General features: G+C 70.4%; 52 protein-coding genes. 45 read left to right on the top strand and 7 right to left on the bottom strand.

All coding sequences use genetic code 11. The features are described from left to right. The 7 genes from FF100_RS30860 to FF100_RS30830 form a co-directional block, all read left to right on the top strand. Positions 1 to 184: hypothetical protein (locus tag FF100_RS30860; protein WP_139039863.1), on the top strand; the 184-nt coding region annotated here is incomplete at its 5' end. A gap of 184 nt (positions 185 to 368) precedes the next feature. Continuing rightward, complete coding sequence (hpnA, locus tag FF100_RS30855) at positions 369 to 1,415, top strand: hopanoid-associated sugar epimerase (RefSeq protein ID WP_139039862.1); 1,047 nt, start codon at positions 369 to 371, stop codon at positions 1,413 to 1,415. Continuing rightward, on the top strand, positions 1,412 to 2,296 hold the full coding sequence (gene hpnC / locus FF100_RS30850; RefSeq protein ID WP_139039861.1) for a squalene synthase HpnC: 885 nt from the start codon (positions 1,412 to 1,414) through the stop codon (positions 2,294 to 2,296). The genes hpnA and hpnC overlap by 4 nt, the downstream gene beginning before the upstream one ends. Continuing rightward, a complete protein-coding gene (gene hpnD / locus FF100_RS30845; protein WP_139039860.1) occupies positions 2,293 to 3,153 on the top strand; it encodes a presqualene diphosphate synthase HpnD in 861 nt (286 codons plus the stop codon). Before hpnC ends, hpnD begins: the two co-directional genes overlap by 4 nt. Next, the gene (hpnE, locus tag FF100_RS30840) at positions 3,150 to 4,445 is read left to right on the top strand and encodes a hydroxysqualene dehydroxylase HpnE (protein ID WP_139039859.1); all 1,296 of its coding nucleotides are present in this window, start codon (positions 3,150 to 3,152) and stop codon (positions 4,443 to 4,445) included. Before hpnD ends, hpnE begins: the two co-directional genes overlap by 4 nt. 118 nt (positions 4,446 to 4,563) lie before the next feature. Next, on the top strand, positions 4,564 to 6,555 hold the full coding sequence (gene shc, locus FF100_RS30835) for a squalene--hopene cyclase (RefSeq protein ID WP_139039858.1): 1,992 nt from the start codon (positions 4,564 to 4,566) through the stop codon (positions 6,553 to 6,555). Between the two features lie 87 nt (positions 6,556 to 6,642). After that, positions 6,643 to 7,674 (top strand): TIGR03885 family FMN-dependent LLM class oxidoreductase, encoded by a 1,032-nt coding sequence (locus tag FF100_RS30830; RefSeq protein WP_139039857.1) that lies wholly within the window; start codon positions 6,643 to 6,645, stop codon positions 7,672 to 7,674. A gap of 84 nt (positions 7,675 to 7,758) precedes the next feature. On the opposite strand, the gene FF100_RS30825 is transcribed toward FF100_RS30830, so the two are convergent. Together FF100_RS30825 and FF100_RS30820 are read right to left on the bottom strand one after the other, a co-directional pair. Next, complete coding sequence (locus tag FF100_RS30825) at positions 7,759 to 8,070, bottom strand: GCG_CRPN prefix-to-repeats domain-containing protein (protein ID WP_139039856.1); 312 nt, start codon at positions 8,068 to 8,070, stop codon at positions 7,759 to 7,761. A gap of 119 nt (positions 8,071 to 8,189) precedes the next feature. Then, entirely contained in the window at positions 8,190 to 8,672 is a 483-nt protein-coding gene (locus FF100_RS30820; protein WP_139039855.1) for a Ros/MucR family transcriptional regulator, read from the bottom strand. A gap of 330 nt (positions 8,673 to 9,002) precedes the next feature. Here FF100_RS30820 and FF100_RS30815 point away from each other — a divergent pair, with 330 nt between their 5' ends. Next, positions 9,003 to 9,923 (top strand): L,D-transpeptidase, encoded by a 921-nt coding sequence (locus FF100_RS30815; protein WP_139039854.1) that lies wholly within the window; start codon positions 9,003 to 9,005, stop codon positions 9,921 to 9,923. A gap of 125 nt (positions 9,924 to 10,048) precedes the next feature. Beyond that, positions 10,049 to 10,819 (top strand): potassium channel family protein, encoded by a 771-nt coding sequence (locus tag FF100_RS30810; RefSeq protein WP_139039853.1) that lies wholly within the window; start codon positions 10,049 to 10,051, stop codon positions 10,817 to 10,819. Between the two features lie 208 nt (positions 10,820 to 11,027). Here FF100_RS30810 and FF100_RS30805 read toward each other — a convergent pair whose 3' ends face one another. After that, the gene (locus FF100_RS30805; RefSeq protein ID WP_139039852.1) at positions 11,028 to 11,342 is read right to left on the bottom strand and encodes a hypothetical protein; all 315 of its coding nucleotides are present in this window, start codon (positions 11,340 to 11,342) and stop codon (positions 11,028 to 11,030) included. A 783-nt stretch (positions 11,343 to 12,125) separates the two neighbouring features. Here FF100_RS30805 and FF100_RS30800 point away from each other — a divergent pair. The 28 genes from FF100_RS30800 to FF100_RS30665 all read left to right on the top strand — a co-directional run bounded on the left by FF100_RS30800 (position 12,126) and on the right by FF100_RS30665 (position 41,859). Further along, entirely contained in the window at positions 12,126 to 13,301 is a 1,176-nt protein-coding gene (locus FF100_RS30800; protein ID WP_246102578.1) for an ABC transporter substrate-binding protein, read from the top strand. A 29-nt stretch (positions 13,302 to 13,330) separates the two neighbouring features. Further along, positions 13,331 to 14,197 (top strand): branched-chain amino acid ABC transporter permease, encoded by an 867-nt coding sequence (locus FF100_RS30795; RefSeq protein ID WP_139039851.1) that lies wholly within the window; start codon positions 13,331 to 13,333, stop codon positions 14,195 to 14,197. Further along, complete coding sequence (locus FF100_RS30790; RefSeq protein ID WP_139039850.1) at positions 14,194 to 15,246, top strand: branched-chain amino acid ABC transporter permease; 1,053 nt, start codon at positions 14,194 to 14,196, stop codon at positions 15,244 to 15,246. The genes FF100_RS30795 and FF100_RS30790 overlap by 4 nt, the downstream gene beginning before the upstream one ends. Next, positions 15,243 to 16,010 (top strand): ABC transporter ATP-binding protein, encoded by a 768-nt coding sequence (locus FF100_RS30785; RefSeq protein WP_246102576.1) that lies wholly within the window; start codon positions 15,243 to 15,245, stop codon positions 16,008 to 16,010. Before FF100_RS30790 ends, FF100_RS30785 begins: the two co-directional genes overlap by 4 nt. Then, positions 15,994 to 16,686 carry an ABC transporter ATP-binding protein gene (locus FF100_RS30780; RefSeq protein ID WP_139039849.1) on the top strand — a complete coding sequence of 231 codons (693 nt, stop codon included), beginning with the start codon at positions 15,994 to 15,996 and terminating at the stop codon, positions 16,684 to 16,686. The genes FF100_RS30785 and FF100_RS30780 overlap by 17 nt, the downstream gene beginning before the upstream one ends. 56 nt (positions 16,687 to 16,742) lie before the next feature. Next, positions 16,743 to 17,879, top strand: coding sequence for a CaiB/BaiF CoA transferase family protein (locus FF100_RS30775; RefSeq protein WP_246102574.1), 1,137 nt, complete (start codon positions 16,743 to 16,745; stop codon positions 17,877 to 17,879). Continuing rightward, positions 17,876 to 18,670 carry an enoyl-CoA hydratase-related protein gene (locus FF100_RS30770; RefSeq protein ID WP_139039847.1) on the top strand — a complete coding sequence of 265 codons (795 nt, stop codon included), beginning with the start codon at positions 17,876 to 17,878 and terminating at the stop codon, positions 18,668 to 18,670. Before FF100_RS30775 ends, FF100_RS30770 begins: the two co-directional genes overlap by 4 nt. 3 nt (positions 18,671 to 18,673) lie before the next feature. After that, positions 18,674 to 19,627: a hydroxymethylglutaryl-CoA lyase gene (locus tag FF100_RS30765; protein ID WP_139039846.1), complete on the top strand. Its 954-nt coding sequence runs from the start codon at positions 18,674 to 18,676 to the stop codon at positions 19,625 to 19,627. A gap of 9 nt (positions 19,628 to 19,636) precedes the next feature. Further along, positions 19,637 to 20,815, top strand: coding sequence for an acyl-CoA dehydrogenase family protein (locus FF100_RS30760; RefSeq protein WP_139039845.1), 1,179 nt, complete (start codon positions 19,637 to 19,639; stop codon positions 20,813 to 20,815). A gap of 7 nt (positions 20,816 to 20,822) precedes the next feature. After that, positions 20,823 to 22,178, top strand: a complete 1,356-nt coding sequence (locus tag FF100_RS30755) for an MmgE/PrpD family protein (protein ID WP_139039843.1) — start codon at positions 20,823 to 20,825, stop codon at positions 22,176 to 22,178. Between the two features lie 42 nt (positions 22,179 to 22,220). Next, entirely contained in the window at positions 22,221 to 23,105 is an 885-nt protein-coding gene (locus FF100_RS30750; protein WP_139039841.1) for an MBL fold metallo-hydrolase, read from the top strand. After that, a complete protein-coding gene (locus FF100_RS30745) occupies positions 23,105 to 24,163 on the top strand; it encodes a LacI family DNA-binding transcriptional regulator (RefSeq protein WP_139039839.1) in 1,059 nt (352 codons plus the stop codon). Before FF100_RS30750 ends, FF100_RS30745 begins: the two co-directional genes overlap by 1 nt. Before the next feature lie 90 nt (positions 24,164 to 24,253). Further along, positions 24,254 to 25,462, top strand: coding sequence for an NADH:flavin oxidoreductase/NADH oxidase (locus FF100_RS30740; RefSeq protein ID WP_139039836.1), 1,209 nt, complete (start codon positions 24,254 to 24,256; stop codon positions 25,460 to 25,462). Positions 25,463 to 25,489: 27 nt separating this feature from the next. Then, entirely contained in the window at positions 25,490 to 26,245 is a 756-nt protein-coding gene (locus FF100_RS30735; protein ID WP_139039835.1) for an aspartate/glutamate racemase family protein, read from the top strand. A 28-nt stretch (positions 26,246 to 26,273) separates the two neighbouring features. Further along, positions 26,274 to 27,650: an MmgE/PrpD family protein gene (locus FF100_RS30730; protein WP_139039833.1), complete on the top strand. Its 1,377-nt coding sequence runs from the start codon at positions 26,274 to 26,276 to the stop codon at positions 27,648 to 27,650. Then, positions 27,647 to 28,858 (top strand): NADH:flavin oxidoreductase/NADH oxidase, encoded by a 1,212-nt coding sequence (locus FF100_RS30725; RefSeq protein ID WP_139039831.1) that lies wholly within the window; start codon positions 27,647 to 27,649, stop codon positions 28,856 to 28,858. The genes FF100_RS30730 and FF100_RS30725 overlap by 4 nt, the downstream gene beginning before the upstream one ends. A 13-nt stretch (positions 28,859 to 28,871) precedes the next feature. After that, entirely contained in the window at positions 28,872 to 30,449 is a 1,578-nt protein-coding gene (locus tag FF100_RS30720) for a class I adenylate-forming enzyme family protein (protein WP_139039829.1), read from the top strand. Further along, positions 30,446 to 31,378, top strand: a complete 933-nt coding sequence (locus FF100_RS30715; RefSeq protein WP_139039827.1) for an MBL fold metallo-hydrolase — start codon at positions 30,446 to 30,448, stop codon at positions 31,376 to 31,378. Before FF100_RS30720 ends, FF100_RS30715 begins: the two co-directional genes overlap by 4 nt. 68 nt (positions 31,379 to 31,446) lie before the next feature. Next, on the top strand, positions 31,447 to 32,421 hold the full coding sequence (locus FF100_RS30710; RefSeq protein ID WP_246102579.1) for an NAD(P)H-quinone oxidoreductase: 975 nt from the start codon (positions 31,447 to 31,449) through the stop codon (positions 32,419 to 32,421). Positions 32,422 to 32,465: 44 nt separating this feature from the next. Continuing rightward, the gene (locus tag FF100_RS30705) at positions 32,466 to 33,440 is read left to right on the top strand and encodes a LysR substrate-binding domain-containing protein (protein WP_205825086.1); all 975 of its coding nucleotides are present in this window, start codon (positions 32,466 to 32,468) and stop codon (positions 33,438 to 33,440) included. 51 nt (positions 33,441 to 33,491) lie between these two features. Then, the gene (leuC, locus tag FF100_RS30700; protein WP_139039821.1) at positions 33,492 to 34,892 is read left to right on the top strand and encodes a 3-isopropylmalate dehydratase large subunit; all 1,401 of its coding nucleotides are present in this window, start codon (positions 33,492 to 33,494) and stop codon (positions 34,890 to 34,892) included. After that, the gene (gene leuD, locus FF100_RS30695; protein WP_139039819.1) at positions 34,889 to 35,536 is read left to right on the top strand and encodes a 3-isopropylmalate dehydratase small subunit; all 648 of its coding nucleotides are present in this window, start codon (positions 34,889 to 34,891) and stop codon (positions 35,534 to 35,536) included. The genes leuC and leuD overlap by 4 nt, the downstream gene beginning before the upstream one ends. Then, positions 35,533 to 36,651, top strand: a complete 1,119-nt coding sequence (gene leuB, locus FF100_RS30690; protein ID WP_205825084.1) for a 3-isopropylmalate dehydrogenase — start codon at positions 35,533 to 35,535, stop codon at positions 36,649 to 36,651. The genes leuD and leuB overlap by 4 nt, the downstream gene beginning before the upstream one ends. Before the next feature lie 45 nt (positions 36,652 to 36,696). After that, the gene (locus FF100_RS30685) at positions 36,697 to 37,770 is read left to right on the top strand and encodes an ABC transporter substrate-binding protein (RefSeq protein WP_139039817.1); all 1,074 of its coding nucleotides are present in this window, start codon (positions 36,697 to 36,699) and stop codon (positions 37,768 to 37,770) included. Beyond that, the gene (locus tag FF100_RS30680) at positions 37,770 to 38,597 is read left to right on the top strand and encodes an ABC transporter ATP-binding protein (RefSeq protein WP_139039865.1); all 828 of its coding nucleotides are present in this window, start codon (positions 37,770 to 37,772) and stop codon (positions 38,595 to 38,597) included. Before FF100_RS30685 ends, FF100_RS30680 begins: the two co-directional genes overlap by 1 nt. 10 nt (positions 38,598 to 38,607) lie before the next feature. After that, a complete protein-coding gene (locus FF100_RS30675; RefSeq protein WP_091754241.1) occupies positions 38,608 to 39,474 on the top strand; it encodes an ABC transporter permease in 867 nt (288 codons plus the stop codon). Positions 39,475 to 39,602: 128 nt separating this feature from the next. Next, a complete protein-coding gene (locus tag FF100_RS30670) occupies positions 39,603 to 40,928 on the top strand; it encodes an MFS transporter (protein WP_139039815.1) in 1,326 nt (441 codons plus the stop codon). Further along, entirely contained in the window at positions 40,900 to 41,859 is a 960-nt protein-coding gene (locus tag FF100_RS30665; protein ID WP_139039813.1) for an SMP-30/gluconolactonase/LRE family protein, read from the top strand. The genes FF100_RS30670 and FF100_RS30665 overlap by 29 nt, the downstream gene beginning before the upstream one ends. Positions 41,860 to 42,008: 149 nt before the next feature. On the opposite strand, the gene FF100_RS30660 is transcribed toward FF100_RS30665, so the two are convergent. Next, positions 42,009 to 42,785 (bottom strand): GntR family transcriptional regulator, encoded by a 777-nt coding sequence (locus FF100_RS30660; protein WP_139039812.1) that lies wholly within the window; start codon positions 42,783 to 42,785, stop codon positions 42,009 to 42,011. A gap of 136 nt (positions 42,786 to 42,921) precedes the next feature. Here FF100_RS30660 and pcaB point away from each other — a divergent pair, with 136 nt between their 5' ends. The 3 genes from pcaB to FF100_RS30645 all read left to right on the top strand — a co-directional run bounded on the left by pcaB (position 42,922) and on the right by FF100_RS30645 (position 47,228). Further along, the gene (gene pcaB, locus FF100_RS30655) at positions 42,922 to 44,283 is read left to right on the top strand and encodes a 3-carboxy-cis,cis-muconate cycloisomerase (RefSeq protein ID WP_171070400.1); all 1,362 of its coding nucleotides are present in this window, start codon (positions 42,922 to 42,924) and stop codon (positions 44,281 to 44,283) included. Positions 44,284 to 44,389: 106 nt separating this feature from the next. Beyond that, a complete protein-coding gene (locus tag FF100_RS30650; RefSeq protein WP_139039808.1) occupies positions 44,390 to 45,727 on the top strand; it encodes a cation:dicarboxylate symporter family transporter in 1,338 nt (445 codons plus the stop codon). A gap of 73 nt (positions 45,728 to 45,800) precedes the next feature. Next, the gene (locus tag FF100_RS30645) at positions 45,801 to 47,228 is read left to right on the top strand and encodes a class II fumarate hydratase (RefSeq protein WP_139039806.1); all 1,428 of its coding nucleotides are present in this window, start codon (positions 45,801 to 45,803) and stop codon (positions 47,226 to 47,228) included. A 42-nt stretch (positions 47,229 to 47,270) separates the two neighbouring features. Here the strand turns inward: FF100_RS30645 and FF100_RS30640 are convergent, their stop codons facing one another. Then, complete coding sequence (locus FF100_RS30640; RefSeq protein ID WP_171070398.1) at positions 47,271 to 48,500, bottom strand: GntR family transcriptional regulator; 1,230 nt, start codon at positions 48,498 to 48,500, stop codon at positions 47,271 to 47,273. A 179-nt stretch (positions 48,501 to 48,679) separates the two neighbouring features. On the opposite strand from FF100_RS30640, the gene FF100_RS30635 reads away from it, so the two are divergent. The 3 genes from FF100_RS30635 to FF100_RS30625 are packed head-to-tail and all read left to right on the top strand — an operon-like array spanning position 48,680 to position 51,489. After that, positions 48,680 to 49,462, top strand: a complete 783-nt coding sequence (locus FF100_RS30635; RefSeq protein ID WP_205825082.1) for an acetoacetate decarboxylase family protein — start codon at positions 48,680 to 48,682, stop codon at positions 49,460 to 49,462. Positions 49,463 to 49,510: 48 nt separating this feature from the next. Further along, positions 49,511 to 50,752, top strand: a complete 1,242-nt coding sequence (locus FF100_RS30630) for an ABC transporter substrate-binding protein (RefSeq protein WP_139039802.1) — start codon at positions 49,511 to 49,513, stop codon at positions 50,750 to 50,752. Beyond that, positions 50,749 to 51,489, top strand: a complete 741-nt coding sequence (locus tag FF100_RS30625) for an SDR family NAD(P)-dependent oxidoreductase (protein ID WP_139039800.1) — start codon at positions 50,749 to 50,751, stop codon at positions 51,487 to 51,489. Before FF100_RS30630 ends, FF100_RS30625 begins: the two co-directional genes overlap by 4 nt. Positions 51,490 to 51,594: 105 nt before the next feature. Here FF100_RS30625 and FF100_RS30620 read toward each other — a convergent pair whose 3' ends face one another. After that, entirely contained in the window at positions 51,595 to 52,155 is a 561-nt protein-coding gene (locus FF100_RS30620; RefSeq protein WP_139039799.1) for a histidine phosphatase family protein, read from the bottom strand. Positions 52,156 to 52,169: 14 nt separating this feature from the next. Between FF100_RS30620 and FF100_RS30615 the strand changes: the two genes are divergently transcribed. Continuing rightward, positions 52,170 to 52,601, top strand: coding sequence for a tyrosine-type recombinase/integrase (locus FF100_RS30615; RefSeq protein ID WP_139039797.1), 432 nt, complete (start codon positions 52,170 to 52,172; stop codon positions 52,599 to 52,601). Positions 52,602 to 52,818: 217 nt separating this feature from the next. On the opposite strand, the gene FF100_RS30610 is transcribed toward FF100_RS30615, so the two are convergent. Continuing rightward, the gene (locus tag FF100_RS30610) at positions 52,819 to 53,463 is read right to left on the bottom strand and encodes an SOS response-associated peptidase (RefSeq protein WP_139039795.1); all 645 of its coding nucleotides are present in this window, start codon (positions 53,461 to 53,463) and stop codon (positions 52,819 to 52,821) included. Positions 53,464 to 53,765: 302 nt separating this feature from the next. Here FF100_RS30610 and FF100_RS30605 point away from each other — a divergent pair, with 302 nt between their 5' ends. After that, positions 53,766 to 55,745: a PAS domain S-box protein gene (locus FF100_RS30605; protein ID WP_139039793.1), complete on the top strand. Its 1,980-nt coding sequence runs from the start codon at positions 53,766 to 53,768 to the stop codon at positions 55,743 to 55,745. Positions 55,746 to 56,194 lie beyond the last annotated feature (449 nt).

Below are 56,194 nucleotides of genomic sequence, written 5' to 3'. Positions count from 1 at the left end.
GGACGGGGGCAAGGTGCGGGTGCGGACGCTGACGCTGCCGGACAGCTACCAGGACCACGACACGCCGGAGCGGATGTACGCCGAGGCCGGGCTCGACGCGGCCTCGATCGTCAAGGTCGTGGAGGCGACGTTGCCTGTGCGCGAGGCCGCGGCCGAGCGGGCCGGGCGCCTGCGCCTCGCCTGAGACGTCTCACCGGACGGGCTCATTCCGGCGGCAGGGCGCTGATGCGCGGGCGGCACGCCCGTCCGCGATCGGCGGCCCATGCCTTGCGGGCATGGCGCCGGGCTGGCAGAAGCGGCCCGGCTTCCCGAAGTGAGTGCTGAACGAGAATGTCGGGCCCGCCGCCCGAGCCCCCGAGAAGGAACGCATGACCGAGGCGAAAGACGGCCCGTCGTCCCCTCCGCCCGGCGCCGGGTTCGCGCCCGGCCCGGTGCTGATCACCGGCGCCAGCGGCTTCCTCGGCCCGGCCCTCGTGGACGTGTTTCGCGCCGCCGGCTTCCCGGTGCGGGTGCTGGTGCGCGCCACCAGCCCGCGCACCAACCTGACCTGGCCCGACGTCGAGATCGTCGAGGGCGACATGCGCGACCCCGAGGCCGCGGCCGCCGGCATGCGCGGCATGCGCTACCTCGTCCACGCCGCGGCGGATTACCGGCTGTGGGCGCCGGACCCGGAGGAGATCGTGCGCACCAACCGCGACGGCACCCGGGCCCTGATGCGGGCGGCCCTCGATGCCGGCGTCGAGCGGGTGGTCTACACGTCGAGCGTCGCCACCATCAAGCCGCATGACGACGGCACGCCGGCCGACGAGACCCGGCCGCTCACGCCGGAGACCGCCATCGGCGCCTACAAGCGCAGCAAGGTGGTGGCCGAGCGGGTGGTCGAGGAGATGGTCGCCCGCGACGGCCTGCCGGCGGTGATCGTCAACCCCTCGACCCCGATCGGACCCCGCGACGTCAAGCCGACCCCGACCGGGCGGATCATCGTCGAGGCGGCGAACGGCAAGATGCCTGCCTTCGTCGATACGGGGCTCAACCTCGTCCACGTCGACGACGTGGCGAAGGGCCATCTGCTCGCCCTGCACAAGGGCCGCATCGGCGAGCGCTACATCCTGGGCGGCGAGGACGTGCTCCTGTCGCGCATGCTCGCCGACATCGCCGGGATCGTCGGGCGCAAGCCCCCGACCGTGCGGCTGCCGCGGGCGGCGGTCTATCCGGTCGCCGTCGTCTCGGAGCTCGCCGCCCGGATCACCGGCAAGGCGCCGCTCGCCACGATCGACGGCATCCGGATGTCGCGCTACCGCATGTTCTTCTCCGACGCCAAGGCGCGGGCCGAGCTCGGCTACGCCGCCCGGCCCTACCGCGACGGCCTCACCGATGCCGTCGCCTGGTTCCGTCAGGCTGGATACATCCGATGACCACCGCCACCGAGGCGCGCTCCGGCAAGGGGCACCGCGACGAGAACTTCCCGGTCGCCTCGCACCTGATCCATCCGCGCCACCGCGGCCCGATCCTGGACTTCTACTACTTCGTCCGGGCCGGCGACGACGTCGCCGACAATGCCGGCCTGTCGCCGGAGCGCAAGATCGCGCTCCTCGACGGGCTTGCCGACGCCCTGACGGCCAAGGGCCCCGACGACCCGGAAGCCGCCCCCTTGCGGCGCTCGCTCGCCGAACGCGGCTTAGCCCCGCGCCACGCCCTCGAGCTCCTCGACGCGTTCCGGATGGACGCGCACAAGACCCGCTACGAGACCTGGGACGAACTGGCCCATTACTGCCGCTACTCGGCGGTGCCGGTCGGCCGCTTCGTCCTCGACGTGCACGGCGAGGATCCGGGCCGCACCTGGCCCACATCCGACGCGATCTGCACCGCGCTCCAGGTGATCAACCACCTGCAGGACTGCGCCAAGGACTTCCGCAGCATCGACCGGGTCTACCTGCCGCGCGAGACGCTCGAGAAGCATGGCGCCCGCATCGAGGACTTGGGCGCCGATCGCGCGACCCCGGCCTTGCGCGCGGTGATCGCCGAACTGGCGCAACGCTGCCTCGACCTCCTCGAGGAGGGCCGGCCCCTGCCCGACCTGATCGACGACACGCGCCTCGCCATGGAGATCGCGGCGATCCATCGCCTCGCGGTGGTGCTGGCCCGCGGCCTGCTGGTCCGCGATCCGCTGAGCGAGACGGTCCATCACGGCAAGGCCGCCTTCGCGTTGACCGCGCTCGGCGCCGCCGCCACGACGCTCGCCCGGCGGCCGTTCCGCCGCCATCTCCAGCCGGCCCTGCGGGGAGCCCGACCGTGACCGCCCTCGCCTCCCAGCCCGCCTCCCAAGCCGAGACCACGACCGAGACCCCGGCTCTGCCGGCGGCCGGCTCGTCGTTCTACACCGCCATGCGGCTGCTGCCGGCCGAGCAGCGCGACGCGATGTACGCGGTCTACGCCTTCTGCCGCGCCGTCGACGACGTCGCCGACGATGGCGGCGCCCGCGAGGTGCGCGCCGCCGAGCTCGACCGCTGGCGCGCCGATATCGACGCCCTCTATGCCGGCCGGCCGGTGCCCCGCACGCAGCCCCTCGTCGGGCCGGTGCGGCAGTTCGGGCTCAAGCGCGAGGATTTCCAGGCGGTGATCGACGGCATGGCGATGGATGCCGAGGCCGACATCGTCGCCCCCGATTCCGCGACCCTCGACCTCTACTGCGATCGCGTGGCGAGTGCCGTCGGCCGGCTCTCGGTGCGGATCTTCGGCCTGCCCGAGGAGCCCGGCATCAGGCTCGCCCACCATCTCGGCCGGGCGCTCCAGCTCACCAACATCCTGCGCGACATCGACGAGGATGCCGGGCGCGGCCGGCTCTACCTGCCGGCCGAGCCGCTGGCGGCGATCGGCCTGTCCCATCCGACGCCCGAGAGCGCGCTCGCGCATCCGCGCCTCGCGGAAGTCTGCGCCCGGCTCCTCGACGAGGCGCAGGGCCATTACGATGCGTCCTGGGCGATCATGAACCGCGAATCGCGCCGGGCCACCAAGGCGCCCCGGATCATGGGGGCGGCCTACCACCTGATCCTCGTCGGCCTGCGCCGACGCGGCTGGGCGGCGCCCCGGTCGCGGGTGAAGCCCGGCAAGCTCGCGCTGATCGGCGTCCTCCTGCGTCAGGCGATCGTCTGATGGGCACCGTTCACGTTCTCGGGGCCGGCCTCGCCGGCCTCTCGGCGGCCCTGCGCCTCGCCAAGGCGGGCCGGCGCGTCGTGGTGCACGAGGCGGCCAAGCAGGCCGGCGGCCGCTGCCGCTCCTACTTCGATCCGGCCCTCGGGCTGACGATCGACAACGGCAACCACCTGCTGCTCTCGGGCAACCGCGACGCCCTCGACTTCATGGCGCTCGCCGGCGCGCCGGACGGCGTGCTCGCCGGGCCGGACGAGGCCGCCTTCGCCTTCGCCGACCTCGCCACCGGCGAGCGCTGGACCCTGCGGCCCAATGCCGGGCGCCTGCCGTGGTGGGTGCTCGACGCCCGCCGCCGGGTGCCGGGCAGCCGCGCCCGCGACTACCTCGCGCCGCTCGGCATCTTCCGCGGCGCCACGAAGGCCGCCACGATCGGCGAGAGCATGACCTGCGAGGGGCTGCTCTGGGACCGCTTGTGGCACCCGGTGCTGCTCGCCGCCCTCAACACCGAGCCGCAGGAGAGCGATGCAGGGCTTGCCGCCACCATCCTGCGCGAGACGCTCGGCGCCGGCGGCCGGGCGTGCCGGCCGCTGGTGGCGGTCGAGGGCCTGTCGGCGGCCTTCGTCGATCCGGCCCTGTCGGCTCTGGAGAAGGCCGGCGCCGAGGTGCGTCTCGGTCGGCGCCTGCGGGCGCTCGGGATCGAGGGCGGGCGCCTGACCCGTCTCGACTTCTCGGACGGGCCGGAGGTGCTCGGCCCCGACGACGCGGCGGTGCTGGCCCTGCCGGCCTGGGTCGCCGCCGACCTGATGCCTGGCCTGGAGACGCCGCAGAGCCACCGCTCGATCGTCAACGCGCATTTCGCGCTTCCCCCGAAGCCGGGGGCGCCCTTGCTGCTCGGCGTCGTCGGTGGCGTGACCGAGTGGCTGTTCTCCTATCCCGACCGGCTCTCGGTGACGATCAGCGGCGCCGACCGCCTGCTCGACGTGCCGCGGGACGAACTCGCCCGCACGATCTGGGACGAGGTCTCGCGGCTCTCAGGGTATGCCGGCGCGCCGCTGCCGCGGTGGCAGATCGTCAAGGAGAAGCGCGCCACCTTCGCGGCGACCCCCGCCGAGGCGGCGCGCCGGCCGGGTGCGCGGACGCACGTCGCGAACCTGGCGCTCGCCGGCGACTGGACCGCCACCGGCCTGCCCTCGACCATCGAGGGGGCGATCCGCTCCGGCGCCACCGCCGCGCAGGTGCTGACAGGTATGGGCGCCGGCAGCGGCGGCAACGCTGCGTTGCGCGGAGCCGCTTGACGCCGGGCCGGAGTTCCGGAACAGCGTGAGCGTGGGCGGCGTTTGTGCGCCGCGAAAACAATTCGAAGCGGCAGGGCGGCGGGCGACACCGCGCGCCGGAGAGGAAGGCGGAGACACCGTGGGCAAGGTCGAGACGCTGCACCGCAAGAGCACGCAGGACGTCACCCTCGACGAGGTCGAGCGGCGGGTCTCGGCGGCGTCCCGGGCGCTGACGCAGCTGGCGCAGGCCGACGGTCACTGGTGCTTCGAGCTCGAGGCGGATGCCACCATCCCGTCCGAGTACATCCTCTACCACCACTTCCGCGCGTCGATCCCGCCGCGGGAGCTGGAGGAGAAGATCGCCGTCTACCTGCGCCGGACGCAGAGCCCGCTGCACCACGGCTGGGCCCTCGTCCACGAGGGTCCGCTCGACATGAGCGCGACCGTCAAGGCGTATTTCGCCCTGAAGATGATCGGCGATTCGCCCGACGCCCCGCATATGCGCCGGGCCCGGGACGCGATCCTGCAGCGCGGCGGCGCGGCCCATGCCAACGTCTTCACCCGCACCCTGCTCGCCCTCTACGGCGAGGTGCCGTGGAGCGCCGTGCCGGTGATGCCGGTCGAGGTGATGCTGCTGCCGCGGTGGTTCCCGTTCCACCTCGACAAGGTGTCGTACTGGGCCCGCACCGTGATGGTGCCCCTCTTCATCCTGCAGATGAAGAAGCCCCGCGCCAAGAACCCGCGCGGGATCGGCGTGCGCGAGTTGTTCACCCAGGATCCGGCGCGGATCCGGCGCTGGCCGTCGGGCGCCCAGGAGGCCTCGCCCTGGCGTCCGGTCTTCGCCGTCATCGACGACATCCTGCGGGTGGTCGAGCCGCTGTTCCCGGCCGGGCCCCGCGCCAAGGCGGTGGACAAGGCCGTGGCCTTCGTCAGCGAGCGGCTGAACGGCGAGGACGGCCTGGGGGCCATCTTCCCGGCCATCGCCAACTCGGTGCTGATGTACGAGGCGCTGGGCTATCCAGAGGACCACCCGCTGGTCGTTACGGCGCGCTCGGCGGTGGAGAAGCTCGTCACCGTCAAGGAGCACGAAGCCTACGTCCAGCCCTGCCTGTCGCCGGTCTGGGACACGGCGCTCGCCGCCCACGCCCTGATGGAGGCCGGCGGCCCCGAGAACGAGCGCCAGGCCCGCGCCGCCCTCGAATGGTTGAAGCCGCTCCAGGTTCTCGACATCAAGGGCGACTGGGCGGCCCGCAAGCCGGACGTGCGCCCGGGCGGCTGGGCGTTCCAGTACAACAACCCGCACTATCCCGACCTCGACGACACCGCCGTGGTGGCGATGGCGATGGACCGGGCGCAGACCCGCCTCGGCCCCGGCGAGGGCGGCTCGGACTACACCCAGTCGATCGCCCGGGCCCGCGAGTGGATCGAGGGCCTGCAGAGCCGCGACGGGGGCTTCGCCGCCTTCGACGCCGACAACACCTACCACTACCTCAACTACATCCCGTTCTCCGACCACGGCGCGCTGCTCGATCCGCCGACCGCCGACGTCACCGCCCGCTGCATCTCGATGCTGGCCCAGCTCGGCGAGACCAAGGCGACGAGCCCCGCCCTCGCCCGGGCCGTCGACTACCTGCTCGCCGACCAGGAGGAGGACGGCAGCTGGTACGGCCGCTGGGGCATGAACTACATCTACGGCACGTGGTCGGCCCTCTGCGCGCTGAACGCCGCCGGCCAGGACCCGTCCTCGGCGCCGATCCGCAAGGCGGTGGAGTGGCTGGTCGCGATCCAGAACCCGGATGGCGGCTGGGGCGAGGATGCGGCGAGCTACAAGCTCGAATATCGCGGCTACGAGCGCGCCGGCAGCACCGCCTCGCAGACCGCCTGGGCGCTGATCGCCCTGATGGCGGCCGGCGAGGCCGACCACCCGGCGGTGGCCCGCGGCATCAACTACCTCGCCCGCACGCAGGGCGCGGACGGGCTGTGGGGCGAGGAGTTCTACACCGGCACCGGCTTCCCGCGGGTGTTCTACCTGCGCTACCACGGCTACGCGAAGTTCTTCCCGCTCTGGGCGCTGGCGCGCTACCGCAACCTGCAGCGCGGCAACAGCCGCCGGGTCGCGGTGGGGATGTAGCGAGGAGCGGTTCTGCCCCGCGGCGCAACCGCGCCCGCCCGGAACGACCGCCCGGGCTCGGACATTCCCCGGGCCGGGAGCCCCGCGATGACCCTGTACAGCTACCACATCTCGCACGAGCAGTGCCCGCCTAGGTCGCTGCTCGCGCTCGCCCAGCGGGCCGAGCAGGCCGGCTTCGACGGGGCCTTCTCGTCCGACCATCTCCAGCCCTGGTCGCCAAGCCAGGGCGAGTCCGGTTTCGCCTGGGCCTGGCTCGGCGCCGCCCTGCAGGCGACCGAGCGGCTGACCTTCGGCATCATCTCGGTGCCGGGGGGCTGGCGCTACCACCCGGTGGTGCTGGCGCAGGCCGTGGCGACGCTGGGCCAGATGTTCCCCGGCCGGGTGCCGTGGGTGGCGCTCGGCAGCGGCCAGGCGATGAACGAGCGCGCCACCGGCGGTCCCTGGCCCGACAAGGCGGAACGCAACGCCCGCCTGCGCGAGGGCGCCGAGATCATGCGGGCGCTGCTCGCCGGCGAGACCGTGACCCAGCGCGGCCGCCTGACCGCGGTGGACGCCAAGGTGTGGTCGCTGCCCGAGACACCGACCCGCCTCGTGGGCGCGGCCACCAGCGTCGAGACCGCCGCCTGGCTCGGCACCTGGGCCGACGGGCTCCTCACCGTCGGGACGAGCCCGGAGGCCCTGGGGCCGATCGTCGACGCCTTCCGGGAGAATGGCGGCGCCGACAAGCCGGTCTTCCTCAAGATGGACCTCAGCTACGCCCCCGACCCGGCCGAGGCCCTGCACCAGGCCCATGCCGAGTGGCGCTTCAACGCCCTGCCGTCCTCGGTGGCCTGGGAGCTGCCGCGCCCGGCCGATTTCGAGGCCGCCGCCCGCTTCCTGCGGCCGGAGGACATGCACGAGGCGGTGCTGATCTCGCACGACCTGCCGGCGCTGACCGAGCGCATCGCGGCCTGCGCGGCGCTCGGCTTCGACAGCATCGACCTGCACCAGGTCGGCGGCAGCCAGCCGGCCTTCATCGACGCCTTCGGCGAGCGGGTGCTGCCGGCCCTGCACGGCCGCAAGGCGCCGGTGATCGAGTTCGACCCGTTCGGGCGCAAGCCGGCGGCGCGGGCGGGGTAGGCCGGCCGCGGATCGCCCGTCGCCCCAAACGCGGCGAGGCGCCCGACCGGCCGGCCGGGCGCCTCGCTCGTCCTGCGGTACGGATCAGTAGCCGTAATAGAATCGGCGCGGCCCGCCATACGGGCGCCGCCAGTACGGCCGTGGGCCGTAAGAGTAGGGGCGCGGGCCGTAGAACGGCCGCGGCCCGTAGAACGGGCGGCAATAGCCGAAGCGGTTCGGGACGAAGCCCGGGCCGCAGCCGCCGGCCACCGGGATTACGCCCGCCTCCGTCGCGAGCGTGCCCGCCGCGCCGAGGCCGATCGGGGCAGCCTGCGCGGTCGAGGCGAGGCCAAGACCGCCCGCCACCACACCGCCCGCCACGAGGGCAGCCATCCCGAGCACCTTGACGTGCATCATCGTCGGATCTCTCCTCAGGTGAAGGCGGCCGCCAGGACCGCCTGCCCGCCCAGGAAAGAACTAACGACCTGAACGGACGATGAGCGCGCCTTTCGGCCTCCGCTCATCGCGGCGGCGGCTCAATGGCCGCGGCGTCTCCCCGGCGCCAGGCCGGAGACCACCGGATCCGCGGCGGTCCGCAGCGCCGCGCCGCGGCCGCGCCGGCTCTGGCCGAGGCCGGAGCTCTTGGCGAGTTCGGAGCGCTGGGCGGCGTAGTTGGCGGCGACCATCGGATAGTCCGGCGGCAGGCCCCATTTCTGGCGGTACTGCTCGGGGGTGAGGCCGCGGCCCGCCAGGTGGCGCTTCAGCGTCTTGTAGGGCTTGCCGTCCTCCAGGCTGATGATGTGGTCCGGCGTGACGGTGCGGCGGATCGGGACCGGCGGCGTCGCCTTCTCGGGCTCCGGCGCCGGCGCCGCACCGAGCTGGCTCAGCGACGTATGGACCGCCGCGATCAGCCCCGGCACGTCCGTCGCCGGGACCGAGTTGTTCGCCACATAGGCCGACACGACGTCGGCGGCGAGCTCGATCAGGTCGAGCGATCGGGTCGGGTCATCGTTGGTCATGGCGCACCAGATCGAAGTGACCAGCGCAGGAGGACACGTGTTGTCGCGCGCGTCAACCACAGGTGATATGCGTCACGACAGAATTCGCGGGTGGAGATACGAACTAGAAAAAGTATTGCACGCGATTTGCCGGATGACTCCGCATCGCCCGGCAAGGCGGCGAGGCGCGGGCTGCACCCGCGCCACACTCGCCCGGATATCGCGCTAGCCCGTTGGTCCTGACGGTTTTTCCCGAGGGAGCGGTTTCCCCTCGGCGGGGAAATGCCCTAGCTGTTGCTGCATTGCGCCATTCGGCGCCCCGTTGTGTCAGAACGATCGTCAAGACCTCCCATGACAGACAAGAACCGCCGCCTCCTGGTCTCCGGCGCCGCTGCCGGCCTCGCCTCGACGCTGCTGGCGGGCGCCCTGCCGCGTCCCGCCCTCGCCTGGACGGACCAGGATTTCGCCCCCGTCCGGCGCCGGCGCTCGCGCGATCCGGTCCCGGCGGATGACGGGGCGTTCTACGATACGCGCGGCCAGGGTTACGGCACCCAAGGCTATGGCGGACAGGGCGCCGATCCGTATCGCGGCCAGCCCGTCCCGGCCGAGCCGGCGCCGGAGGAGGATTCCTTCTGGGGCGGCCGGCGCAGCGTCTCGCCGCCGCAGGGCACCGCCGACCCGTCCCCCACGGTGGTGGTCGATGACGGGCCGATCGACTATGCCCGCGCCTACGCGGCGCTCGACACCGAGCCGTTCCCGGTCGCGGCGTTCCGCTGGCGCCGCGCCAACCCGTCCTTCCTGCGCCAGGAGGTCGCCTATGGCGGCCGCTACGCGCCGGGCACCATCGTGGTCGATCCGCGGGCGCACCACCTTTACCTGATCCAGGAAGGCGGCCGGGCCCGCCGCTACGGCGTCGGCGTCGGCCGCCAGGGCTTCGCCTGGAACGGGGCGGCCACCATCAACTCCAAGCAGGCCTGGCCGGACTGGTACCCGCCCAAGGAGATGATCGCCCGCCAGCCGGCGCTCGCCCGCAGCGTGTCCAAGCTCCAGAGCGGGCTGGGCGTGCCGGGCGGCCCGCGCAACCCGCTCGGCGCCCGCGCCCTCTACCTGTGGCAGAACAACAAGGACACGCTGTTCCGCATCCACGGCACCACCGAGCCGGAGAGCATCGGCCGCAGCGTTTCGTCGGGGTGCATCCGGATGATCAACCAGGACGCGATCGACCTCTACGCCCGGGTGCCGGTGGGCGCGCAGGTGGTGGTGCTGGGCTGAGGCCCCGGTCTCCCGCGGCGGTCGTCCCAGGGCCGCCGCCGGACCGGCGGTCCTCCGGGACGCGCCGCCGGGCGCGCCCGGCCCGGATGCGGTATGGGTCCGTCCCCGCTCCTTCGGCCGGACCCATGCCCCCCTTCAAAGCCAGGCTCCAGGCCCTCTACGAGGGCGACACCCACCAGGCGCACCGTTTCCGCTACGCCCTGCTCGCCTTCGACATCGCGACGGTCGCCTTCGTCATCGTGACCTCGTTCCTGCCGCTCTCGCTCTGGATCGTCGCCTGCGACGTGGTGCTCGGCTTGGGCGTGCTGACCGACTTCCTCGCCCGCCTGGCGATCAGCCGGGCGCCCGCCCGCGAGTTCCTGCGCCTGAGCACCTGGACGGACGTGATCGCCATCGCCTCGTTCCTGGCGCCGATGATCATGCAGGGCGTCGGCTTCCTGCGCATCCTGCGCACGCTCCGCCTGCTGCGCACCTACCAGCTGCTCGACCGGCTGCGCCACGACAGCCCGGTCTTCCAGCGCAACGAGGAGGCGATCCTCGCCGCCACCAACCTGGTGGTGTTCGTGTTCGTGATGACCGGCGTGGTCTACGTCTCGCAGAACGGCACCAACCCGGCGATCGGCAGTCCGGTCGATGCGCTGTATTTCACCGTCACGTCGCTGACGACCACGGGCTACGGCGACATCACGCTACCGGGCACGTCCGGACGGCTGATCTCGGTGTTCGTGATGATCTGCGGCGTGACGTTGTTCTTCCGCCTCGCCCAGGTGGTGTTCCGGCCCTACAAGGTGCGCTTCTCCTGCCCGACCTGCGGGCTGCAGCGGCACGAGCCGGACGCGGTGCACTGCAAGGCCTGCGGCACCACGCTGAACATCCCCGACGACGGAGCCGATTGACCTGCCGGCGGTGACGGACGTCGTGCCTTCAGGATGTCGGGTGGAGGAGCGAACGGGCCCTTTCTCCGTCGAGCCTGGCCCTCCCGAGCGGGGCGCTCGACCGTACGGAGGTGGACGCCGCCCTCACGCCGCCCGGCCGAGCGGGGTTCGACCCCGGCCGATCTCGATCGGATCGGGGGGCTCGGCGCCGACGGGCGGCAACGGGTCGTCACCGGGGCGCGGCGTGTCGGACATCGTGGGTCTTTCCCTGCGCTCCCCCTGGGAACCGACGATCAACGCGCCGGCCGTCCGAAGGGCGCTCCGCGGTGAGGTCATGCACGAGATCGGCGAAGCGGCGGCCCTCCTCCGTGCGGCCGTCGACCTGCGCCGGCGCGATGAAGTCGCTGGGCTTGCCCTTCCGGCCGGCGGCCTTCGCCAGGGCCTCGGCACAGGCGACCACGTCCGCGTTGCTGGGCGCGGGCGGCGTCACCGTAACCGCGGGCGCGAAGTGCTTGGTCTCGGCAGCGCCGTCGGCCGTGAGCACCTGAAAGGTGGCGGAGGGCAGGCAGGGGAGATCGACGAGGCTGATCTCGCTCGGGTCTCGGCCGTGGCGACGCCATAGACCAGGCGTTGCTCGGCGTCGACCTTGGTCAGGGAGATGAAGAGGGAGAGGTCCGACATGTCCGTGTCCTGTGCTGGCTCAAGCGGGCTTCGACCGCAGGGCCGCGCGTCGGGCGGCGATGGAACTTGAGGCGGCTTCGAGATCGCGCTCGAGCTGTGTGACGTCCGTCGTGGCGGCTGGATCCGGCTGACGTGGCAGATGAGGCGCGGCCGGCGGTGCTCTCGCGGATAGTGATCAGTGCTTCCTGCGCCATGGGTCGCAGCGGCGACGCTGTTCAGGCTGCGCTCCAGGTTGCGGACGTGCTCGCCGAGCATCGCCATGGCCTTGTCGTCCCGCTCCTGGTCTTTCGGCTCATAGCCCTCGCAGGGTCCGTGTCCGTGGTGAGGTTGGAAGGGCGCAGCTCTCCGGGGGGGGGGCGGCTCCCCTGCATGAAACGTTTCATGCCAGGTGCGGCCTGGGATGTGAGGCTGCGACTAGGACGTGATGAATGGCGGTAGAAGGATGTCCGGCTTCAATGCTCTTCGACGCGCCACGATCATGGACAGCGTTGAAGGGCGTGGGTAGCCAGAGACAGAAATTTGAAACGTTTTATTGACAGCGCTTGGTATGCCCCTCTAGGGTTTCCTCATGATCCGGACGAGGGGCACGAAGAGGCCCGCTGGCGGATCGAGTCGGCGCTCTGCGGAGGGCCGCACGGGAGGAGACATGATGGCGCTTCGCGCTCAGCGCGCCGCAATCGGCGCATTGCTGGCATCCGTCACGTTCTGTGGTGCGGGATCGGCCTGCGAACTCAAGATCGGCGCACCGGCCGTCCTGTCGGGGCCTGCTGCCCAATGGGGCATCGCCTTGCGGGGAGCACTGGAGTTCGTCGCCAAGGAGACGGCGCAGGAGCGCCGCCTCGTGATCGGCGGTACGCCCTGCACCGTCTCGGTGAAAGCGATCGACTCCAAGTACACTGCCGAGGGGGCGGCGTCCGCGATGAACGCGCTGGCTGCCGACGGCATCGCGGTGATCGTGGGACCCGTCGGTTCGCCCGAGGTGACCGGGATGAAGCCCGTGGCCCTGCGCAACCGCATGGTCGCGATGGTCAACAGCTTCGCCAGGGATTCGATCGGCCCGCGCTGGCCGAACGTCTTCCATATCGGCCCGGGTCCGTCCGGATGGGCCGGCCCGATCATCGACGAGGGGCGGAAACACTACGACTTCTCCTCCGTCGGCATCGTCGCCCCGAACGACCAGGGCGGGACGGACGTCGCGGGCGTCAACGCCGAGATCTTCAAGAAGAAGGGCGTAGGCGTCGTCGAAGAGTACTACCAGCGCGGTACGACCAACTTCGCTCCGATCGTCACGCGCGTGCTCCGCTCCAATCCGGGAGCGATTGATCTGGCGTCCTCGCCGGCCGGCGATGCCGGCATCATCATCAAGCAATTGCGCCAGGCCGGTTTCGCAGGACCGATCTTTCGCCTCGGCGGGCCGGGCTTCGAGGAGATCGCCCGCGTGGCCGGCGGCATCGAGGTGCTGAAGGATTTCCTCTGGTACGAGCCCGTCGCGATGGATGAGGGCCTGCGCGCGCTCGAGAAGAAGCACCAGGACCTGATGGGCGCCCCGCGCCCGGAGAACGCCGACTTCTTCCGCTGGGTGTTCGCAGCGCGGATGATGGTCAAGGCCGCTCAGGCCGCACAGTCGATCGACAAGCCTCAGGCCATTGCCGACGCCATGCGCAAGCTGCCGGTCGAGGACGAGAATATCGGCAAGGGATACTGGATCGGTCAGCAGTTCTTCGGGATCAATCAGGAGATGTCCTACCCGTTCGCGATCGGGCAGGTCCGCGGCGGCAAGGTCCAGGACTACATCCACGCCGCGGCCGTCAAGGAAAATTGATCTGCGAAAGACCGATTTTCGGAGGAACGATGGACAATCTCATTGCCACGGGGCTGATCGGGATCAGCCTCGGATCCCAGTACGCGCTCCTGGCGCTCGGTTTCACCCTGATCTTCGGCATCCTGGGCGTCGTCAATTTCGCCCATGGCGGGTTTTACGTGATGGGTGGCTACGTCGCCTATTACTGCTCCGTCGTGCTCGGGCTGCCCTTCCCCGTCGCCGTGCTCGCCGCGACGCTCGCCACGGCAGCGCTCGGCTGGCTGTTCGAGACGCTCATCCTCGAGCGCGTGATCGAGGACCATCAGGCGACCCTGATGGTCACCATGGGCTTCTACCTCGTCATGGCGACCGCGATCCTGCTCCTCTTCGGTCCGGAATCGCCCGAGTTCTCGTTTCCGATCACCGGCGTGTGGCGGGCGGGCGGTGCCTACGTTCCCTACGCGAACATGGTCGTCATCGGCGTCTGCCTCGCGGCGATCGTCATCGTCTACTGGCTCATCTACCGCTCCGGCATCGGGCGGGCGATGCGCGCCATGGCGGAGGACCGGGCGGTCGCGAGCGCGCTGGGAATGCGCACGCGGGCCCTGTTCCCCTTCGCCTTCGCCCTCGCGACGGGCCTTGCCGGCCTGACGGGTGCGCTCGTCACCCCCATCCTCGCGCTGGCTCCTCATGTCGGCGATCCGGTGCTCGCCTTCTCGTTCCTCACCGTCATCCTCGGCGGGCTCGGAAGCGTAGCCGGTGCGACGGTTGCCGCCTTCATCGTCGGCATGGTCGAGGCCTACGCCGCAGTCTATCTCGGCGGCTCGAAGGGAGCGCTGGCGCTCTTCGTCCTGGTCCTCCTCATCCTCGTGGTCCGCCCGCAGGGCCTTCTCGGCAGGGAGGTGCGGCGGGCATGAGCAACCAGGCATCCATCACGCGCCTCCCGCAGGCGCGCCGCCCCGCCCTCCTCGGCGGCTACGAATGGGCGACGCTCTGCCTGGTTGGCTTCGCCTTCGCGGTGCCGGTGCTCACCCGCAACCCGCAGATCCTCTCCCAGACGAACCTGATCCTCATCGCGGCCACCGCCGCGCTAGGCGTCTACATCATGCTGCGCATGGATCTGATGAGCTTCGCCGTGCCGGCTTTCATGGCGATCGGCGGCTATACGGTCGCTGTCCTCAGCCTGAAGCTCGGCGTGACCGACGCCATCCTGCTCGGGGTCGCCGCCTTCGTGATGCCGGCCCTCTGTGCCGTTCCGCTCGGCTGGCTGATCCTGCGCCTGAAGGGGGTCTACTTCGTTCTCGTCACCTTCGTGCTGACGGAGATCGTCCAATTACTCCTGTTCGAGGCAGCGCCCCTGACGGGCGGCTCCAACGGCCTCGTCGGGATGCCGGCGGTGACCCTCTTCGGCATCGAGCTGATGGACAACAGCCAAGTGCTCCTGACCACGGCGGGTCTCGCCTTCGCGGGCTTCACGATCACCGCGCTGTTCACCCGGCATTTCCGCTACGAGTTCACCGCGATCGAGAAGAACGACGTGCTCGCCGAGAGCCTCGGCTTGGCCTGCTGGCGCTACAAGGCGCTGGCCTTCTCGGTCGCGGCCGGGGTCTCGGGCCTTGCCGGCTTCGCGCTGGTGAACATGCTGCTCACCGCGCACCCGACCTCTTTCGCACCGATGTCCTCGGTGAGCTACATCACCTACACCATCGTGGGCGGAAAGGGCGCGATCCTCGGCACGCTCGCCGGCGCCGCGCTCCTCGTGACGGCGACCGACCTCTTCGCCCTCAAGGGCGAACTGTCCCCCGGCCTGTTCGGGCTCCTCATCATCGTCGTCACGCTCGTGGCGCGGGGCGGCGTCATCGGTCTCGCCGCGAAGGCGGCAGGGCGGATGCGGCGGGCCTCGCCTGCGGCGCCCGCCCGCGTCGCTCCCATCGCCGCGGTTCAAGCCCGGGGGGTGAAATCGTGAGCGCGAGCCTCACCGCTTCGGCCGGCGCCCTGCGCGCCGACAGCATCTCGAAGGCGTTCGGCGGCCTCAAGGTCTTCTACGACGTCAGCTTCACCCTGCCGCCGGCCGGCCTGCTCGGGGTCATCGGCCCCAACGGTGCGGGCAAGACCACGATGATCAACATCATGTCGGGCCGGTTGCCGCTGAGTTCGGGTCAGGTCCTGCTCGGCGACACGCGGATCGACGGCCGCCCCGTCTACGCGAATGCGGATCAGGGCCTGGTCCGCAGCTTCCAGCAGACCGCGACATTCGCCGGATCGAGCGTCGAGGACAACCTCATCGCGGCCTTGCGGTTCGCGAAGCGCGACCGCTCGGTGCTCGAGCGGCTGGCTCCCCTGCTCGACCGGTTCGGGCTCATCGAGTGCTGGAGGCGCCACGCCGAGGTCCTGCCCTACGGCCTCCAGAAGATGCTCGGCCTGACCATGGCGCTGGCGACGCAGCCGAAGATGCTGCTGCTCGACGAGCCGGCCGCCGGGCTCGAGAAGTCCGAACGGGCCAACATCGACGCCTATGTCGGCTTTGCCCAGCGCGAATTCGGGTGCGGCATCCTGCTCGTCGAGCACGACATGGACCTGATCCGGCGCCTGTGCCCGCAGGTCATCGTGCTGGACGGCGGCCGCCTGATCGCGGCCGGGCCGCCGGGCGAGGTCCTGAACCGCAAGGACGTGATCGATGCCTATCTCGGCGGCACGGACGAGGAGGATGCCGATGCTCAGCATTCGTGACCTCCACGTCTCCTACGGCGGCACCCGCGCCGTCGAGGGGATCGACCTCGACGTCGGCGCCGGGGAAACCGTCCTGCTGATCGGGGCGAACGGCGCCGGCAAGTCGAGCCTGATCAACGCCGTGATCGGCCTCGTCCGCACCGCGCGCGGGCGCGTCACCTTCGACGGTCGGGACATCGCCGGGCTGCCGAGCGACGCCCGTGCCCGCTGCGGGATCGGGTACTCGCCGGAGGGGCGTCGCGTCTTCCCGAGCATGAGCGTCAAGGACAACGTTCTGTCCGGCGCGGTGCGTCTCACGCCCCGCGAGCAGGCCCGCCGTTGGGATGGGCTCGTGGACACGTTCCCCTTCCTGGCCGAGCGGCAGGCCCAGGCGGCGGGCGAATTGTCCGGCGGCCAGCAGCAGCTCGTCGCCATCGCCCGCGCGATGAGCGGGGGGCCGAAGCTGCTGCTGCTCGACGAGCCGTTCCTCGGCCTGGCCCCGGTGTGGATCCGGCAGATCTCGGCCGCGGTCCAGCGGATGCGGGACGAGGGAATCGCGGTGCTGATGACGGAGCAGATGGCCCGTCCCGCGCTGCGGATCGCGCAAGTCGGCCACGTGATGCGCTCCGGTCAGATCCGGCGCTCCGGCCGGACCGAGGAGATCAAAGGGGCGGCGCTCGCCGAGGAGTACCTGTGACCTCGTCCCCCCACTATCCCACGAAGAAGCAAGACTTGCCGATGAGGAGCAACGATTTGCAGCGTACCGCACCCCTTGGCGGCCTGACCGTTCTCGAACTGGGCCATTCGGTTGCCGCGCCCTATGCCGGCCTGATCCTGGCCGAGCTCGGCGCGCGGGTGATCAAGGTCGAGAACCCGGCGACCGGCGACTACGCCCGCGGCTGGGGTCCCCCCTTCCTCGGCGACGACGCCACCGTCTTCCACGCCCTCAACCGCTCCAAGGAGAGCGTGACGCTCGACTTCTCCGACCCGGCGCAGAAGGCGGCCCTGACGCGTCTGATCCTCGACTCCGACGCCGTCATCCAGAACCTCCGGCCCGGCCTCCTCGAGAAATTCGGCATCGAGGCGGATGCGTTGCGCCGGGAGAAGCCCGGGCTGATCTGGTGCGACATCGGCGCCTTCGGCAAGTCGGGCCCGCTGGCGAGCAAGCCCGGCTACGACCCGCTCGCCCAGGCGAGTTCGGGGATCATGTCGATCACCGGCGAGGCCGACCGGGCGCCGGTCCGCGTCGGCGTGTCCCTGGTGGATATGGGCGCGGGCATGTGGACCGTCATCGGCCTCCTCGCGGCGCTCTGCGAGCGCGGTGCGACCGGCACCGGCGCCCGGGTGTCGACCTCGCTCTTCGAGACCGGGCTCGCCTGGATGACGATCCCGCTCGCCGCGCATGCGGTGTCGGGCGAGGTGCGCAAGCCGCAAGGGTCGGGCCTCGCCGAGATCGTCCCCTACCAGGCCTTCGAGGCGAGCGACGGCTGGGTGATGATCGCGGCCGGCAACGACAAGCTCTTCGCGCGGCTGTGCGAGGCGATCCCGGGGCTCGCCGAGGTCGGGCGCGATCCCCGCTTCGCGCGGAACCGCGAGCGGGTGCTCCTGCGCGACGAGCTCGTGCCGCGGATCGCGGCCGCCATCCGGGCCTTGAGCGCTTCGGTGCTCGGCGCCACCCTCGATGCCGCCCAGGTGCCGAACTGCCCGCTGCTCCGCATCGATCAGGTCTGGGCCCACCCGCAGACGCAGGCCGTGGGCATCCTGACCGAAGGGGCGGGCCACCAATGGGTCGGGCTGCCGATCACGCTCGACGACGCCCGCCCCACCGCGGGCGGGGCGGCGCCCGCCCTCGGTGCCCACAACGCGAGCCTTCTGCAGGATCACGAATGAACGCCACCTACGAGACCCTCGGGCTGGAGCGGATCGACGACGACCTGCTTCTGGTCCGGCTGAACCGGCCTCAGGCCGCCAACGCGATGAACACCCGCATGGGCGAGGAACTCCTCGACCTCTTCGAGCGGTTCCAGCTCGAGACGGACGGCGTGCGGGCGATCGTCGTCACCGGCGCTGGCGAGAAGGCCTTCTGCGCCGGGGGCGACCTCAAGGAGCGCAACGGCATGACCGACGCGCAGTGGCTGCGCCAGCACGCCATGTTCGAGCGGATGCTGCGCGCGGTCGTCGCCTGCCCGCTGCCCCTGATCGGCGCGGTCAACGGGGCGGCTTTCGGCGGCGGCTGCGAACTCGCGGCAGCCCTGGACTTCACCTACGCGGCCGAGAGCGCGCGCTTCGCCTTGACCGAGGTGACGCTGGGAATCATGCCCGGTGCCGGCGGGACCCAGAATATCCCGCGGGCGCTCGGCGAGCGGCGGGCCAAGGAGATCATCCTCACCGGGCTGCCCTTCACCGCGCGGGAAGCCTGCGACTGGGGCCTCGTCAACCGCGTCCTGCCGCAGGCGGAGCTGCTGGAGGCCACCCTCGCCACCGCGCGGCGGATCGCCGGCAACGCGCCCATCGCCGTGCGCCAGGCCAAGCAGTCGATCCACCGCGGGTTGCAGATGTCGCTCGCCGACGGTCTCGCCTTCGAGATCGAGTGCTACAACCGCATGGTCGCGACGCAGGACCGGCACGAGGGCGTGCGTGCCTTCAACGAGAAGCGCAAGCCGCGCTTCCGGGGGGAGTAGCCCATGCCGGAACACGCGATCCTGCGCGAGGTCGGCCTGCGCGACGGCATCCAGATGGCGGCCCGCTTCCTCCCCACGGAGCGCAAGCGCGAATGGGCGCTGCGGCTGAAGGAGGCCGGTCTGCGCGAGATCGAGCTGACCTCCTTCGTGCCGGCGAAGGTGGTGCCTCAGTTCGCCGACGCCGATGCGCTCGCGGCGATCCTGCCGGAGCTCACCGGCGTGACCGCCTCGGCCCTGGTGCCGAACCTCAAGGGAGCCGAGCGGGCGCTCGCGGCCGGCTTCACCCACGTCAATTACGTCCTGTCGATCTCGGAAGCCCACAGCCGGTCCAACGTGCGCCGCTCGACCGACGAGGCGATCGCGGAGTTCGAGCGGATCGCCGCCCTGAAGGCGACGCCGGCCGGGAGCGGCATGGTGCTCGGCGTCGGGCTCGCCACGAGCTTCGGCTGCACGCTCCAGGGGCACGTCGATCCCGACCGGGTGTTCGAGGTCGCCGCGATGGTGGCCGGGGGCGGCGCCGACGAGCTGATCGTCGCCGACACCGTCGGCTACGGCAACCCGGCCCAGGTCAAGGCCCTCCTGCCGACGATCCTTCGCATCGCGGCGGGGCGGCGGGTGGTCTGCCACTTCCACGACACGCGCGGCCTCGGCCTCGCCAACGTCGCGGCGGCGCTCGATGCGGGCGTGCGCACCTTCGACAGCTCGCTTGCCGGGCTCGGCGGCTGCCCCTTCGCGCCGGGGGCGACCGGCAACATCAACACCGAGGACGCCGCCTTCATGCTCGACAGCATGGGCTTTGCCACCGGCCTCGACATCCCGGCGCTCCTCGCCCTGCGCCGCGACGTCGAGGGCTGGCTCGGAGACGAGCGCTACAGCGGCGCGATCGCCCGCGCCGGCCTGCCCAAGACCTATTCGACCGGCCTTCGCACGGCCACGCCTCCCGCCCTCGCTTCGTGAGATTGCGCCATGAACCAGCCAGACGTCATGCTCGATATCGGCAAGGACTATCCCGAGCTGCGCGATTCGGTGCGCCGGATCTGCGAGAAGTATCCGATGGAGTACTGGGCGAAGCTCGAGGAGGAGTCGGGTTATCCGTCCGAATTCGTGACCGAACTGACCGAGAGCGGGTTCCTCGCCGCCCTCATCCCGGAGGAGTACGGCGGTGCCGGCCTGCCGCTGCGGGCCGCCTCCGTCATCCTGGAGGAGATCAACGCCTGCGGTTGCGTGGCGAGCCCGGCCCACGCCCAGATGTACATCATGGGCACCCTCCTGCGGCACGGCTCCGAGGACCAGAAGCGCGAGTACCTGCCGAAGATCGCCTCGGGCGAGCTGCGCCTCCAGGCCTTCGGCGTGACCGAGCCGACCACCGGCTCGGACACCACCCAGCTCAGGACGCGGGCCGTGCGCGAGGGCAACGGCTACGTCATCAACGGGCAGAAGGTCTGGACCTCCCGTGCCCGCTACTCCGACCTCCTGCTGCTGCTCGCCCGCACGACGCCCCTCGACCAGGTTCAGAAGAAGACGGACGGCATCTCGGTCTTCCTGATCGACCTGCGCGAGGCCCGCGGCAACGGGATCGACATCCGCCCGATCAAGGCGCTGATGAACCACAACACGACCGAGATGTTCATCGAGGACCTGCGCGTCCCGGCCTCCGCCCTGGTCGGCGAGGAGGGCAAGGGCTTCCGCTACATCCTCGACGGGATGAATGCCGAGCGGATCCTCGTCGCCTCCGAGTGCGTCGGCGACGGGCGCTACATGATCCAGCGGGCCGTGGCCTACGCCAACGAGCGCGTCGTGTTCAACCGGCCGATCGGCGCCAATCAGGGCATCCAGTTCCCGATCGCCCGTGCGCACGTGGCGCTGGAGGCCGCGGACCTCATGGCGCGCAAGGCCGCCGCCCTGTTCGACGCCGGGCAGCCCTGCGGATCCGAGGCCAACATGGCCAAGCTCCTCGCCTCCGAGGCGACCTGGAGCGCGGCGGACACGGCGCTCCAGACCCATGGCGGCTTCGGCTACGCCACGGAGTACGGCATCGAGCGCAAGTGGCGCGAGTGCCGCATCTACCAGACCGCCCCGATCTCGACGAACCTCGTGCTGGCCTATGTCGGCCAGCACGTCCTCGGCATGCCGCGTTCCTACTGAGGTGGTCATGGACAGCATCACCCGAAAGGCCGCCGATTTCGTCGCCCGCTTCGACGGCGCGCGTGTTCCGGCGCGCGCGAGGCATGCCGCGCGCATCGGCTTCGTCGATTGCGTCGGTGTGATGCTCGCCGGTGCGGGCGAGCCGGCGGTGCGGCTGGCCGCCACGATCGCCTCGCCCGTCCCCGGCAGCAACGAGGCGCCGGTCGCCGTGGACGGGCAGCGCTACGGCGCGGCGGAGGCGGCCTTCGTCAACGGCGTCGCCGCCCACGTCCTCGACTTCGACGACGTGGCGCTGGCGGGGCATCCCAGCACCGTCCTCGTGCCGGCGATCCTGGCCGAGGCCCACGCGCTCTCGGCCTCGGGCGAGGCGGCGATCGACGCCTACCTCGTGGGCTACGAGCTGTGGGCGCATCTGGCGGAGCTCGAGCCCGGTCACCTGCACGATCGCGGCTTCCATCCGACGGCCGTGATGGGAACCCTCGCCTGCGCGGCCGCCGCCGCCCGGCTGCGGCGGCTCGGGCCCGGGGAGACCGCCCACGCACTGGCCATCGCCGCCTCGCTGGCGGCCGGGCTCGTGGCGAATTTCGGCTCGATGACGAAGTCGCTGCATGCCGGGCGCACCGCGCAATCGGGCATCCAGGCCGCCCGGCTCGCGAGCGTCGGCTACACCGGCAGCCTCGATGCCCTCGAGCACCGGACGGGGTTCCTGCGGGCCTTCTCGCCATCCGGTGCGCCGGACCTCGATCCCGCCGCGTTCCGCATCGGCGAGGAGTGGCTGGTCGAGCGCTTCGGCGTCAACATCAAGCGCTACCCGACCTGCTACGCGACGCACCGGGCCATCGACGCGATGATCGACCTTGCGGACGCGCACGACCTCGCGGGCGAGGCCGTCGAGACCATCCACGTCCATACCGGCGCCACCCAGCGCCTGATGCTGCGCAACACCCGGCCCAAAACCGGGCTCGAGGCGAAGTTCTCGATGGAGTTCGCGATGGCGAGTGCCCTCCTGGCGCGGCGGGTCGGTCTTACGGAACTCACCGACGCCTTCGTCGGTCGTCCGGACATCCAGGCGATGCTCGAACGGGTCGACGTCACGGCGAGCGAGGAGAGCGCCGGGACCGACATGCCCATGGCGCCGCACGACCTCGTCTGGGTGACCTTGAGGGACGGCACGGTGCACCGCCATGCGCCGGTGGAGCATGCGCGCGGCAGCTGGCAGCGTCCGCTCGAGCGCGCGGAGCTCGAGGCGAAGTTCCGCGACTGCGCGGAGATCCGGCTGTCGTCGGAGCGCGCCGCGGCGCTGTTCGCGAAGCTCTGGGACATCGAGTCTGTCGGCGACCTTCGGGACCTCGCACTGAACTAGATCCCATCCGCTGTGCTCCACGGTCGTGAAACAGGGTGCACGATGAGCCTGCCAGACACGCAGATCCCCGGCGTCTATCACCGCCGCTTCGGCGACGTCCTCGTCACGGCGTTGTCCGACGGCTACGTCGAGATGGGCCATGCCATCTTCCGGGAGTTCTCCCCGGACGACGTGGACCGGATGATGGCACGCGACCACCGGATCTCGCCACCGCGGATCTCCGTGAACTGCTTCCTGCTGCGGGGCCCGGCCGGCACGGTGCTGGTCGATTGCGGCTCGCAGGACAAGTTCGGGCCGACGGCGGGCAAGCTCTTCGCGAACCTGGCGGCGGCCGGCGTCGCGCCGTCCGAGATCGGGCACGTGCTCCTCACCCATTGCCACCCCGACCATTCCTGCGGCCTCACGGACGCGGCGAGCGGCCGGCGGCTGTTTCCAAACGCAACGGTCGTCGTCAATCGCAAGGAGATCGCACACTGGTTCTCGGACGAGGCGATGGCGCGCGCCGATGCTCGCCAGCGCGAGCGCTACTTCGGCTGGGCGCGCGAGCAGGTCGGGCCCTATCGGGCGGAGCATCTGCGCCTCGCCGAGGACGGCGACGAGGTCCTGCCTGGCATCACGCTCGTCGAATGCGCCGGCCACACCCCGGGTCACTCGACCTACGTCCTTCGCTCGCAGGGGCGGCGGATGATCGTCTGGGGCGACCTCGCGCACGTTCCCGAGATCCAGGTCGCGCGCCCCGAGGTCTCGATGAGCTTCGATCACGATCCCGACATGGCGGCGGCAAACCGCACCGCCCTGCTGCAGCGCATCTACGACGAGGACATGTTGGTCGCGGGAATGCACATCCACTTCCCCGGCCTCGGCTACCTCGTGCGCGAGGGGACGGGCTACCGCGTCGCAACCGAGCAGTGGCAGTTCGAAATCTGATGAGCGTGCACCGAGAGAAGCCGCCGAGGGCCCCCACCATTCGCGAGGTCGCGAAGCTCGCCAACGTTTCCACCGGGACCGTATCGCGGGTCGTGAACGATGCGGCTGACGTCAAGCCGGCGGTGCGCAAGGCGGTCGAGGAGGCGATCGCGGAGCTGGGCTACGTTCCCAACGCGGCGGCCAAGTCGATGCGGATGGGGCGCACCCGCACCGTCGGCTGCATCCTGCGCGAGATCAACATCGCCCAGCTCGGCGGCTTCGTCTCGACCGCGCAGAACGTCCTGAATGAATCCGGCTACGCGCTCCTCATCTCGAACTCGGAGGGCCGGCGCGAGCGCGAGATCAAGCTCCTGCGCAGCTTCTCGAGCGGTCAGGTCGACGGTGTCCTGATGGGGCCCTACACGCCGATCGAGGGCGAGATGGAGGAGATCCTCCGGGACCTGCCGGTGCCGCTGGTCATGATCGACCGCGACCAGCCGTCCTGGTGCGATGCCGTCTACGTCGACCACGAAGGCGGAACCCGCCTCGCGACGTCGCATCTCCTCGGCCTCGGCCATCGCCGGATCGCGCTCCTGACCGGGCCGATGGGGCTGCATCCCGCGGTCTCCCGCGTCCGTGGCTTCGAGCGCGCCCACGCCGAACGGGGGATCGCGCCCCTGCCGGATCTCATCGTGTCCGGGAGCTTCCTGCGCGACCACGCCTATCGGGCGACGTCGGCGCTGCTGGGCCTGTCGCAACGGCCGACGGCGATCATCGCCGGCGGCATCGACATGCTGTCGGGCGTCCTGCGGGCGATCCGCACGCACGGCCTCGGGATCCCGGGCGACATCTCGGTGGTCGCTTCGGGGCGGAACGACCTCTCGGACCTGCACCAGCCGCCGATCGCGGTGGTGGGGTGGGAGCAGAGCGAGGTCGGGGCGACGGCCGCGTCGCTGCTCCTCGACCACATCGTCCGGGGCAGCCGGGACGAGCCGCGCCGCGTCCTCATCCCGACGACCTTCGACCCCCAGGCATCCTGCGCCCCGCCCCGCGGGCAGGGAGCAGCCGAAACCCCGTAGGCCCGCAAGCCGGCGACGGGCGCGATGACACGGCCGACGGGACGCGAAGATCCCGGTCCGGCCCCACACGACAACCGGGAGGGAACCGCCATGGGCTCCGACGTCAAACTGTTCTCCGCCTTCACCCTGCGCGGCGTCACGCTGAAGAACCGCGTCGTCATCTCGCCGATGGGTACGTATTCGGCCGAGAACGGCCGCCTCCAGCCCTTCCACCACACTCACTACGCCAACTTCGCCATGGGCGGCGCGGGCCTGGTGATGATCGAGCAGACCTCGATCACGCGGCGCGGGCGGGTGACCAACGGCGATCCGGGCCTGTGGGAGGACGGCCAGATCGGCGACATGCGGGCGCTGGTGAGCCACATCAAGAGCTACGGGGCCAAGGCCGGCATCCAGCTCAACCATGGCGGCCGCAAGTCGTCCATGCAGCGCGCGTTCCGCGGCAACGGGCCGCTGACCGACCGCGATCTGGCGATGGGAGAGGAGGAGTGGGTACCGCTCGCGCCCTCTGCCCTGCCGCTCGGGGAAGGCTGGCGGATGCCGGAGGCGATCACCGCAGGCCAGCTCGATGGCCTGCGCGATGCCTTCGCGGCGGCGGCGCGACGCGCGGTCCTGGCGGGCTTCGATCTCGTCGAGATCCACATGGCCCACGGCTACCTGCTGCAGAACTTCCTGTCCCCGCTCGCCAACCAGCGGGACGACGCGTACGGCGGCAGCCTCGAGAACCGGATGCGGTTCCCGCTGGAGGTGGTGCGCGCGGTCCGCGAGGTCGTGCCATCCTCGATGCCGCTCCTTGCCCGCATCTCGGCCACCGACTGGATCGAGGGCGGCTGGACGATGGACGACAGCCTCGTCCTCGCCCGCGCGCTCGCGGAGGCCGGGATCGACCTCGTGGACTGCTCGTCGGGCGGCAACCTGCGCGTCGGCGCGACCAATTCGAGCCTGGGGCGGGGGCCGGGATATCAGGTTCCCTTCGCCGAGCGCATTCGCGCGGAGACGGGCATCCCGACCGCAGCCGTCGGCATGATCCGCACCCCGGACTTCGCCGAGCGGATCCTCCGGGAGGGGCGGGCCGACCTGATCTGCATCGCGCGCCAGGCCTTGTTCGATCCGTTCTGGGCCCACCACGCGGCCGAGGCGCTCGGCGTCAACGACGGCTTTTCGGACTGGCCGCCGCAATACGGCTGGTGGCTGGAAAAATGGGGCCGCGCGCTCTCCGCCAACGGCGAGCGGCCGACGGGCCCGGAGGTCTTCGCGCCCTCTCCGACGCAAGCGCCCCGCGAGAGCTCCGCGGCCTGACCATCGAGGGGCGAACGGGAGAGCACCATGACCACGCGCATCTGGCACCAATCCGTGAACGAGCTGAGCCGTATCGCGGCCTACAAGCAGGGGATCGAGGCTCATGCCCGGACGTTCCTCGGCACGGAGGCCGAGATCCACGTGCAGGGTCTGGCCGAGGGAACCTACGGCGACTTGAGCCCGAGCGACGCGCTCGGCAACGCCTACCTCTACCACCGCGTGCTCGGACCGATCGTCGAGCAGGCCGTGGAGGCGGAGCGACAGGGTTACGACGCGTTCGTGATCGGCTCGTTCAGCGAGCCCTACCTGCGCGAGATGCGCAGTGCGGTCGACATCCCGGTCGTCTCCCTGACGGAGGCGTCGCTCCTCGTCGGCTGCTCGCTCGGCACGCGCATCGCCCTGATCTCCAACGCCCCGAACGTCGCCTACATGACGAAGCTCTCGGTGGCCAAGCACCATCTCGAGGCCCGGGTCCAGGCCGTCACCGCGCTCGACCCAGGGATGGACGAGTACGCGCTGATCGCGGCCCGCGACGACCCGTCGGCCCTGGTCGAGACCTTCACGCGGACCGCGCGCGCGCTGATCGCCGAGGGGGCCGAGGTGATCGTGCCGGCCGAGGGCGTGATGGCCGAGATCTTCGCCAAGCAGGGCCTGCGCCGGATCGACGGAGCCGTGGTGCTCGACGTGTTCGCCGCCGCCTGGAGCCACGCCTTGTCCCTCGTGCGGCTGCGCCGGGGTCTCGGGCTCGAGGTCAGCCGCGCCTGGGCCTACAGCCGCGGCTGATGCCCGGCACGAGGAGAGAGACACCGCCATGACGCCTGCCGGACGCATCCTCGGGGATTACCTCGGACACTTCGCATCGCGCACGCTCGAGCCGGATGTCCGCGAGAAGGCGCTGATGTGCCTCGTCGACACGCTCGGCCTCTCGCTCTCGGCGCGCGACGAGCCGACGGCCCGCGCGGCGATCGCCCTGTCGCGACCGCTCGCCCCCCACAGCGACGGCGCGGCGCGAGCCTGGGCATCGGGGGTCGGCCTCGCCCCTTCCGAGGCCGCCTTCGCCAACGGAGTCGCGGCGCACGCGCACTTCCAGGACGACACCGACCACGAGTCCTGGACGCATCCGGGCTCCCTCGTCCCTCCGGCGGTCGTCGCCCTGGCCGAACGGGACGGGGCGAGCCTCGAGGTCGCGCTCCGCGCCCTCGTCGCCGGCTACAGCACGATCAACTGGCTCGGCCGCGACGAGGTCGTGGCACGCCGGTTGATCGCGCGCGGCTTCCGGACCAGCCCGACCTTCGGCACGATCGCCGCGGCGGCGGGCGCCGCCGTCGTGCTCGGCCTCGACCCGGAGCGCGCCGCCTCCGCGGTCTCGATCGCGGCCTCCACCACCGGGGGCACCCTCGAGCCGGTGCGGGCCGGCGCCGACGAGTGGCGCGTCCAGAACGGCCGGGCGGCTCAGGGCGGGCTGATCGCGGCCTGCCTCGCCGCTTCCGGCGTCGCCGGCGCTCCGGAGGCTCTCGACGGCCCGAAGGGCTTCCTCGCGACCGTCGCCGGCATGGAGCAGGCGCCGGACGTCTGGTCGACGCCGCCCGATCCGGCGGCGATGCGCGGCATCATGTGCAAGCCCTACGCGACGCTCGGCGACAACATGCCGGCCGCGATGGCGGCCCAGAAGCTCCACGGGGAGGGCCTCGACCCCGCCGCGGTCGAGGCGATCGAGGTCACGCTCTGGGAGCCCTACACGGTCTATCCCGGCACGAACTTCAAGGGCCCGTACGAGCGGCTGGTCCAGACCCAGGCCAGCACCGCCTTCGCCGTCTCGGCGATGCTCTCGCGCGGGGACATCACCTACGAGATGGGGACCAGCCTGCGCGACGATCCGGTGATCCTCGACCTCGTGCGCCGGACGAATGTGGTGCCGGACGCGGAGGGCGGGGCGCTCGATTCCCGCATCACCCTCCGGATGAAGGACGGTTCCCGCCGCGAGGCCCATTCCTCGCAGATGCCGCGGGATCTGATCTTCCTGACGCGCGCGCGCACGCTCGCGGTTTTCGACCAGCGCCTGACGCGTCTCGGCGCGGCCCCGGGCGCCGCCCGAGCCCTCGGGGAGCGTTTGTTCGACGGGCTCGACGGCGCCGGCAGCCTCCCGCTCCGCACCGTGCTCGACGACATCCTGGCGCTCGCGCGATGACGGCGCCCCCGACCACCGATGGCGGGCACGAGGGCCGGCCGCTCCTGTTCCAGCCCTTCACGATCCGCGGCGTGACGCTCAAGAATCGGATCGTCGTCTCGCCGATGGGCACCTATGCGGCCGAGGACGGCCGGCTGACGCCGTTCCAGTTGGCTCATTACCAGCGCATGGCGATGGGCGGCGCCGGCCTCGTGATCATGGAGCAGACCTTCGTCACGCGGGCCGGGCGGGTCAGCAACGGCGATCCGGGCCTCTGGGCCGACAGCCAGATCGCCCCGATGGCGGCGCTCGTCGGCGAGATGAAGCGCTACGGCGCCAGGACGGCGATCCAGATCAGCCACGGGGGCCGCAAGGGCGGCCAGCAGCGCGCGCACGAGGGCAACGGCCCGATCGGCGAGCGCGACCTCGCCGCCGGAAGCGAGCCGCTCCATCCCATGGGCGCCTCGGCGGTGCCGCTCTCGGACGGCTGGCAAGTTCCGGTCGCGATGAGCGAGGTGCAGATCGAGGGCGTGATCGAGGCCTACGTCGCCGGCGCGCGCCGCGCGGTCCTTGCCGGCTTCGACCTCCTCGAGCTGCATCTCGCCCACGGCTATCTCCTGCAGAGCTTCCTCTCGCCGATCGCGAACCATCGGACCGACCGCTGGGGCGGCTCGCTCGAGAACCGGATGCGGCTGCCGCTCACCGTCGTGCGGCGCCTGCGCGCCACGCTGCCCGACTCCATGCCCCTCTTCGCGCGCCTCTCGGTGACGGACTGGATGGAGGGCGGCTGGACGGAAGCCGACAGCGTCGTCCTCGCGCGGGAGCTGAAGGAGGCGGGCGTCGACCTCATCGACTGCTCGTCGGGCGGCAACATGCGGGCCGGCGCGACGAACTCGAACCTCGCCCGGGGGCCCGGCTACCAGGTCTCGCTGTCCGACAGGCTGCGGCGGGAGGCGGGGATTCCCACGGCCGCCGTCGGCATGATCCGCACCCCGGCCCATGCCGAGCGGATCCTCCGGGAGGGGCGGTCGGATCTCGTCTGCATCGGTCGCCAGATGCTCTTCGACCCGTTCTGGGCCCATCACGCCGCCTGGGAGATGGGCGTGGAGCGGGACTTCGCGTCCTGGCCCGAGCCCTACGGCTGGTGGCTCGACAAGTGGGCACGCGCGCTCGACGCGAACGGCGAGGATCCGCTCGGGCCGGAACGCTTCGCCGACGCTGCGGAATGAGGGAGGGCACGGGATGAACTGGGGGACCGAGCTCGCGACGATCCATCAGCGCTACGGCGACCGGATCGGGATCGTCGATGCGGCGGGGCCGCACCGGATCGCGGCGGTGCTCGACGTCGCGGCGGGCATCGCGCGCCGCCTCGCGGCCCGCGGCCTCGGCCCGGGTGCCTTCGTGGCGACGATCTTCCACAACTCGGCGCTCGCCGCATCGGCGAGCTACGCCGTCTCGCTCGCGGGGGCGGCGGAGGTGCCCGTCAACCCGCTGCTGAGCCCTCACGAGATCGCGCACGCCCTCGCCTGCACGGGCGCCGGACTGGTCCTGATGGACGGTGCCGACGAACTCCCGGCCGATCTCGGCGTACCCTGCGAGGATGTCCGGAGTACGGAGGCGTACCCCTTCGCGCCGGAGGGCTGGCCGGATGTCGATCCGGACGCTCCGAGCCGGATCGTCTTCACCAGCGGCACGACGGGCCCGGCCAAGGGTGCGATCCATACGCATCGCGGCCGGTGGACCGGCACCCTGATGCTGCGCGCCTCCCTGCCCTTCGCGCCGGACGGGGGAAGCCGCGCCCTGCTCATGACGCCGTTCTCGCATGGCAGCTCGCTGCTCACCTTCGCCTACCTCGCGCAGGGGGCGAGCGTGCATCTCATGCGCGGCGTCGAACCGGCTCTGGTGGTGCCGCTCCTGGCCTCCGGCGAGATCACCGAGGCCTTCGCCCCGCCGACGGTGCTCGCCAAGCTCCTCGAGGCCTGGGCCCGCCCGGAGCACCGCGACCTCGTCCCGAAGCTGCGCACGATCCTGACCGGCACGGCACCTCTGACGCCGCTCGTCTACCGTGGCGCCGTCGAGCGCTTCGGCGAGATCGTCCGCGTGACCTACGGCAAGAGCGAGATCTTCAACCCGATCACGGTCCTCGATCCACCCGAGACCGCCGCGGCCTACGCCGAGCCGCCCGCGGAGGGATTGTGCGTCGGCTGGCCGGCGACGGGCGTCCAGGTCGAGATCCGCGACGAGGCGGGCCTTTGCCTACCACGCGGCGAGACCGGGGCGATCCACCTGATGAGCCCGCACCTCTCGACCGGCTACATCACGCGCGAGGGCCTGAGGTTGCGGGCCGACGGCGAGTTCCACGACACCGGCGACATCGGGTTCGTGGACGCGCGCGGGCGTCTCTTCCTGGTCGCGCGCCAGTCCGACATGATGAAGAGCGGCGGCTACAAGGTCTCGCCCGACGAGGTCGAGCGCGCCCTCGCCCCGTTCCTCCCGGAGACGGAGCTCGTCGTCCTCGGCACTCCGTCCGATTATTGGGGCGAGATCGTCACGCTCGTCGCGCAACGGCCGCCCGAGGATTGGCGCGCGCGCCTCGGCCCGGCGCTCGACGCGATGACGCCCTACAAGCGGCCGCGCCTGTTCGCCACCGTCGAGGAACTGCCGCGCAACGCGATCGGCAAGATCGCGCGGACGCAGCTCCGCCGCCGCCTGATGGAGACCCACGACCTCGTCGAGACGGCCAAGCCTGCCCTCGTCGCCAAGCCTGCCCTCGTGGCGAGGCCTGCCCTCGTGGCGAAGCCGGGATCGGACGCGGCATGACTCCCTTCTCCCGGATCCCCTTCTCCCAGGTGCCGGCGATCTACCATCGCCCGGTGGGCGACGTTCTCGTGACCGCCCTGTGCGACGGCTACGTCGCCTACGACACGCTGGAAATCATGCGCGACGGCGATCACGCCAAGCTCGCGCGCTTCCTGCGGGAGGACGGGAGGACGGTGCCCCCGGTCGTCTCGATCAACGCCTTCCTGATCCGCGACGGCCTCCGCACCATCCTCGTCGATTGCGGGTCGGGCGATATCATGGGGCCGACCTGCGGCCACCTGCCCGGCCTCCTTCGCGCGCTCGGGATCGCCCCTGGCGCGATCACCGACGTGCTGCTGACCCACGTCCATCCCGATCACTCGAACGGCCTCACGGATCCCGCGACCGGGTGCAAGCTGTTCCCGAACGCGCTGGTGCACGTCCACGAGGCGGAGATCGCCCATTGGTTCGACGATGCGGCGAAGGCGGGTGCGACCGAGCGCCAGAAACGGGTCTACTTCGATGCGGGACGGATCCAGCTCGGTCCCTACCTCGACGGCGCGGTCCGCCGGTTCTCGCACGAGCACGAGGCGCTACCCGGCATCACGGCGGTGCCCTCGACCGGGCACACGCCGGGGCACACCTGCTACATCCTCAGATCGCGCGGCGAGGCGATGATCGTCTGGGGCGACACCGTGCACGTCCCGGAGGTCCAGCTCGGCGATCCGGGCGTCGGCATGATCTTCGACACCGACAGCGCGGCGGGCGCGGTCTCGCGGCGGCGTATCCTCCGGCGCTGCGTCGAGGAGGATCTCCTGGTGGCGGGCATGCACATCCATTTTCCCGGCTTCGCCCGCATCCGGCCGGGCCATGTCGGCGCATTCCGGTTCGTCCAGGAACAGTGGTTCCACGCACCGCATCCCGGTCGGAGCGGGCCCGTCGGCCGCTGACGGGGCAGCCCGGGAACCGGATTTCCACCGAGGCCGATGACAGCGCCGAGGACCAAGCCGTGCCGACCATGAGCATCTGCCACGCCCCCGCGCCCGGCGGTCCGGAGGCCTTGCGCTTCGAGCGGGCCGAACGACCTTCCCCTGCGCCCCACGAGGTGCTGATCCGGGTCGGGGCCGTCGGGGTCAACCGCCTCGACGCAATGCAGCGCGCCGGGCATTACCCCCTCCCGCCCGGAACGAACCCCGTGCTCGGCGTCGAGTGCGGCGGCACGGTCGTGGAGGCGGGGGCCGAGGTCGACGGGATCGTCCCAGGGACGCGGGTCGCCGCCCTCCTGCCCGGCGGCGGATACGCGGAATACGCCGTGGCCGATCACCGTCACCTCGTCGCCGTACCGGCCGATTGGGACGACGTGCAGGCGGCCTCCGTCATCGAGACCTTCTGTACGGCGCACGAAACCCTGTTCGAGCTGTCCCGCCTCGCCCCGGGGGAACGGGTGCTGATCCATGCCGGCGGCAGCGCCGTCGGCAGCACGGCGATCCTCATGGCAAGGAGCATCGGCGCGGAGATCGTGGCGACCGTCGGACGGGCGGACAAGGCGCGTCGCCTGCGCGAATGGGGGATCCCGCACGTCGTCAACTACCGCGAGGTGGATTTCGCCGATGCGCTGCGCGAGATCCACCCCGACGGCGTCGATGTGGTGGAAGACTTCATCGGGCCCGCCTATCTCGCCCGCCACGTCTCGCTCCTGCGCTGGCGCGGCCGGCTCGCCTTCGTCGGATTGCTGAGCTCCGGTTCCTGCCAGGTCGACGTCGCAGCATTGCTCCTCAAGATGCTGCAGCTTCGCGGCTTCACGCTCCGGCCGCACTCGGTCGCCGAGAAGGCGGCCGTCGTCGAGCGCTTCCGCCGGCGCTGGCTGCCGGAGCTGACCGACGGCCGCATCACCCCGGCCATCCACGCCGTCCTTCCCTTCGGCCAGGCCGCGGAGGCTCACCGCATGCTGGAGAATGCGGATAATTTCGGGAAGATCGTGCTCAGGATCTGAGACATTCCGGTATGATGACGGCTGGGATCGCCAACAGACGGCCCATGCACCGCTACGACCTCTTCACTCTCGAACTCTTCATCGCCGTCGTCGAGGAGCAGAGCATCGCGGCGGCGGCCGAGCGCGCGCATATCGCGGCCTCCGCCATCAGCCGGCGCATCTCGGAACTCGAGGCGATGCTCGGCGCCGAACTCCTGGTGCGCCACTCCAAGGGCATCGACCTGACCGAGGCCGGCACGGCCCTCCTCCATCACGCCCGCACCATCCAGGGCAGCGTCGCGGTGATGGATGCCGAGTTGCGCGACTTCGCCAGCGGTCTTCGCGGGCTGATCCGGGTCTCGGCGAACAAGTCGGCGATCATGGAAACGCTGCCGATGGAGCTTGCCGGCTTCCTCGCCCTGCACCCGCTGATCCGCATCAACCTGGAGGAAGGCACCAGCCCCGACATCGTGCAGCGGGTCGCCAGCAACCAGGCCGATCTCGGGATCTTCGGGGGCAACATCCCGGCACCGGGGCTGCAGATCGTGCCCTACCGGCGCGACGAGCTCGTCGTCGTGCTGCCGCCTGGCCACGTCCTCTCGGGGCGGGCCTCGATCGCCTTCGCGGATCTCCTCGACCACGATTTCGTCTGCCTGGAGCGGGGCTCCTCGATCGAGACCCTGTGCCGGCGCGCTGCCGAAGATCTCGGCAGCGAGGTTCGCGTGCGGGTCCGGGTCGGCAGCTTCGAGGGCCAGTTGCGCATCATCGAGAACGGGCTCGGCATCGGCATCGTCCCGCGCCAGGTCCTCGATGGACATATGCGCGAGACCGGCCTGACCGCACTCGCACTCGAGGATCCCTGGCGCCTGCGCCCGCTTCATATCGGCCTGCGCGACCACGCCAGCCTGTCGCGACCGGCGCGCCGGCTGATCGCCTACCTGACGCAGCCATCTCCAAATGCGACGGCGGCATGCCCAACCGGCGCTTCGTGCGACGCGGGTCCGTCCCTACGCTCCTCCCCGCAGCAGCCCTCCGACTGAGAGGGCGCGCATCCGATGCGGCGAAAACAGCCGCGCGGGGGAGGACACGTTATGGCGGCCAGAACGCTGTTCGCGAAGATCTGGGACGAGCACGTCGTCAGCGACCTCGGCGACGGTGCCGTGCTCCTGCACGTCGACCGGCACCTGCTGCACGATCTCGGTGGCTCGCGCGGCCTGCTCGACCTCAAGCAGCGCGGCCTCACCGTGCACAGCCCGGGCCTGACCTTCGCGACGCCCGACCACGCGATCTCGAGCGCTGCCGGCCGGGCCGGCACCACCGAGACCGGCTGGAGCCTGCTCCGCGCCCTGCGGGCCGAGACTCGAGAGGCCGGCATCCGCCTGTTCGACGTCGGCGAGCGCGGCCAGGGCATCGTCCACGTCATCGGGCCGGAACTGGGCTTAAGCCTGCCGGGCACGCTCATCGTCTGCGGCGACAGCCACACCTGCACCCATGGCGGTCTCGGTGCGCTCGCCTTCGGGATCGGCTCGTCGGAGCTGTCGCACGTGCTGGCGACGCAGACCCTGGTGCAGCGACGGCCCAGGACCATGCGGGTGCGCTTCGAGGGCGCGATGCCGCCCGGCGTGCTGCCCAAGGATCTGATCCTGCACCTGATCGGGGTGATCGGCGCGGCGGGCGGCACCGGCTACGCGGTGGAATATGCCGGCTCGGCGATCCGGGCGATGCCGGTCGAGGGCCGGCTCACCATCTGCAACCTGTCGATCGAGCTGGGCGCCAAGATCGGCATGGTAGCCCCCGACGACACCACGTTCGCCTACCTTCAGGGCAAGCCCTACGCGCCCCGGGGCGAGGCGTGGGACGAGGCGGTCGCGGCCTGGCGGGAACTCGCCAGCGACCCCGACGCCGCCTTCGACCGCGAGGTGACGATCGACGTCGGACGGGTCGCCCCCCAGGTCACCTGGGGCACCAGCCCCGAGCACGTCGTCCCGGTCGACGGCCTGATCCCCGATCCCGCGTCCGAGCCGGATCCGAGCCGGGCCCGCGCGATGGCGGCGGCCCTCGACTATATGGGCCTGTCCCCGGGCGGCCCGATCGCCGGCACCCCCGTCGACTGGGTGTTCATCGGCTCCTGCACCAACGGCCGCCTGTCGGACCTGCGCGAGGCGGCGGACGTCGCCCGCGGGCGTCGGGTGGCCGAGGGGGTGCGCGCCTGGGTCGTGCCGGGCTCCGAGATCGTCAAGCGCGAGGCGGAGGCCGAGGGACTCGACCGGGTGTTCGTCGAGGCCGGGTTCGAGTGGCGCGAGCCGGGCTGCTCGATGTGCCTCGCCGCCAACGGCGAGGTCGTGCCGGCCGGGCAGCGTTCGGTCTCGACGAGTAACCGCAACTTCGTCGGCCGCCAGGGGCCGCGCGCCCGCACCCATCTGGCGAGCCCCGCCATGGCCGCGGCGGCGGCCCTCGCCGGCGCCATCGCGGACGTCAGGAGGGCCGGATGAACCGCTTCACCCGCCTCGAGGCCGTCGCCGCGCCGATCCTCATCGAGAACATCGACACCGACGTGATCATCCGCATCGAGCGGCTGGTCGGCAACGGCATCCGCGGCACGCTCGCGCCCTGGTGCTTCGGCGCGCTGCGCTACCGCGCCGACGGCTCGGAGGATCCCGACTTCATCCTCAACCGGCCGCCCTACCGCGAAGCGCAGATCATCCTCGGCGGGCGCAACTTCGGCTGCGGCTCGTCGCGCGAGGGCGCGGTGTGGTCGCTCCAGGAGCGCGGCGTCGCCTGCGTCATCGCCCCGAGCTTCGGCGACATCTTCTTCAACAACTGCTTCCAGAACGGCATCCTGCCGGTCGTCCTCGACGAGGGGATCGTGGCCAGTCTCGCCCGTGAGGTCGAGGAGAGCCAGGGCGCCGGCAAGGTCGCGGTCGACCTCGAGGAACGCTGCGTCGTCTCGCCCTCCGGCCGCCGCTTCCCCTTCGCGGTCGAGGCTCGTCGGCGCGAGGCGTTGCTGCAGGGGCTCGACGAGATCGGCACGACGCTCCGGCAGGCCGACGCGATCGCCCGATTCCAGGAGCGGGACCGGCGGGTGCGGCCCTGGGTGTACGCGGCGGCGGGCGATGCGGCGGGAGATCGAGCATGAGCGGGACCAACATGATGCGCGTCGCGGTGATCGGCGGCGAGGGCATCGGGCCGGAAGTCACGGCCCAGGCGAGCCGCGTGCTGGCGTGGTTCTCCGAGCGCCGCCGCCTGCCGGTCGAGGTAGCGGAGGCCGAGTTCGGGCTCGACGCCTACCGCCGCACCGGCAAGGTGATCCCGCCCGAGACCCGGGCGGCGATCGAAGGCGCCGATGCGATCCTGTTCGGTGCCACCGGCGGCCCGGAGACCGCCGAGGTGCCGCCGGAGGCGCGCCGCGAGGGCAGCCTCCTGAAGCTGCGCCGCTCCCTCGACCTCTACGCCAACCTGCGCCCGATCGTGACCGATCCTGCGCTCTACGATTCGGCGCCGTTGAAGGAGCGTGTCCTGAACGGCGTCGATTTCGTCATCGTGCGCGAGTTGTCGAGCGGCATCTATTTTGGCGAGCCGCGCGGGATCGAGACCCGGCCCGACGGCAGCCGGCGCGGCTTCAATACCAACAGCTACACCACCGAGGAAATCCGGCGGGTAGCCCGCTTCGCCTTCGAGCTCGCCCGCAGCCGGCGCGGCCGGCTCTGCTCGGTCGACAAGGCCAACGTGATGGAGGCGAGCGTGCTGTGGCGCGAGGAGGTGATCGCGCTCCATGCCGAGGAATTCCCGGACGTCGAGCTGTCCCACATGTATGTCGACAACGCCGCGATGCAGATCGTGCGGGCGCCGGGGCAGTTCGACGTCATGGTGACGGACAACATCTTCGGCGACATCCTGTCGGACTGCGCCGCGATGGCGGCGGGCTCGCTCGGCATGCTGCCCTCCGCCTCGCTCGGGCCGGCCGATGCGCAGGGACGGCGCACGGCGCTCTACGAGCCGGTGCACGGCTCGGCCCCCGACATCGCCGGGCGAGGAATCGCCAACCCGCTCGGGTCGATCCTGAGCGTCGCGATGATGCTGCGCCTGACCCTCGGGCGGCCCGACGACGCGATCCTTCTGGAGCGGGCGGTCGGCGACGCCCTGGCGCACGGCGCCCGCACCGCCGACATCGCCGAGCCGGGGCGCGCCCCGGTCTCCACCGCCGCCATGGGCGACGCCGTGCTGGCCTCGCTCGACCGCCTCGCGGGCTGACGTCCCGACGATCCCTTCCACTCTCGATCCGGGAGACCGCGAGCCATGACGTCCCCCCTGACGTCCCTGCCGAAGGTGTCGGTCCTGACCCGGCGCCATGTGGTGACGGCGCTCGGCGCGAGTGCGGCGCTCGCCGGCTCGCGCGCGGCTCGCGCCGCGAGCGCCGCCAAGGGCATCTATCCGGTCGCGACCTGCAGCTACATGGTGATGTTCGCCGCCCAAGGCCTCGGCTACTTCAAGGACGAGGGCCTCGACAGTCGCCTCGTCCAGGGTGGGTCGGGCGTGAAGACCCGCGAGATCATCGCCTCGGGCCAGGGCGACTTCGCGCTCGCCGACTTCGTCCACCCGATGCTGCTGACGAACAAGGGGCGCCCGTGCAAGGCGCTCACCGCGGTCGACCGCATCGCGGCCGGCCTGCAGTTCATGATCCGGGCCGACCTCTACGCGCAGGGCATCACCGACCTCGCCAAGTTCGTCGCCTGGAAGCGCCCGGACGGACGAAAGCCCCTCGTCGGCGTCTCCTCGATCGGCGGCACGACCCACATCTGGTCGACCTACTTCCTGGAAAAGCTCGGCTACGACGGCATGGTCACCTGGCTCGGCGTCGGCAACGTCGACACGATGCTCGGCTCGCTGAAGACGAAGCAGGTCGACGTCCTCATCAACACCTACTCGCTCGTCGGCGAGGTCGAGCGCCAGGGCTACGGCAAGCTGCTCTACGATGGTTCGGACCCGCGCAACTGGGACTCCGTGATCGGCGGCACGGTGCCGGTGACGGTCAATTACTGCCTGCAAGCGCGCATCGACCGCGATCCGGCCCTGGTCCAGGCCTGGACGAACGCCGTGATGCGCGCCGGGCAGTGGGTCGACAAGCACGACCCCGAGGAGATCTACGGCGCCATCGAGCCCTTCGTCGGCTCGACCTCGCGCGAGTCGAACCTGATCGAGATCAAGGCGACCAAGGCGGTCGGCAACCCGGCCGGCCTGATCGACGAGGCCGCGTTCGACCGCGGCGCCAAGGTGTGGTTCCGCGAGATGACCGGCGTGCAGAAGCTGCCGCTCGACGCCGTCTATGCGGCGCGCTTCGCCGAGGCCGCCGCCGCGAAGTACCCGGCATGATGCTGGCCCTCGCCGAACCCCCGGCTCAAGCCGCGCTCGCGCCTGTGCGCGTCGACGTGCGCGGCCTCTCGAAGTCGTTCGCCCTGCACGGCCGGCGGATCGACGCGGTCGAGGACGTCTCGTTCACCGTGCGCCAGGGCGAGTTCGTGTCGCTGCTCGGCCCCTCGGGCTCCGGCAAGAGCACAGTGCTCAACATGATCGCGACGCTGCTCGCCCCGACCGGCGGCTCGATCCTGATCGACGGCAAGGCGGTCGTCCCGGGCCGGACCACGCCGCAGGTCGGCTACGTCTATCAGAAGGACACGCTGTTTCCGTGGCGCACCGTGGCCGACAACATCGGCTACGGCCTGGAGCTCGCAGGTCTGTCAAAGGCGGAGCGGCGCGAGCGGGTCGCCCGGGCGGTGGCCCGGGTCGGTCTCACCGGCTTCGAGGCGGCCTATCCGGCCTCGCTCTCCGGCGGCATGCGCCAGCGCGCCTCGCTGATGCGCACGCTGGTGCGCGAGCCCGAGATCCTGCTGATGGACGAGCCGTTCGGCGCCCTCGACACCCACACCAAGCTCGACATGCACGACGTGCTGCTCAAGATCTGGGAGCGCGAGAAGCAGACGGTTTTGTTCGTCACCCACGATCTCGGCGAGGCGCTCACCCTGTCGGACCGGATCATCCTGTTCTCCGCCCGGCCGGGGCGGATCAAGGACAGTTTCGAGGTGCCGTTCCCGCGGCCGCGCGACGGCGTCGCGATGCGCGAGACGCCCGAATACGCCGCCCTGTTCTCGCGGATCTGGCACGCGCTCGGCGAGGAGTTCAAGAAGGCGCGCAAGTCATGAGTCTCTTGCCATGAGCCGGCCGCTCTCCACCCTCGCCTGGCAGGTCGCGATCGTCGCCGTGCTGCTCGCCCTGTGGCAATGGGCCTGGAGCCTCAAGCCCTACGCGCCCTGGGCGGTGCCGGACCTGTTCGATCCCTACTTCGTGTCGCGCCCCTCCGAGATCTTCGAGCAGTTCCTGCGCCTGAGCTGCCTGCAGCCGAAGCCCGGCGAGTGGGCGATGCCCGGCGGGACCGCCTTCTCGGCCTGCACCGCGCGCTACGAGAACAATTTGTGGTTTGCCACCTTCGTCACCCTGCGCAACACGTTCTTCGGCTTCCTGACCGGCGTGACGAGCGGCGTCGTGCTCGGCCTGCTGCTCGGCCGCTCGCCGCGCCTGGCCGAGATCGCCTCGCCCTTCGTCACCGCGGTCAACTCGATCCCCCGGATCGCGCTCGCGCCGATCATCATCCTGGCCTTCGGCATCGGCGACGCCTCGAAGATCGCGACGTCGTGGATCGTCGTGGTGTTCCTGGTGTTCTTCAACACCTTCGAGGGCGCGCGCTCGGTCGATCCCGACTACGTCAATGCCTCGCGGCTGCTCGGCGCCTCGGAGTGGCAGATCACCCGGACCGTCATCATCCCCTCGACGATGGCCTGGGTCTTCGCCTCCCTGACGCCGGCGGTCTCGTTCGCGTTGATCGGCGTCATCGTCGGCGAGTTCATCGGCGCCGAGTTCGGGATCGGACGCCTGATCATCGAGTCGGAGGCGCGCGGCGAAGCCGCCGGGATGATGGTCGCGGTGTTCGTGCTGATGATCGTCGGCATCGTCCTCTCGGCGGGGATCCAGCGCATGCAGAGCTACCTGCTGCGCTGGCAGCCGCGCCACCAGGGCCGGTGAGCCTAGAGCATTTTCCGACGAACTGGATGCCGGTTCGTCACAGAAAATGCGGCAAAATTAAACAACTCAATGAATATAAAATCGTATTTCGATCGGTTATTCATTGAGTCAACGAGGGGAAGACGCCGATGACGAGACGCCGGATCTGGATCTACGTCCTGATGTTCGCGCTGGCGACCATCAACTACGTCGATCGCGTCGTGCTCTCGGTCTCGGCGACGTCAATCACGCGGGAATTCGGCATCACGCCGGTCGAGCTCGGCTACCTGTTCTCGTCGTTCCTGTGGCTCTACGTCGTCTGCCTGGTTCCGATGGGGATGCTGGTCGACCGTTTCGGCTCGCGGGCGGTGAACGCCGCCGGGATCGGGCTGTGGTCGGCCGCCACCGCGCTGACGGGTCTCGCCTCCGGGCTCGGCGGCCTCATCGTCGCGCGCATCGCCATGGGAATCGGCGAGTCGACGACCTATCCGGCAGCCGGCCGGGTGATCCGCGAATGGATCCCGCGCTCGGAGCGGGCCCTGTTCGCGGCGATCTTCAATGCCGGAGCGTATTTCGGGCCGGCGATCGGCGGGATCGCACTCGCCTGGCTCGTCGAGGCCGCGGGCTGGCGCGCGGCGTTCCTGGCCTGCGGCGCCGCCGGGTTCGTGTGGCTCGCCGCCTGGCTCGTCTGGTATCGCCGCCCCGAGGCGGCGGGCTGGCTCGATCCCCGCGAGCGCGACCTGATCCTCGGCGAGCGCGAGCCGGATGCGGCGGCACCCGCGGCGACGCCCTCCTCCCTCGGCCGGCTTCTCGCCTCGCGCGCCATGCTGGGGCTGATGCTGACGCAGGGCTGCGCCGTCTACACCCAGTACCTGTTCCTGACCTGGCTGCCCAACTACTTCCAGACCGAGCGCGGGATGCCGATGCTCAAGAGCGGCGCCATGATGGCGATCCCCTATCTCGGCGCGGTCGTCCTCACGACCCTCGTTGGGCGCTTCAGCGATGCGCGCCTCGACGCCGCGGCGGCGGCCTCGGGCGAACGTCGGCGCGTCGCGGCTCTCGCGATGCTCGCCGGCGCCGTCATCCTGCTCGCGCCGATGACGTCGAGCGTCCCCCTGGTGCTCCTTCTGATCATGGTCGCGCTCGGCGGCGTCGCCTCGACGGTCGCCCTCAACATCGCCCTCGTCGGCGACCTCATCGCCTCCTCCGCCGATGCCGGGCGCGCGACGGGGCTGCTGATCCTCGGCGGCAACATCTTCGGTATCCTGGCGCCGATCGTGACCGGCTACGTGGTCCAGGCCACCGGCAGCTTCGACGCGGCCTTCCTGGTGGCGGGCGGCCTGCTCCTCATCGGCGCCGCCTCGGTCTTCCTCCTCGCCCGCCACCCGATCGGCGCGCATTCCCCTTCCCTCTGCCCTTCCCTCCCCGCCAACCCGGGACCGGTGCATGTTCTTCCAGCCGCCGAGAGACCTTGAGACGACGGTGTTCGCGAGGCTGCCCGACGCGTACCGGCGGGCCGCCCCCGACAACGAGTGGGCGCGCTACCAGCCGCAGGGCGGCCCGGCCACCTCGCTGCTCGAGGGACCGTCGATCGACCGCGACGGCACCCTGTGGTGCGTCGACCTGCCGAACGGCCGGGTCTACCGGATCACGCCGGACGGGACCTTCCACGTCGCGGCCGAGTATGACGGCTGGCCCAACGGCCTGAAATTCCACGAGGACGGCCGCATCTTCATCGCCGACTACAAGCACGGCATCATGGAGATGGACCCTGTCAACGGCCGCGTCCGGCCCTTCCTCACCCGTGCTGGCCTGGCGCCGTTCAAGGGCTGCAACGACCTGTTCTTCGCCAGCAACGGCGATCTCTACTTCACCGACCAGGGCCTGACCGGGCTGCACGACCCGACCGGCCGGCTGTTTCGCCTGACCGCCGCCGGCCGGCTCGAATGCCTGCTCTCGAACGTGCCGAGCCCCAACGGCCTGGTGATGAACCTCTCCGAGTCGATGGTCTACCTGGCCGTGACCCGCGGCAACTGCGTCTGGCGCGTGCCGCTGAGCCCGGACGGCGGGGTCGCCAAGGTCGGGGTCTACGTCCAGCTCTCGGGCGGCTGGGGCGGCCCGGACGGGCTCGCCCTCGACGTCGACGGCCGGCTGTTCATCGCCCATGTCGGCATGGGGGCGGTCTGGGTCGTCGACGCCATGGGCGAGCCGGTCTACCGCATCCGCACCTGCGCCGAGGCGCACACCACCAACGTCGCCTTCGGCGGTGCCGACGGGCGCACGCTCTACATCACCGAGAGCGGCAGCGGCTCGATCCTGGCGGCACGGCTCGACCGGCCCGGGCGGCCGATGTTCTCCCACGCCGATCGCAACGGTGCCGTCCGTCCGGGCGGCAAGGGGGCGTGATCGCGATCCCGACCCGGTGCCGGGCCCGGGCGAGCCCGACGATCGCGAGGCCGGCGGTCGTCACGGTCGATCGGCAGGACTGGGTCGACGTCCGGTCGAGACGCGGGAGCGGGGCGGAGAGGTGAGCCCGACCGGGCGCCTCGCCGCGCTCAACGCCCTGCGGCCTCCGCGAGGACCGCATCCGCGGCGGTCCCGCTTCCGTTCATGCGGCGCAGCCGCTGCGAGACCGTGAACCGGCCCGCCGGGTGGAGCGTCGAGGACATCTCGAAGATCCCGCCCTTCTCGTCGACGTAGTGGCGCACGATCCGGAGCGCGGGCGCGTCGGCCTGCGCCTGCAACGCCGCGGCCCGGGCGGCCGGCAGGGCGATGGCGTCGACGGATTGCCGGATCTCCGCGCAAAGCCGGCCGTAGCGCTGCTCGATCAGCGTCGTGATCAAAACCTCCGGCGTGACCCGGGCGATCTCGCCGAGGTCGGCGTAGAGCGGGTCGATGTACACGTCGGTCCAGCTCACCGGGGGGGCGCCCGGCTCGCTGTTCAGGCGCAGGCTCGAGATCCGGAACCAGCGCGCCCCCTCCTCGCACCCGATCTCCGCAGCCAGGCCCGCATCCGCCGTGACGTGCGCCGTCTCCTGGACCACGCGGATCGTCGCGGCGCCGAACTGGATCAGGTCCTCCAGGGACGCGAGGGACTGCCGGTAGCCGCTCGTCGGTTCCACCGCCTCGACCCGCGTCCCCGCCTTCTTGTTGCGCGAGACGAGGCCTTGATCCTGCAGCTGGCGGATCGCGGTGCGCACCGTATGGCGGCTCATCCCGTAACGCTCGCACAACTCCAGCTCTGTCGGCAGCAGCGAGCCGACCGGATAGCGGCCCGTGGCGATCCCAGCTTTCAGGTCCTGCGCCACCTGCGCCCACAACGTCCCGCTCATCGGTCCTTCCCGCATCGCCGCGCGCCGCCGCGCGCCCACTCCCTTGACATCATGTCCGGACATAAAATATGCGTTTTAATGTTCGTACATAATGGCGCCGTTCCTGGAGCGGCCGGAGGATGCCGTGAGCCGCCCGATTCCTGCACCCGCCGCCACCGTCATCGACTCGCTCCTGTTCCGCGACGCATTCGGCACCCCCGCGATGCGCGCGATCTTCTCCGACCATGCCTTGATCCAGCGTTACATCGAGGTCGAGGTGGCGCTGGCCAAGGCCGAGGCGGCCTGCGGCGTCATCCCGGCCGAGGCCGCCGATGAGATCGCCGCGCGCTGCCGCTTCGAGGCGCTCGACTTCGACCTCCTGCGCCACGAGACCGACAATGTCGGCTACCCCATCCTGCCGCTGGTCCACCAGCTGGTGAAGCAATGCGGCGAGGCGGGCCGCTTCGTCCACTGGGGGGCGACCACCCAGGACATCATGGACACGGCCAACGTGCTCCAGATCCGTGCCGGCCTCGATCTCGTGTCGGCCGACATCGATGCCCTGCGCACCATCCTGGCCGACCTGTCGCGCCGCCACCGCGACACCCCGATGGCGGGCCGCACCCACCTGCAGCAGGCCCTGCCGGTCACCTTCGGCTACAAGACCGCGATCTGGCTCGCCGCCCTCGACCGCCACGCCGAGCGCCTCGCGCAAGCCCGCCCCCGGGTGCTCGTCGGATCCTTCGCCGGGGCGGCGGGAACCCTGGCCTCCCTCGGCGAGAACGGCCTCGCGGTGCAGGAGGCGCTCTGCCGCGAGCTGGATCTCGGCGTGCCGGTCTCGACCTGGCACGTCGCCCGCGACGGCTTCGCCGAGGTGGTCAACCTGCTCGCCCTGATCACCGGGTCGCTCGGCAAGATCGCGCTCGACGTGATGATCATGGCCTCGACCGAGTTCGCCGAGGTCTACGAGCCCTTCGTCACCGGGCGCGGCGCCTCCTCGACCATGCCGCAGAAGCGCAACCCGATCTCGTCCGAGCTGATGCTCGCCGCCTCCAAGGGCGTGCGCCAGCAGGCCGGGTTGATGCTCGACGCCATGGTGCAGGATTTCGAGCGCGCGACCGGCCCCTGGCACGCCGAGTGGATGGCGATCCCCGAGAGCTTCGTGCTGACGGCGGGCGCCCTGCACCAGGCGAAGTTCGCCCTGGGCGGCCTGATCGTCGACGAGGCGCAGATGCGCCGGAACCTCGGCCTCAGCCGCGGCCTGATCGTCGCCGAGGCGGTGATGATGGCGCTCGCCCCCCATACCGGCCGCCAGGCCGCGCACGACCTCGTCTACACGGCCTGCCGCGTCGCGAACGAGCGCGGCGGCACCCTGGCCGAGGCCCTCGCCGCCGTGCCGGAGGTCACCGCGCATTTCGATCGGGCGGCGATCGATCGCTTGACCGACCCGGCGAACTACCTCGGCGCCGCGCCGCAGATGGTCGACCGCGTCCTCGCCTCGGCACCGCGCGGCCGCTGACACCCCCACCCCACGACGACCGCATGCGCCGCAACGCGGGGGCGAACGCCCCCGCGGCAATACCAAGAGCGCGTGGTCACGGCCCTCGCCCCATCCGGAGGAAACGATGTCGACGACCGTCACCACGCCTGCCGGCCTGCACCCGCCGCCCTCGTCCGCGGCGCAGCCACGCAGGGCGATCTGGAAGAATCTCGGCGTCCAGATCGTCGTCGCGATGGTGCTCGGCGCCGCCGTCGGCTTCCTGTTCCCGAGCTTCGCCGCGCAGCTGAAGATCCTCGGCGACATCTTCCTGCGGCTGATCAAGACGGCGGTGGCGCCGCTGGTCTTCCTCTGCGTCGTCGTCGGCGTGACCTCGGCGGGGGACTTCAAGCGGGTCGGCAAGGTCGGGCTGATCGCGATGCTCTATTTCGAGATCGTCTCGACCCTCGCGCTGGCGGTGGGCCTGCTCGCCGGCAACTTGCTCGGCGTCGGCCAGGGCATGGCGGAGACGACCAAGGCCACCCTCGCGCAGGGCAGGGCCCCGACCGGAGCCGGCGCGCCGCACTCGACGCTCGACTTCATTCTCAACGTCTTCCCCGACAACTTCATCGGCGCGTTTGCCCGCGGCGAGCTGCTCCAGGTTCTGGTGATCGCGCTGATCTTCGGCGCGGCCCTGCTGCACCTGCCCCCCGAGAAGCGTCAGCCGATCGAGCGCGGCCTCACCACGATCTCGGACGCGTTCTTCGAGTTCATCCACCTGATCATGTGGTGCGCGCCGCTCGGCACCTTCGGGGCGGTCGCCTTCGCGGTCGGGTCGAGCGGCACGAGCGTGCTGCTCTCGCTGATCTACCTCGTGCTGAGCTTCTACGCCGTCGTGATCGCGTTCATCGTGATCGTGCTCGGGGCGATCTCGGCCCTGTTCAAGATCAACCTGTTCCGCTTCCTCGCCTTCATCAGGGAAGAGATCTTCATCGTGCTCGGCACCGCGTCCTCGGAGAGCGTGCTGCCGCGGCTCCTCGAGAAGCTGCCGACCTACGGCTGCTCGCGGCAATCGGTCGGCCTCGTCCTGCCCACCGGCTACGCCTTCAACCTCGACGGCACGTCGATCTACATGTCGATGGGCGTGATCTTCCTGGCCAATGCCTATCACGTGCCGCTCGATCTCGGCCAGCAGCTCGGTATCCTGGCCGTGATGCTGCTCACCTCGAAGGGCGCGGCGACCGTGTCGGGCGGCAGCTTCGTGGTCTTCGCCGCGACGGTGGCGGCGACCGGCGTTCTGCCGCTGGAGGGGCTGCCGATCCTGTTCGGCGTCTACCGGTTCATGTCGATCGCCATCGCCACCACCAACGTGATCGGCAACAGCGTCGCCACGGTCGTCACCGCCAAGCTCGCCGGGGAGTTCGACCCCCGCATGGCGGAGGAGGCGATGGCGCGTCTCCGGGCGGAACGCACCGTATCCCCCTGACCGACGCCGGAAAGGCCCGCGGGCCCGCTCCCCTACGCCGACGAATGTCCGTTCCCTCGAAGAGCCTTGCGCCATGACCGAGCCGTCGCCCATCCGGATCGAGAACGATGCCTTCGGCCCGGTCGAGATCCCGGCCGACCGCTACTGGGGGGCACAGACGCAGCGCGCGCTCGGGGTCTTCGCGATCGGAGAGGAACGCCTGCCGGTCTGCCTCGTGCGGGCCTTCGGCCTGCAGAAGCTCGCGGCGGCCCGCGCCAACCGCCGCCTCGGGGTGCTGGATCCGTTTCTCGCCGCCCCGATCGAGGCGGCGTCCCGCGAGGTGTGGGAGGGCGGGTTCGACGGCCACTTTCCCCTCGTGGTCTGGCAGACCGGTTCCGGCACCCAGACCAACATGAACGCCAACGAGGTCATCGCCAACCGCGCCAACGAGCGCCTCGGCCAGGCCCTGGGGACGCGCAGCCCGGTCCATCCCAACGACCACGTGAACCGGTCCCAGTCCTCGAACGACAGCTTCCCGACCGTGATGCACCTCTGCACCGCACTGGAGCTGCGCGACCGGCTGCTGCCGGCGCTTCACCTTTTGCGCGACACCCTGGCCGCGAAGGCGGTGGCCTTCGACGGCGTGGTGAAGATCGGTCGGACCCACCTCATGGACGCGGTGCCGATGACGGTCGGGCAGGCATTCCGCGCCTTCGCGGCGCAGATCGAATCGGGGATCGAGCGCGTCGAGGCCGTGGCTCCGCGCCTGCACCGCCTCGCGCAGGGCGGAACCGCCGTCGGGTCCGGCCTCAACGCGCCGACGGGGTTCGACGACGCCTTCTGCGCGGAGATCGCGGCCCTCTCGGGGCTTCCCGTCGTCCCCAACCCGAGCAAGTTCGAGGGGATGGGCGCCCATGACGCCCTGGTCGAGGTCTCGGGCGCCCTCAACGTGCTGGCGGTCTCAGTCATCAAGATCGCCAACGATATCCGGCTGCTCGGCTCCGGGCCGCGCTGCGGCCTCGGCGAGCTCGTGATCCCCGACGACGGCCTGTCGTCGTCGATCATGCCGGGCAAGCGCAACGCGACGGTCGCCGAGGCCCTGGTGCAGGCCGCCTTCCAGGTCGTCGGCAACCACGCCACGGTCTCGGCGGCGGGCGCCTCCGGGACCTTCGAGCTGAACGTCGCCAAGCCGGTCCTGATATACAACCTGCTGCAATCGATCCGGGTGCTGGCGGACGGCGCCCGCGTCTTCGCCCTGCGGCTGGTGCGGGACCTCGACGTCGATCGGGACCGCCTTGCCGACAACGTGGCGAACGCCCTGCTGCTTGCCACGGCGCTCAACCCGGTCCTCGGCTACGACCGCGTCGCCGCGATCACCCGGACGGCGATGAGCGAGGGGGTGACCCCGCGCGCGGCGGCGATCGCCCTGGGTTTCGCGACGGCGGAAGAGTACGATCGCCTCGTCGACCCCGCTGCGATGGCCTCGCCCGATGCCGCTGCGCGCCCGGATCGGGACGTGTGACGCGGCGGGATGCCTCGCGGATCCGAAAGGCGGCCTCGGCTTCTACTCTGACGGGGTCAGGTAATCCGGGCAGGCGACGCTGCCAAGGGTTGCCGCGACCTCGAACCGGCCGAGCCACCGGTCGATAGCCTCGGCGAGATGCCGCTCCAGGAGCAGGGCCGCCCCGCGCGCATCGCCGTCGAGCAGATGATCCAGGATGGCGAGGTGCTCGTGCAGGGCATGCTCGATCTTGTGCATCGGGATCCCGAGGATCGGGTCGATCAGGTGCCGTGTCGGGCCGAACAGGAAATGCGTTGGCTTGAGGGCGTGAATCAGCTCGTCGTTTCCCGAAAGGCCGAGAAGATCCCGATGCAGATCGGTCTCGGCCCGGTCGAAATCCCCGCCGTCGATCGCGGGCCGGGCCAGCGTCGCCTCGACATGCGTCCTCGCCTGACGGAGCCGGGCCGTCGGAACGCGCGGCGCGGCCTCGGCCAGCAAGACCGGTTCGAGCAGCCGGCGCAGCGCGTAGAGGTTGCGGATCCGCTGCGGCGTCACCCGGCGGGCCACCCAGCGCCCGGCGGCATCCTTGGTGACGAGGCCGACGCCGTCCATGCGGGCGAGAAGGTCGCGCGTCACCGTCCGGCTCACGCCGTAATGCTGCGCGAGCCGCAGGTCGTTGACGCGGACCGAGTGAAACAGGATCTGCCCGTAGAGTTCCTGCTCCACCGCGCCGTACAGGATTTCCCAGCGGCGCTGATGGGGCATCGGCGCCGGGTCGAGCGGTGGTGCCGCATCATCCGCCTCCCCGGCTGCAGCGATGCCCCCGACCCTGTAGCCACGCGCCCCGTCCTCGGAGACGAGCCGCTCCGCCGCCAGGGCATTCAGGGCGCCGCGGGCCGGCGAGCGGCTGACGCCGAATGTCCGGGCAAGCTGCGACTCGAGCAGCCGGGTCCCCGGCCGGATGCGGCCTTCCGCGATCCCCGCCTTGAGGTGGGCGTAGATCCGGTCCTGCAGCGAGACCGCGGACGATGTGACGAGCGGCGCCCGCCGGTCCGCCTCGTCCCGTGCCGGTCTCCGGTCGATTGTCATACCCTTCTCCCGGGAACGGCCGCGGGGCGACGCGATGGCGTCGATACCCGGTAACAGTGGTTGACTCCAATGTACACTGGATGCAGTGTACGCTCTAACAAGGGCGATCGGCGAGGCTGCGAGGCCGGTCTGCCGACCCGAACCAGCCGAAAAGGGACGAAACGTCGGGGCTGCCCGTCGTCGGAGAGCGATCCGACGCCGCATGGATGCTCCCGGCCATGACACGCCGCACGGGCCGGCAAGCGCGGCCGGCCCCCGGTTGCAGGCCTGATGCGCGGATCGTCGGGCTGATTCGGCGGCGCGGTCGCCATGCCCATTCATCCTTCGCAGCGGAACCTGACGATCGTCGCCGCGAGCGCCGCAGCGAAACCCAGGAGGTCACCGTGTACGACGTCAAGAAGATGTTCGGCGATTACGACATGCATCCGAACAGCGGCGTCAATCCGCAATACGCGCCGGCCTATCCGGTCGAATGGGAATGCGCGCTGCGGACCGTCGAGGTCATGACCCGGGTCGATCGGGCGAAGGTCGCCGCCCTCCTCGCCGACACGCCGTTCGAGCTCGTCAACGACCGGGTCGCCTTCCGCTTCATGGCCTCGCCGGGGCATACCCTGTCGCTTCATCAAGGGCGCATGTTCGACCTCATGGTGACGGTCGCGGTCCGCTACGAAGGATTGTTCACCCAGACGCATCTCTACATGTATTGCAGCGATCCGATGGGGATCGCTGCCGGGCGCGAGCTCTTCGGCTATACCAAGAAGGATTGCACCTACGCGTTCGACGAGGCTCCGGACGGATCGATCTCCGGCCGGGTCGACCGCCGCGGCGGTCCGCTGGCGGAATTCCGGTTCACACCCGATCCGGACGCGCCGGTCGTGCGCCTCGTCGACGCCGACGAGCAGCCGGGCGGCGAGATCCACGTCCGGCGCCTCCCGCATCCGGAGCGCCTGGAGACGGCCTATGCCGACATCGTCTATCGGCGCACGCCCCTCGCCTATTCCGAGCCGCGCCCCGGACGGGCCGCGATGACGCTGAACGCCTCCGCCTTCGATCCGATCGCGGCGCTGGAGCCCGAGATCTTGTCGGCGCAGTTCATGGTGTCCGATGTCTATGGCGGCGGCTTCGCGGTCGAGGACCGGCGCCTGCTCAAGCGCCTGATCCCGTAGCGCCCGCGCCGTCCCCCGCACGGATCGATCACCATGGGAGAGGATACGATGCCATCGACGGCCTTCAGTGCGCGCCGGATCGGCCGCCGGACATTCCTGGCCGGCGGGGTCGGCGCGGCGGTCCTGGGATCGACCCGCCTCAGGGCCGAACCGGCGCGGCCGGTCAGGATCGGCGTCCTGACCGACATGTCCAGCCTCTACGCGGATTGCACGGGCCAGGGCTCGGTCCTCGCCACGCAGCTGGCCGCCGAGGATCTCGGTGCCGGCCCCTCGCTGCCCGTCGAGATCCTGAGCGCCGATCACCAGAACAAGGCCGACGTCGCCGCGGCGATCGCCCGGAAGTGGATCGACCAGGACGGGGTCGACGTCATCACCGACGTCCCGAACTCGGCCGTCGCCCTGGCGGTCGGCAGCGTGGTGCGCGACAAGAACAAGGTGATGCTGGCCTCAGGCCCGTCCTCCTCCGACCTGACCGGCAAGGCTTGCTCGCCGAACACGATCCACTGGACCTACGACACCTACGCGCTCGCGACCGGCGCCGCGACGGCAGTGGTCGCCTCCGGTGCGCGCTCGTGGTTCACCCTCACGGCCGACTACGCCTTCGGCCACGCGATGGAGGGGGATGTCCGGCGCGTGGTCGAGCGGAGCGGCGGCAAGGTCATCGGCGGCGTACGGACGCCGATCAACACGCCCGATTTCTCGTCCTTCCTGCTGCAAGCACAGGCCTCCGGGGCCCAGGTCGTCGGTCTGATCAACGCCGGGGGCGACACGATCAACTCGATCAAGCAGGCGGTCGAGTTCGGCATCCCGGCCGGGGGGCAGAAGCTCGTGGCGACGGTCCTCTACATCACCGACGTCCACTCCCTCGGTCTCGAGACGGCGAAGGGGCTGCAATTCACCGAGGCCTTCTACTGGGATCTGAACGAGGGAACCCGGGCCTGGACGAAGCGGTTCGTCCCGAGAAACCGCGACCGCTACCCGAGCGCACTGCATGCCGGCGCCTATGCCTCGGCCCTGCACTGCCTGCGCGCCGTCCAGTCGCTCGGCAGCGCGGCCGACGGCCGGGCCGTCGTCTCCCGGATGAAGGAGATGCCGACCGATGATCCACTCTTCGGCAAGGGCTCGATCCGGCCCGACGGCCGCAAGCTCCATCCGATGTACCTGTTCGAGGTGAAGAGCCCGGCCGACTCGAAATACCCGTGGGATTACTACAAGGTCGTGCAGTCGATCCCGGCCGACGTCGTGTGGCGTCCGCTCGGCGAGGGCGGCTGCCCGATGGTCAAGGCATGAGCGTCGCGCTCGTCACCGGCGGCGGGGGCGGCCTCGGACGCGCCATCGCTCTCCGGCTCGCCCGGGACGGCGCCGCGATCGCGCTGGCCGACCACGATCCCGCTTCGGGCGCGGAGACCGCGCGGCTGGTCGAGGCCGCGGGCCGGCGCGCCTTGTTCGTCAGGACGGACGTCTCCGACAGCGCCGGATTCGCCGCCTGCGTCGCGGCCGTCGAACGCGATCTCGGACCGATCACGGCCTTCGTCAGCAATGCGGGCATCGAGGGTGTCGTCGCCCCGATCGACGAATACCCGGACGACGTCTTCGACCGGGTTCTCGCCGTCAACGCCAAGGGTACGTTCCTGGGCCTGAAGCATGTTCTCGGCCGGATGCGCCGGCGCGGCGCCGGGTCGATCGTCACCGTCGCCTCCACCTCCGCGATCCGGGGCCGTGCCGGCCTCGCGGGATACGTGGCCGCCAAGCATGCCGTCCTCGGGCTGACCCGGGTGGCGGCGCTCGACGTCCAGGGTACGGGCGTTCGGGTGAACGCCGTCCTGCCCGGCCCGATCGACACCCGCATGATTCATTCGCTCGACGCGCAGGCCCTCAGGTCCGGTGGCGCGATCCGAAGAGCGGGACAGCCCATTTACGGCAAGCCCGCCGACGTTGCGAACGTTGTCGCGTTCCTCCTGTCCGATGAGGCCGCGCATGTGAATGGGGCCGCCCTCACGGTCGACGCCGCCGCCAGCGTCCTGTGAGCGCCGACAGAGGACCTTCGGAGCGTCCGCTTTCGGGGCAGTCTGACAGAACGGACTCATTTGACCGGAACAGGTGGTGTTAGGGCTGTATATGCCTTCTCCCGCCTATGGTCTGAGTCGCCCTACCACATCAAACCCAGAGTCTGCATTCGGTCGAAGGACGGTGATCTCGCCGTCTGCCGGGACGATTCCGGTGAGCGCCGTGATGTTCACCTGATGCGTCACGAGCACGAGGGTACCCGGTCGGCCCAACCAATCTCGAATGCGGTCGCGTAGGGCTGCGCTCTGGTCCGGCTCGGCCTTGCGATCGACAAAGAAGCTGTCGAGAGACGGATCGGCCTCGACCGTGACGTCGGGGAACGCGAGGGCGGCGGTGTCGCGTGCGCGGCACCATCGGCTGGACCGAACCGCGGTCACGACGACGAGCTCACGTCTCAAGCGTAGGCCGAGTTCAGCGGCCTGTGCGCGGCCCGCCTCGCCAAGATTGCGCTGCGTCTCGCAGGCGCCGAGCCTGAAATCCGCCGGATCGCCGAAGCCCGGAGCGTTGGCGTGCCGCAGCAACATGACCGTCCCGCCAGCCCGTGCCGCCGCCCAAACCGCCTCCGTTGCAGATGCAGGGATGACAGAAACGACCAAAGCGAGGGCGACGATGAGATGTGCGTGCATAGAGCAAAACTCCGATAGCGACGCTGCCTTGTCCCGGTCGCGCGATCCGCCTTACGAAGACCAAGACATCCAGCCCGGGCGTCGTGCCGCCGAGCGACGAAGCCCTGGCTGTCCTGACCGGAACCCCTCGGCACATTACTCGGCACCACGTCTTTTGGAACGGCGACGGCCGCCGCTATACGCATTTCGCCAGTCAGTATCGCAACATCGCGAGGCGGGCTGGGGTCCCATGGCGCTGTCACGATCTGCGCCACCGGTTCGCCTCGGTCTTCCTGATGGAAACCGGTGACCTCGCCGCTCTTCAGGCGATCCTCGGCCACCGGACTGTGGCCATGACGATGCGCTACTCGCATCTCGTGACCGACCACCTACACCGCGCAATAGCGACGCTCGGCACAAGCCTAGGCACAAACACGGCGGAGTCCGACGAGGCCCGCGTCGGTTGACTACATCTAAGGTTTTGATTTCATTGGCGGAAGGGGTGGGATTCGCGCATCCCATCGATCTGACCTAAGCGATTGACGTAAATGAAAAATGTTACGGTCTCCGAACTCCGTGTTGGACGTTTTGTTGTACGCAATCGGCGCCCTCCCCGGCCGGTCTCCCCGCTTCATCGCGTCGACGGGCGAAAGCGGGCAACACCGCGGATGCTGCACCTGCTCCTTAGATCCCGTCATGGCGCTCGCCTCGTGCCACCTCGGCCATCATCTCGTCCGGGAGCGGCCGCTGTAGCTGCAACGCCTCCTCGGCTGGCGCCTCAAGCCAGGTGCGCCACTCCTCCATCGTGGTGAGCAGCACCGGCATCGCCTTCGGATGGACCGGCCCCACCACGCCGTTCGCCTCGGTCGTCAGGAACGAGAACAGCCGGTGCTCCTCCTCAACGGGCTCATCTCGCTTCGGCCCGCGCACGCCCGTCCACGGCCGCCAGATCCCCGCGAAGGCGAAGAGCGGCCGGCTTTCGTTGAGGGCGAACCACACCGGCGTCTTGCGGGGCTTCGTGTCGGCGTACTCGCTGAACGAGGTGACCGGCACGAGGCAGCGGTGCGCCGGCTTGAGCCAGGGCCGCCAGTAGGGCGAGGCGACGTTGCGCACGTTCGTGACCGGCTGCGTGCTGAGCTTCGGCGGCGGCGGGAAGCCCCAGCGCATCATCGTCAGCACCGGCTCGCCGCCGGCAGCGTGGATGACGGGCGCCATCTGGTCGGGGAAGATCCCGGGCAGCGGCGGCAGGTTGCCGGTCTCGTCGCGATCGATCGCGAAGGTGCGCCGGATTTCATCCTGGGAGCGGGCAGAGCTGTAGAGGTTGCACATGGCCGCGATCGTAGCTGATTGGCCTCTACCGGTCTCGTGAAGCGTCGTTGGCCGTCGCTGGAGGTGCGAGCCGCCGCTTTCGACCCGTTGCGGACCCTCGGAAGGTCCGCTTGCAGCTAGTACGATGGGCTGGCCTCGAAAGCGGCCTTCGCAACCGCGACCGCGGACACCAGCCCGTTTCTTTCTTTTGTTATAGTCGGTCCTCTCGAAGGGGCCTAGCAAATGATCCCTTCGGCGGGGTGTCCGCGCATCTGACTGGCCTTAGCGCTCGGCATACGCCGGTGGCCGCTCAATATTCCTCAATGACTATGGACATTATATCAGACAACATGTTGCAAGCCTCGGACGGCTTCCATGCATTCGGCAGTCATGTCGAGTGCACGGCATGGCTTTCAGCGCAGAACAAAGCGTTTCAGGCTGCGATCAACGGCGCGCCGCTCGCAGAGTCACTGGGCATCCTCGTGGATACCGCCTGCTCCCAGTCTGGCGGAGGCCTTCGCTCCGCCTTCTACCTGACCGACCCTGACGGCACCGGGCTGCGGCACGTCATAGGAATGCCCGAGCCCTATGCCATAGCCGCAGGCGGCATCAAGATCGGGTCGGACTCTTTGGCGTGTGGTCTGGCGGTCTTCAACCGTCAGCCGGTCATTACCGTCGACGTGAGAAAGGAGCCACGCTGGCAGCCGTGGCTCTGGTTGGCCGAAGAGCACGGCATCCGTGCCGTCTGGTCGTTCCCGGCCGAAACCGCAGCGGGGCGGGTCGTTGGTACCTTCGCCGTGTACTTCCGCGATCCGCGTGAAGCCACGCCCCGCGATCACGAGTTCGCCGCTGCCCTGACCCAGACCGCGGCGATCATTATCTCGCAGCACCGGCAAGCCGCAGACCTGATCCAACGGCGCATCACGGACGAGGCACTGCGCGAGAGTGAGGAGCGCTTCCGAGCCGTGGCCGAGCAAGCCGAAGCCGGCATCGTCATCGTCAATGCCGGCCACCGGATGAGCTTCGTCAACGATCGCTACTGCGAGATCCTGGGGCGCACTCGCGATGACCTGCTCGGCCGCACCGTGCAGGAACTGACCCACCCGGACGACTGGTCGTTCAACGAACCTCTCTACCAGCGCGCCATGGCGGCGGGCGCATCCTTCACCATCGAGAAGCGCTATCTACGTCCGGATGGTACGGCAGTGTGGGTGCGCAACGTCGTCAGCGCCCTTCGCGACGGGACAGGTGTCATCGTTGGCGGCCTTGCGGTCTCCCTCGACATTACCGAACGCCATCAGGCCGAGGCGGACCTGCGCGAGAGTGAGGAGCGTTTCCGGCGCTTCGCCGAGCATTCGGCGAACGTGCTCTGGCTCGCCGATCTGAAGAGCGGACAACTCAATTACCTCAGCCCGGCCTTCGCGCAAGTCTGGGGTATGCCCGTCGAGGCCATGCCGGACCTTGCGGGCTGGCTCGCGAGCATCCACCCGGAGGACCGCGACGGCGCGGCTCAGGCGCTGGAGCGGGTCGGAGACAGTGAGACGCTGGTGCTCAGATACCGGATCTTGCGTGCCTCGGATGGGGGGATGCGCCGCATCCGCGACACCTTCTTCCCGATCCCCGGGCAGGACGGGCACATCCGCTTCGTCGGCGGGATCGCGCAGGACGTCACGACCGCTACCGACCTACGCGCCTACGTGGTCGCGGCCGGTGAGGACGCCCGGCATCGGTTCGCGGCGGCCCTGCAGGCCGCCGATTATGAGGTGAAGGCCTTCGCGACAAGTCAGGCCCTTCTCAAGCTGGCTGGCTCGCTGATGCCGGGCTGCGTCGTGCTCGACCTTGAGGAAGCCACGGGCATGATCCTCATCAGCGCGCTGAAGGCTGACCGTTCACACCTACCCGTGGTGGCGGTCGGCGCGAGCGGAGGCGATGTCGGCTTCGGGGTGCGCGCCATGAAGGCAGGAGCGGCCGATTACCTCGACGCTCCTTGGACACCAGAGGCGCTGCTGTTCGCGGTCAAGACGGCGATGGCGGACATCCGTGACGCTGCCGAAAGGACGCGCGCACGCGACAAGTCCCGCCGTCGGGTTGCGTCCCTGTCGGAGCGCGAGCGAGCAGTGCTGGAGGGCCTGCTCGCAGGCGGCACGAACAAGACCATCGCCCGCACGCTGGGCCTGAGTCCGCGCACGGTGGAGATCCACCGCGCGAAGGTCATGGAAGCGCTCGGAGCCCGCACCCTGCCTGAGGCCGTTCTCATCGCCACAGCGGCCGGCGTCCGCCCGGCGGATCAGAGCAGTACATAGGTCACAACATGGCGCCCACCGGGGAAGCAGGTCGCGAAGGGTTCCGTGACAGACGCTGAACGCTACAGGTGCCCAGTTTTGCATCCCGTTATCTGACGCCATTGTCGCAGAGCGAATATCTGCAGGTGGCGTCTTCGCAGCGAGATCAGCTTGTTGCACTGCAGGGATTGCAGCACAAGGCGAATACCTTTGCTATGAACGTGGCCCGCTGCTCGGTGTTCGCGGTTGAAGCAGTGGCTTGCGCGGAACGACCCAGACCAAATTGGTTTCCCCGGTCCGGCCACCCTCATCGGATAGGCCCCACTGGCTTGGCTAGCATTCACCTAAGAGCGCCTAACAGAACGGCACGATCGGGTCTGTTGGGCGTTGGGGTGGTATGGCTCGCCCGCTTCTTCCCGACGACCTCTGGTCTGCGATCGCCCCGCTTCTGCCGCCGCACCCGCCTCGCC

The sequence above is a fragment of the Methylobacterium terricola genome, from assembly GCF_006151805.1.
Taxonomy (GTDB): domain Bacteria; phylum Pseudomonadota; class Alphaproteobacteria; order Rhizobiales; family Beijerinckiaceae; genus Methylobacterium; species Methylobacterium terricola.
Note: the sequence above shows the minus strand (reverse complement) of the source record. Positions and strands in the feature narration are given on the sequence as shown.

Bases quoted from the DNA above. Each gene is read 5' to 3' on its own strand.
- hpnA (WP_139039862.1), top strand. From the start codon at position 369: ATGACCGAGGCGAAAGACGGCCCGTCGTCCCCTCCGCCCGGCGCCGGG.
- hpnC (WP_139039861.1), top strand. From the start codon at position 1,412: ATGACCACCGCCACCGAGGCGCGCTCCGGCAAGGGGCACCGCGACGAG.
- FF100_RS30830 (WP_139039857.1), top strand. From the start codon at position 6,643: ATGACCCTGTACAGCTACCACATCTCGCACGAGCAGTGCCCGCCTAGG.
- FF100_RS30825 (WP_139039856.1), bottom strand. From the start codon at position 8,070: ATGATGCACGTCAAGGTGCTCGGGATGGCTGCCCTCGTGGCGGGCGGT.
- FF100_RS30820 (WP_139039855.1), bottom strand. From the start codon at position 8,672: ATGACCAACGATGACCCGACCCGATCGCTCGACCTGATCGAGCTCGCC.
- FF100_RS30815 (WP_139039854.1), top strand. From the start codon at position 9,003: ATGACAGACAAGAACCGCCGCCTCCTGGTCTCCGGCGCCGCTGCCGGC.
- FF100_RS30810 (WP_139039853.1), top strand. From the start codon at position 10,049: ATGCCCCCCTTCAAAGCCAGGCTCCAGGCCCTCTACGAGGGCGACACC.
- FF100_RS30800 (WP_246102578.1), top strand. From the start codon at position 12,126: ATGATGGCGCTTCGCGCTCAGCGCGCCGCAATCGGCGCATTGCTGGCA.
- FF100_RS30795 (WP_139039851.1), top strand. From the start codon at position 13,331: ATGGACAATCTCATTGCCACGGGGCTGATCGGGATCAGCCTCGGATCC.
- FF100_RS30790 (WP_139039850.1), top strand. From the start codon at position 14,194: ATGAGCAACCAGGCATCCATCACGCGCCTCCCGCAGGCGCGCCGCCCC.
- FF100_RS30780 (WP_139039849.1), top strand. From the start codon at position 15,994: ATGCTCAGCATTCGTGACCTCCACGTCTCCTACGGCGGCACCCGCGCC.
- FF100_RS30770 (WP_139039847.1), top strand. From the start codon at position 17,876: ATGAACGCCACCTACGAGACCCTCGGGCTGGAGCGGATCGACGACGAC.
- FF100_RS30765 (WP_139039846.1), top strand. From the start codon at position 18,674: ATGCCGGAACACGCGATCCTGCGCGAGGTCGGCCTGCGCGACGGCATC.
- FF100_RS30760 (WP_139039845.1), top strand. From the start codon at position 19,637: ATGAACCAGCCAGACGTCATGCTCGATATCGGCAAGGACTATCCCGAG.
- FF100_RS30755 (WP_139039843.1), top strand. From the start codon at position 20,823: ATGGACAGCATCACCCGAAAGGCCGCCGATTTCGTCGCCCGCTTCGAC.
- FF100_RS30750 (WP_139039841.1), top strand. From the start codon at position 22,221: ATGAGCCTGCCAGACACGCAGATCCCCGGCGTCTATCACCGCCGCTTC.
- FF100_RS30745 (WP_139039839.1), top strand. From the start codon at position 23,105: ATGAGCGTGCACCGAGAGAAGCCGCCGAGGGCCCCCACCATTCGCGAG.
- FF100_RS30740 (WP_139039836.1), top strand. From the start codon at position 24,254: ATGGGCTCCGACGTCAAACTGTTCTCCGCCTTCACCCTGCGCGGCGTC.
- FF100_RS30735 (WP_139039835.1), top strand. From the start codon at position 25,490: ATGACCACGCGCATCTGGCACCAATCCGTGAACGAGCTGAGCCGTATC.
- FF100_RS30730 (WP_139039833.1), top strand. From the start codon at position 26,274: ATGACGCCTGCCGGACGCATCCTCGGGGATTACCTCGGACACTTCGCA.
- FF100_RS30725 (WP_139039831.1), top strand. From the start codon at position 27,647: ATGACGGCGCCCCCGACCACCGATGGCGGGCACGAGGGCCGGCCGCTC.
- FF100_RS30720 (WP_139039829.1), top strand. From the start codon at position 28,872: ATGAACTGGGGGACCGAGCTCGCGACGATCCATCAGCGCTACGGCGAC.
- FF100_RS30715 (WP_139039827.1), top strand. From the start codon at position 30,446: ATGACTCCCTTCTCCCGGATCCCCTTCTCCCAGGTGCCGGCGATCTAC.
- FF100_RS30710 (WP_246102579.1), top strand. From the start codon at position 31,447: ATGAGCATCTGCCACGCCCCCGCGCCCGGCGGTCCGGAGGCCTTGCGC.
- FF100_RS30705 (WP_205825086.1), top strand. From the start codon at position 32,466: ATGCACCGCTACGACCTCTTCACTCTCGAACTCTTCATCGCCGTCGTC.
- leuC (WP_139039821.1), top strand. From the start codon at position 33,492: ATGGCGGCCAGAACGCTGTTCGCGAAGATCTGGGACGAGCACGTCGTC.
- leuD (WP_139039819.1), top strand. From the start codon at position 34,889: ATGAACCGCTTCACCCGCCTCGAGGCCGTCGCCGCGCCGATCCTCATC.
- leuB (WP_205825084.1), top strand. From the start codon at position 35,533: ATGAGCGGGACCAACATGATGCGCGTCGCGGTGATCGGCGGCGAGGGC.
- FF100_RS30685 (WP_139039817.1), top strand. From the start codon at position 36,697: ATGACGTCCCCCCTGACGTCCCTGCCGAAGGTGTCGGTCCTGACCCGG.
- FF100_RS30680 (WP_139039865.1), top strand. From the start codon at position 37,770: ATGCTGGCCCTCGCCGAACCCCCGGCTCAAGCCGCGCTCGCGCCTGTG.
- FF100_RS30675 (WP_091754241.1), top strand. From the start codon at position 38,608: ATGAGCCGGCCGCTCTCCACCCTCGCCTGGCAGGTCGCGATCGTCGCC.
- FF100_RS30670 (WP_139039815.1), top strand. From the start codon at position 39,603: ATGACGAGACGCCGGATCTGGATCTACGTCCTGATGTTCGCGCTGGCG.
- FF100_RS30665 (WP_139039813.1), top strand. From the start codon at position 40,900: ATGTTCTTCCAGCCGCCGAGAGACCTTGAGACGACGGTGTTCGCGAGG.
- FF100_RS30660 (WP_139039812.1), bottom strand. From the start codon at position 42,785: ATGAGCGGGACGTTGTGGGCGCAGGTGGCGCAGGACCTGAAAGCTGGG.
- FF100_RS30650 (WP_139039808.1), top strand. From the start codon at position 44,390: ATGTCGACGACCGTCACCACGCCTGCCGGCCTGCACCCGCCGCCCTCG.
- FF100_RS30645 (WP_139039806.1), top strand. From the start codon at position 45,801: ATGACCGAGCCGTCGCCCATCCGGATCGAGAACGATGCCTTCGGCCCG.
- FF100_RS30640 (WP_171070398.1), bottom strand. From the start codon at position 48,500: ATGCGGCGTCGGATCGCTCTCCGACGACGGGCAGCCCCGACGTTTCGT.
- FF100_RS30630 (WP_139039802.1), top strand. From the start codon at position 49,511: ATGCCATCGACGGCCTTCAGTGCGCGCCGGATCGGCCGCCGGACATTC.
- FF100_RS30625 (WP_139039800.1), top strand. From the start codon at position 50,749: ATGAGCGTCGCGCTCGTCACCGGCGGCGGGGGCGGCCTCGGACGCGCC.
- FF100_RS30620 (WP_139039799.1), bottom strand. From the start codon at position 52,155: ATGCACGCACATCTCATCGTCGCCCTCGCTTTGGTCGTTTCTGTCATC.
- FF100_RS30610 (WP_139039795.1), bottom strand. From the start codon at position 53,463: ATGTGCAACCTCTACAGCTCTGCCCGCTCCCAGGATGAAATCCGGCGC.
- FF100_RS30605 (WP_139039793.1), top strand. From the start codon at position 53,766: ATGACTATGGACATTATATCAGACAACATGTTGCAAGCCTCGGACGGC.